The following is a 56868-nucleotide window of genomic DNA, read 5'->3' as shown; positions in this document are numbered from 1 at the left end:
GCAATCCGTTTGCGCGTCCCTGAATATCACTCTGAATATTCAGGAAGATATTGCCCCGTGGATGAACGAACAAGAGCAGTATGAGCGTCAGCTTTACCAGCTGAGCCAGCGTCTGACGCTGCAGCAACAGCTGAATGAACAGGACGCGCAGGCGCGTCAGTATCAACAGCAGCTGACGGCCACGCGCCAGGCGCTGGAAACGACCCTGCTTACGCTGTCACTCAACGTCCCGGAAGAAGGCACAGAGGCTGCCTGGCTGAACGAACGAGAAACCGAGTTCGCACAGTGGCAGGAAAAACAGACTCAGCATGGCGTCATGCAGGAGCGCATGACGGCTCTGATGCCGCTGCTCGACACCCTGCCCGCCACAAACGACACAGAAACCGAACCGGCCATTCCTGATAACTGGCGCGCAACGCACGACGAATGCGTTTCTCTTCAGAGCCAGCTTGCCACATTGCAACAGCAGGAAAGCCTTGAAAGCGAACGGCTGCAGCACGCCACGACGCACTTCACCGCCGCACTGACCGCAAGCTGCTTCGCCGATCGGGAGGCCTTTCTGGCTGCACTGCTTGATGAAGAGACTATCCGCCGTCTTGAACACCGTAAGCAGACCCTGGAAAACCAGCTTCAGCAGGCAACCGCGCTGTTCGCACAGGCAAACCAGCAGCTGCAGGCTCATCAGACGCAGCGACCGGAAGGGCTGGAACTCGACGCGCCAACCCTGCAGTTGCAGCTACAGCAACTCGGGCAACAGCTTCGGGAGAACACCACTCATCAGGGTGAGATCCGCCAGCAGCTTAAACAGGACAGCGATAACCGTCAGCACCAGTTGGCGCTCATGCAGCATATTGAAGAGGCCGCGCGGCTGGCCGATGACTGGAGCTATCTGAATTCGCTGATAGGTTCCAGCACAGGTGACAAGTTCCGTAAGTTTGCCCAGGGGCTCACGCTGGATAATCTGGTCTGGCTTGCCAACCAGCAGCTAAATCGCCTGCACGGGCGCTATTTGCTGCAGCGCAAGGTCAGCGATGCGCTGGAACTCGAAGTGGTGGATACCTGGCAGGCGGACGCGGTGCGCGATACCCGTACCCTCTCCGGCGGCGAAAGCTTCCTTGTTAGCCTGGCACTGGCGCTGGCGCTTTCCGATCTGGTGAGTCACAAGACACGCATCGATTCGCTGTTCCTGGATGAAGGCTTCGGCACGCTCGACAGCGAAACGCTGGATACCGCCCTGGATGCGCTCGACGCGCTGAACGCCACCGGGAAAACCATTGGCGTGATTAGCCACGTCGAGGCGATGAAAGAGCGGATCCCGGTGCAGATCAAAGTGAAGAAGATTAACGGGCTGGGGTATAGCAAGCTGGATAAGGTGTTTGCGGTGGAGTGAGGATGCCCTGCATGAGGGCACCCTCATCCTGCCCCTCTCACGTAGGGAGAGGGAGAATGGCTATAGCGGCCAGAGCCACGCGGCGCCGCGCACGCCGCTGGAGTCCCCGTGCACCGCTTTGCGGATCGGGGTTTCACACTCACCCCCGAAGACCCACTGCTTCACCAGATTCGGTACCGTGGCATATAAACGGTCGACGTTGCTCATCCCGCCGCCGAGCACAATCACGTCAGGGTCAAGGATATTCACCACGTGCGCCAGGGATTTCGCCAGCCGCATTTCATAGCGGCTGAGAGCCAGCTCAGCCACCGGATCGTGTTCCCCGACCCGGCGCATAATCTCGTTCCCCTTGAGTGGCTGGCCACTCAGGCGGTGGTAATCGGTGGCAAAACCGGTGCCGGAGATAAACGTCTCAATACAGCCCTGCTTGCCGCAATAGCACGGCACCTCGGCGCGGTATTTAAGTTCATCTTCATCCATCCACGGCAAGGGGTTATGTCCCCACTCGCCCGCCGTACCGTTGCCGCCAATATGGGCACGCCCGCCCAGGGCCACGCCTGCGCCACAGCCGGTCCCGATAATGACCGCAAAAACGGTCTGGGCCCCTGCGGCGGCACCGTCAATGGCTTCGGAGACGGCCAGACAGTTGGCGTCATTTGCCAGACGCACTTCCCGGTTCAGGCGCTGACTTAAATCTTTATCAAAAGGCTGACCGTTGAGCCAGGTGGAGTTGGCGTTTTTAACCACCCCGGTATAGGGCGAGATTGACCCCGGGATCCCCATCCCAACGGTGCCGGTCTGCCCTGTCGCCTGCTCAGCCATGTCAACCAGCCGGGCAATCGTCTCGATAGTCTGGTGATAATCATCGCGCGGGGTAGGCAGACGGTGGCGGAACAGTTGCTCCCCCTGCTCGCTCAGTGCGATGACTTCTGTTTTGGTGCCGCCCAAATCAATCCCAATACGCACAAGACACTCCTCATTATTTTGATTATCAACAGAGTAGAAGCCCGCTTCCCGATTAGCAATGCAAGCGATGCGACAATTCGTTATCATGCCCGCTGATTTAACGACAAGGCCGTGGAAATTATCATGCTGTGGTTCAAAAATTTGATGGTTTACCGTCTCAGCCGCGACGTTTCGCTGCGTGCAGAAGAGATGGAAAAACAGTTAGCCGCTTATAGCTTTTCCCCTTGCGGTAGCCAGGATATGGCAAAAACCGGTTGGGTTCCTCCAATGGGTTCACAAAGCGATGCATTGACCCACGCCAGCAGCACGGGTCAAATCATCGTCTGCGCCCGCAAAGAAGAAAAAATTCTGCCCACGCCGGTGGTCAAGCAGGCGCTCGAAGCGAAAATTTTCAAGCTTGAAGCCGAACAGGGCCGCAAGCTGAAAAAAACCGAAAAAGATTCGCTGAAAGACGAAGTTCTGCACTCTCTGCTGCCGCGCGCCTTTAGCCGTTTCAGCCAGACAATGATGTGGATCGATACCGTTAACGGGTTGATCATGGTGGACTGCGCCAGCGCCAAAAAAGCGGAAGATACGCTGGCCCTGCTGCGCAAAAGCATCGGATCGTTACCGGTCGTTCCGCTGGCGCTGGAAACGCCGATTGAACTGACCCTGACCGAATGGGTGCGCAGCGGTACAGCGGCCCAGGGCTTCCAGATCCTTGATGAAGCCGAGCTCAAAGCCCTGCTCGAAGATGGCGGCGTGATCCGCGCGAAAAAGCAGGATCTGGTGAGCGACGAGATCGCCGTACACATTGAAGCGGGCAAAGTGGTGACCAAACTGGCACTCGACTGGCAGCAGCGTATTCAGTTTGTGATGTGCGATGACGGCTCGGTGAAGCGTCTGAAATTCTGCGATGAGCTGCGCGATCAGAACGAAGATATCGATCGTGAAGATTACGCCCAGCGCTTTGACGCGGACTTTATCCTGATGACCGGAGAGCTGGCAGCGTTAATTCAGAATCTGGTGGAAGGCCTCGGCGGCGAAGCGCAGCGGTAATGCCTGCAGTGACCCTCTCCCGGCAGGGAGAGGGAATAAAACGTTTTATTTCAGGTAGCGGCACAGATAAGAGGTCGGTTCAGCAACCTGCAGATGGAATTCGCTGTGGCCAGGGACGTTGAACGCTTGTCCGGCAGAGTAAACTTTCCATTCTGTTTCCCCCGGCAGTAAGACGTTGAGCGCACCGCTGATCACCGTCATCTCTTCAGCTTCGGCTGTACCAAAGGTGTATTCCCCTTCAGCCATAACGCCGACACTGGCGCGGCCAGTGCTGCTGCTGGTAAAACCAATGGATTTCACTTTACCGGAAAAGTATTCGTTACTTTGAAGCATGAACTGGCCCTTATATTTTTAGATAAAAATTCACTATAGGGGCCATGATCATCACCTGTCACGCAAAATCATTAGATCAACAGCTCTGCGGCCAGCCGGGCCATCAGAACATTGGACAACAGCACCGGGACATCCAGCGCCTTTTGCAGTAAATCACGGTGGTGCTGGTGGAATCCAAGGCAGTCCAGAATCAACACATCGGCCCCTCTCTCCAGCAGTTTCCGTCCTGCCTCAATCAGCGCGGCCTCGCTGTCCCAGAAGGGATTGGCCAGCGCATACAAAGGCATTTTTTCGAGTACGTGCCATTTTGCCGTCTGGTTGTCCATGAGCTCTTCAATGGGAACAATGACCCCCACCTGATGCCCGTCAACAATGGAGGCCACCAGCGGCGGAATGATCCGCATCGGCTCCAGCAAAATCGCATTACGGGCGATGAGTCCCTTAACAGGTGCAGTACTCATCAGTAAAATAACGTCATAGCCTTGATTATCGAGCACTTCTATTACGCTCTGCAGCGAGCGCTCGATTTTCTGACGCGAAACATGCGCCAGTTTACCGTCACTTAATAACGTCGCCAGGGGATCCTCCCCCGCCTCTACAGCGTAGTCTTCCATGACCTCTTCCCGACTCATCTTCCCCAGCAGGCTTAGATGCGTTATCTGTTGTTCAGATACATGCTCGGTTAAGAGCGGTAACACTTCGCTTACAGGGACCACACCAATAGTGAGGATCGCCAACGTCGCCTTCATCTTCATCGCCTTCCATTACCGCTAAATCTTTCACACAGGTACAGGCTCACTACGCTGCACAGTTCGTTTTTTCAACAAAACAGCACCAAGCGTAGCAGGTGATCCCCATCGCGAAATGTAAAGATCGCCTGCCCGTTACGGAGTTACCTGTAATAACTAAATATTAACTCCTGCTTAACATTTGCGATGAGTAAAAAGTGTGATTCAGGCACGGTATTTAGCCCTTTAGGAATTCATTCACGACTTATCAGGATCTTCGTAGCGCCGTTTGGCATCCAGCGCTTCCTGTTCAGTTTCATGTTCACTGATCAGAGAGTCTGGTTTAGGGTGATCGGCACGCAGCTGATACCAGGTGACGGTTTGATCGCCATTGCCTTTTTCAACGGTAACGATGCGTGCTTCACGTGGATAGGGAGGTCTGGTTGGCATAGCTCATCCTTTTTTTATGTCTGAGCTATAAGTATAGACGCCGCTTAGCTGGCACAAGCCAAACGCAGGGCGGTAATAATCTGAATTACCACGTCCTCGGGTGAAGCGGAAGCATCCACAACGTGGTGTGCCGCTTCGCGGTATAACGCATCGCGTTCGGCCAGCACTTCGCTCACCTCTTCGCTGAGCGGCCGGGAGGTCAGCGCAGGACGTTGCCCCTCTTCCGGAAATGCTTCCAGCCGCCCTACCAGGGCCGAAACGGGTGCGCTGAGGTAGATGACAATCCCTTTTTCACGCATAAAGCGACGGTTACACTCGGCGAGAACAATGCCGCCACCGGTTGCGATAACAGCAGACGGCGTGGTGACCGCCTTCAGCGCGGCCGTTTCAAGAGCGCGAAAGCTCTCCCACCCCTCTTGCTCAACGATTTCCGCGATGCTTTTCCCGGCTTCGGTTTGCAGCCAGTGGTCGGTATCAACAAACTGACGATCGCACGCGCGTGCCAGTTCCAGGCCAACGGTGGTTTTCCCACAGCCGCGGGGGCCAACTAAAAAGATGGGTTGGGTCATAACCAGGTGTTCCCCTTGATGCCGGATGGCCGAAGAGCGTAAAGAAATAATTGCAGAAGATGTTGCGTTTACTTTACTGCAAAGCGGTACGGGATGACAACCCTGCGGAGGCCATACTGTACCACAAAGTGACAATGGTTATCATTACGCAGTGCGACGCTTGACTTCGAGCAGCCACTTATCAAGCTCTGCAGCGAACTGCTGGCGATCGCGCTGGGACAGGCTGTCTGGCCCGCCGGTCTGCACGCCGCTGGCGCGAAGCGTATCCATAAAATCACGCATGGTGAGTCTTTCACGAATGGTCGCCGGCGAATAACGCTCCCCTCTCGGGTTCAGCGCCGCCGCTCCCTTTTCAATTACTTCCGCGGCCAGCGGGATATCCGCCGTGATCACCAGATCCTCGGGACTACACAGACGCACAATCTCGTTATCCGCCACGTCAAAGCCAGCCGGAACCCGCAACGCGCGAATAAATCGGGAAGGCGGTACGCGAATATTCTGGTTCGCCACCAGCGTAAGCGGCATCTGCACGCGCTCGGCCGCGCGGAATAAAATTTCTTTAATCACATTCGGACACGCGTCCGCATCAACCCAAATCGCCATATTGTCTCCCCATAATGATTCTGCCGACTATTGTCGCCTGCATTTCGTTGTTAAGCTATCAATCAGAGAAAACAACGCATAATGACGGAGAATCGTGATGGATAAGAAAATCGGGTTTATCGGCTGCGGTAACATGGGCAAAGCCATCCTGGGTGGCCTGATCGCCAGCGGACAGGTGCTGCCGGGTCAGATTTGGGTCTACACCCCATCACCGGACAACGTCGCCGCGTTACGCGATCGGTACGGGATCAACGCAGCCGAAAGCGCCCAGGAAGTGGCTCAGGTAGCCGATATTGTCTTTGGCGCCGTCAAGCCGAACATCATGATCAAAGTGCTGAGCGACATCACCACCAGCCTGAACAAAGAGACGCTGGTCGTATCGATTGCCGCGGGCGTCACGCTCGATCAGCTGGCGCGCGCGCTGGGTCATGACCGTAAAATCGTACGCGCTATGCCGAATACCCCGTCACTGGTCAACGCCGGCATGACCTCCGTCACGCCTAACGCGCTGGTGACGTCGGAAGACGTGGCGGATGTCCTGAACATCTTCCGCTGCTTCGGTGAAGCGGAAGTCATTGCCGAATCCATGATCCATCCGGTAGTGGGAGTGAGCGGTTCAGCGCCTGCGTATGTCTTTATGTTTTTAGAAGCGATGGCCGACGCTGCGGTGCTTGGCGGTATGCCACGAGCGCAGGCGTATAAATTCGCTGCACAGGCCGTGATGGGCTCTGCCAAAATGGTGCTGGAGACCGGTAAGCATCCGGGTGAACTGAAAGATATGGTCTGCTCGCCTGGCGGAACCACTATCGAGGCGGTGCGGGTGCTGGAAGAACGCGGCTTCCGTTCGGCCGTTATTGAAGCGATGACAAAATGCATGGAAAAATCAGAGAAACTGAGTAAATCCTGATTATCTGCTCCGGACGTCAGGCGGCCACCTCGGTGCGGCCGCGTCCGGCATTTTTGGCCTTATACAGCGCCACATCGGCCGCTTTTAACCACTCCCGATAGTGCCCGAACTGCGGTCCCCAGGGCGCGACACCGACGCTAATACGCAGAGATTCCTTGGGCGCACACGGTAACGACAGCGTTTCCAGCCTCTCATGTACGCGTGACATCACGGCGATGGCACTGTCAGCCGCCGTCCGGGACATGATCACCGCAAACTCATCCCCGCCAAAACGGCCTATCGCATCCCCGGAACGCACCGTTAGCTGCAGTTGCCGCGTCAGGGCGATGATCGCCTCATCACCCACATCGTGGCCCCAGGTGTCATTGATATTCTTAAAATGATCGATATCGATAAGCAAAATCGTGGCGGTGCAGTGGTTGCGGCGACAGTGTTCAAATTCATTTCTCAGCAGCACTTCCCAGTGCCTGCGATTAAAGACGCCGGTCATGCCGTCGCGGGTACTCATCAGCTCCAGCCGCCGTTTATGCTCTGCAAGCCTGATGGCAGTACGATGGCTGAGCCAGGCAAAAAGCATCGGATATAACACCAGCACGGGAAGCGTTAAGCCCCATGCCAGAGGCTCCGGGTTGAAGACAGCCACCCGGCCCACAACGGGGAGCGTCACCAGGGAAGACAGAAGGGTTAACATCATGCCGGTAAAAAACAGCCGACAACCGCCGGACCCCATCATGTTCATTCCCACCATCATCAGCAGCGCTGCCGTAGGTAGCGCATTGATCCCCATCATGCCGATCCAAAGCCCGGCAATAATGGCATCAATCTTCAGATTAAAATGTTCCTGCTGATGAGGCGAAGCAGCACGACAGGACCACTGCCAGGCGAAATGGGGCCAGACAAATGCCCACCCCACCAGGAACAACCACCAGACGCCGGATACAGAAAAGGTGGCCAGTACGCCAGAGAGGGGGAAGAACATCGCTGCCAGTCCGACAACACGCGCTAGCCGGGCTCGCCGGGCAAATGGGATCCCGGTACGGTGGGGGTCATCCTGAGAAAGGGTCATATTCCACTCTTCCCGAATGCGCTTTATATTGTAATAAGATTCATCATTCATCATTTTTGGGAATATTCTGAAATATTTCCCAAATTATAGAGAGGGGGCTTACGGGGAAAGTATGAAATTTCGGGTGAGCCGCCGGGGCCACTCACCCGATAGGACTACACGTTTTTCTTCAGACAGGCACTCATGAACTTGCTGCGATCGTCGCCTTTCAGGGACTGTTCGGTCGCTTTCGCATTACACTCGCGCATTTTTTGCTGCTGCGGCGTCAGGCTTTTCTCACCCGGTTTCGCGGCACCGTTTTTGAGGCAACCGCTCATGTAGGTCTTACGGGCATCGCCCTTCAGGCTCTGCGCGGTCGCCTGTTGATTACAGGTGGTCATGCGTTGCTGCTGCGGCGTTAATGTTTTCTCTTCCGCGTTCGCCGATGAGATCAGGAACAAACCCGAGAGCAGAGTAACCAGTAATGTTGTTTTCATTGCACCATCCTTTTGTGAACATTCACTGTAAGTCTGGTTCGTGACAGGAAAAAAACCACCCGGCAGATGTGATTTCCGCCGGGCTTTTATTATTTCAGCCCCAAAGCCGCTTTCATGGTGTAGAACAGATCCGTTTGATCGGTCAGCCCTACCACGTTTGCCGCATGCGGACCGTATGCTGCAATGCGCAGCTGGGTTCCGGTATGCTCCATGGACTCTTCTTCAGAGTTGCCATAACTCAACACCATCACCGCGCCATCTTTGGTGTTCAGCGCCTGCGTCAGGCCCGGTGCTTTGGTATCCGCTGGGATGATCTGGCTGGCGTGCGCATGGTCTGCGGTAACGACCACCAGGGTGTTGCCGTCTTTCTTCGCGAACTCAAGTGCCTTCTGCACTGCTTCGTCCAGATCGACCGTCTCGCCAATCTGACCGCACGGGTTAGCCGCATGATCCTGTTTATCGATAGACGCGCCTTCCACCTGCAGGAAGAAGCCCTTTTCACTCTTGCTCAGCAGTGAGATCGCTTTATCGGTCATCGCCGCCAGCGTCGGGATGCTGTCGGTACGTTTTGGGTTTGGCGTACAGGTTACGGCAGGCTTATCAATGTTGCCGTGGTAGGACGCTTTTGGCCCTTCCCAGCGCACCGGCATATTGCCATCAGAGAAAAGACCCAGCAGCGGTTTATCCTGGCTTGCTTCGGTAATCGCCGCCAGAGAAGATGCATCGCTCACCAGCTGATAGCCGCGAGCCTGCGCCTGCTCACGCAGCGTTTTGCCCTGCCATTCGCCCGCCGTTGCGGTTTCCGCGAAGGTTTTCGCCCCGCCGCCCAGCGTCACGTCAGGACGTGCGTTCAACAGTTGTTCCGTAATCGAGCCTTTGCCGCCCTTTTCCAGCGCGTTAGTCGGGCATTTTTCGCTGGTCACCGACGGGCCGTAACATTTACGCGAGGTGACATGCGCCACCAGCGCCGCTGGCGTTGCATCCTGAAGTTCAGCCGTAGAGACGTTGCCGGTAGCCAGTCCCGCCGCTTTAGCCATCTCCAGAATGGTCTGGTGATCTTTTTCGTGAATATCCACACCCAGCGCACCATTATAGGTTTTCACACCGGTGGACCACGCCGTGGCAGAGGCAGCAGAATCCGTCACGTAATCGGGTTTACCGGTTTTTTTATCCAGCGCGTAATGGGTATATTGTCCGGTGAGAGGCAGTGCGTCGATACCTTTAAAAAAGCCGCCCGCGCCTTCGGCATAATTTCGTGCTGCCGTTATTTCGGAATCGCCCATCCCGTCGCCAATCAGCAGAATAATGTTTTTAGCAGGTTTCTCATTCAGCGAAGCGCGAATGGCGGCGGTTTGATCTTCAGTCAACCGGCGCGCGCCGCCAGGCTGGGTGATATCCCCTTTGGCCGCACGATTATCCAGCACGCTGGTATTGTGATTGTCGGCATAAATAGCGGGTGACATTAACAGGGGAAGTAATGCGATGAAAAGTGCGCTCTGTTTCAATTTATTTTCTCCATGTACAAATACATAAAAAATAAAACAGAGCGACTATAGGCATCCTGCATGACAATTCTATGACACGCCGTCAGGTTCCGTGATGGTTTAGTTGCGAGGATGCCTTAACAGCTTTTTTACGTACTGGCGGAGCATTTCAGCATCCTCAACCGGCACCTGGGAATCGGGTCTGACGCTTTCCAGCGCGCCTTCAACGTTCTCAATCAACGTCTGTTGTTCGTTTTTCGCCATTTGTCGCAGCAGCGCGGTGACCACAATTTCCAGCGCTTCAACCTGGGCGACCAACTCTTTTGACTCTTCTTCCTTTTGTGCAAGCTTGACCAACAACTCAGCAATGAGATTTTTCATGGTGCTATTTCCTTATCCGTTTTGTCTGAACTTAGCATTCTGAATCCATTATGCAAAGAGAAGAAATTTATTATGTTATGCAAAAGTGATGCGGCAGGAAAAATAGATTCCTCGCGGCTTTCAGCGAAACGTTTTTCTATAAAAAACGCCGCATTTAGTTATATAAAAATGCGGCGACCATAAGAATATATAATACATCTACGAAACGGTTATCGCGCCGACTTCGCCTCCGCCATTTGTCTGCGACGACGCAGTGCAATAGCCAGTTGAATAATATTTATCAGCACCACAATAGCGGTAGCAGCAAATACCCAACGGAAACCGGCCATTGCCGAAACAGCGGCTCCCATAAGCGGACCGGCAACGTTACCTAAATACATAAACGACTGGTTATAGCCAAAAATACGGCCCGTTACCTGGTCACTGGAATATTTCACCAGCAATGTTTGCACCGCGGGTAACATCGCACCATCGGCAAAGCCCAGCAGAAACCGCAGCACGCCAAGCTGAAGCGGAGAAGTGACAAACGACATTGCGAAAAAGAGCACCACAGCAAAAATCAGCGTGGCCATCAGGATACGCGCCGTGCCGATCCTGTCGCCCAGTTTTCCAAGGCGTGGCGCCGAAATGAGGGCTGATACGCCCGGGACGGCAGCAATCATCCCGCTGAGGAAAGCAATATTATTGCTGTCTGGCTCCATCGACTTAATAAACAGCGCCAGAATCGGGCCGACCGAACCGTTGCAAAGCTGGATCACCATGGTGGTCACAAACAGGCTGATCATCAGGCCCGGATAGGGCAGCGAGGCGAAGACGGCCTTGCCGCTCAGGCGTTCAGCTTTGCTGATGACGGGGCGTCCTCCCTCTTTAATGAGGAAGAGCGTGACCAGAAAACTGACCACCAGCAGGATGGCCGTAATGATAAACACCGCGCGCAACCCCACATGATCGGCGAGGAAGCCCCCTAGCAGCGGGCCGCCAATGACCCCGCTTATCTGAGCAGTAGAGAGCGTACTTAGCGCCCAGCCGCTGCGTTCACGGGGCACCTGCGAGGCCACCAGCGCCATGGCATTCGGAATATACCCGGACGTCAGCCCCATCACCGCTCGCAGGAAAAAGAGCTGCCATACGTTAGTGGCAAAGGCCTGCAGCAGAATGGCTATCGCCATCCCCAGCGATGCGCGCAGCAGCATCAGCTTGCGCCCTTTGCGGTCGGCCAGACTGCCCCACATCGGCGAGACGATGGCAGAGACCAGAAACGTGACGCTGAACGTCAGACCTGACCACATGGAGAGCGCTTCATGGGAGGTAACTCCCAGCTGCGACACGTACAGCGGCAGGAAGGGCAATATCTGGCTGATGGCCAGCCCGGTAAAGAAGCACCCGAACCAGACCGAGATGAGATTTACTTTCCAGGATTCCATAAAAGAAATAGTCTTCATTTTTAGGCGAATTCGCCGACAGATTAGCAAGTTACGCGTTATGACGTCGCACCAGAGATGCGCCCTTGCCGACTTTGGTGTTTTATCTTCCCAGTCATCATATTTGTGAAATAAGTCACAAATCATCCATTTTCTGACGGAATATTATGCTTCAGCGGCAGAGACCAAAACCGCGCATCCCCAGGTGAAAGTGGCTGGCATGGGCAGCGTTATACTCTGGCCCCAGGCTGTTGCCGTAATAGCTGCAGCTCGCCGCCAGCATGCCTTTCAGCCATGGCTGCGTTTTGGTCGCCTTCCAGCCGTTTTGTACCGTGACCTTCTCACCGTTCGCCAGCACAAACGCCGTGATATCCAGTGCCTCTGCCGTGGCATGTTCACTGCGTCGCGCGTCGGGGCGATGGTAAATGTTGCGGCAGGCAAAGCTGCCGAGATGCTCAATACGCGTCAGCTCACTTCCCGTATAGCTTCTGGTGAGTGGCCGGGCCTGCTGGCTGATAAACAAGGCAGAACTGAGCGCCAGCGGGCAGCTCGCAAGGAAACTGCTGTTCAGGCTGACCGGACCGAAGTTACGTACCCGGACGACGTTACGGAGTGGACACTCCCCACCGCTGTCTGCGACCGGTTGTGTGCGGATAAGCGCGCGTTGATTGGCCTGTGATAACAGGCTCGTGCACGCCTGGGGCGTTAAGTTCCGAAGCTTATACTGGGTAATGCGGCCTGGCGGGTCGTCGAGATGTAGCGGCGTGAAAGGGTTGTAATAAGACGGCAACCAGCGATACCCCACCGTTGCGACAGCCGCAATAATGAAAACGGTCAGCAGAGTTTTTCCTTTCACGCTCCCCCCTTAACATTCCCCAAAACATTATGGCAGAAGGCCGCGAAACCCGCTGGGCATCGTGGTATGTTATTGGTTTTTCGTCAGACTGGAAGAGAGTGAGATGGCAAAGCAGCGCGTAGGTATTGTCTTTGGGGGAAAATCAGCGGAGCACGAGGTTTCATTGCAATCGGCCAAAAATATCGTCGATGCAATCGATAAAAGCCGTTTCGACGTGGTGCTGCTGGGCATAGATAAACAGGGGCAGTGGCATGTCAACGATGCCAGCCAGTATCTGTTAAATGCTGACGATCCGGCGCATATCGCCCTCAATCCTTCTGCAATCAGCGTCGCGACCGTACCCGGCGTGGTGCAAGGGCAACTCATCGACGCCGGTAATGCGCAGTCTCTTGCCCAGATTGACGTGGTCTTCCCTATCGTTCATGGCACCCTTGGCGAAGATGGTTCGCTGCAGGGGATGCTGCGCATGGCCAACCTGCCGTTTGTCGGTTCTGATGTGCTGGGTTCCGCTGCCTGCATGGATAAAGACGTCACCAAGCGCCTGCTGCGTGATGCGGGGCTGAATATTGCGCCGTTTGTCACCCTCACCCGCGCCAACCGTGACCAACACAGCTTCGCTCAGATTTCCGGTCAGCTGGGCCTGCCGCTGTTTGTGAAACCCGCAAACCAGGGTTCTTCCGTCGGGGTCAGCAAGGTGACAAGCGAAGCGCAGTTCACGCAAGCGGTCAGCCTGGCGTTTGAGTTTGACCATAAAGTGGTGGTTGAGCAGGGCATCAAAGGCCGCGAAATTGAGTGCGCCGTGCTGGGCAACGATTTCCCACAGGCAAGCACCTGCGGTGAAGTGGTGTTAAACAGTGATTTTTACTCTTACGACACCAAATACATTGATGATAAAGGCGCCCAGGTTGTTGTGCCTGCGAATATCGATCCGGCAATCAACGATAAGATCCGCGCGATCGCGATTAACGCTTATCAGACGCTCGGCTGCAGCGGCATGGCGCGCGTGGATGTGTTCCTGACGCCTGAAAACGAGGTGGTGATTAATGAAATCAACACCCTGCCGGGCTTCACCAACATCAGCATGTATCCCAAGCTGTGGCAGGCCAGCGGGCTTAACTACTCAGCACTCATCACCCGCCTGATTGAACTGGCGCTGGAGCGTCATGCTGCGGACAGCGCCCTGAAAAGCTCCGTAAACGGTTAATCGGGACTCTTCGCCGTTTCCGTCTCATCCGCTGTCGTCTCTTCAGGACGACGGCGGATAATCATCCCCGCCAGCCAGAAGCTGATAACCCAGGTCACCAGACCCACGGCATACGTTTGCCACCCTTTTGCTTCAAATCCCAACAGCCCCACGACACCGTTAAGAATAAAGATCAGCCCAATAGCAAAGGCGTAGTAATGCCAGTCACGGCGTAGTTTGGAAGTGAGCTTCATGACAACTCCGGCAGGAAAAAAAGATATCCTCTCACAGATTTATGACGAGGTCTGTGGCTGATGCGGAAATTCTGAAACACGCTGTTGTTTCAATTAAGTTAAGAAATTGTGATGCGCTGCAGAATTCGACAATCCAGGAGAATTCCTTAGGGTAAATTAACACGATTCTGATATTGACAAATGCTATGACCTGTCAAACTCACCTTGTAAGACGCATATAAAACAGAGTGATTTATCGGGAGGTCGTGATGGCTGACTTTACATTGTCGAAACCGATTTTTGGCGGTAAACAACCAAAAACCTCCACGGCGGGTAATATCGCTTATGCCCTGTTCGTCTTGTTCTGTTTCTGGGCGGGTTCGCAGCTACTCAATATGCTGGTTCATGCACCAGGAGTCTATGAACACCTGATGCAGGTGCAGGATAACGGACGCCCGCGAGTGGAAATTGGCTTTGGCGTAAGCACCCTGTTTGGCCTGATTCCTTTCCTCGCAGGGTGTATGATTTTAGGCGTTGTGGCATTAGTACTGCGTTTTCGCCGTCGCTTTTAAAGCCCCATACAGCGAGCCCGGCGGTCATCCACGCGTTTTGCGAACCAGGCGGTTGTCAGGTTACGCGTGATCTTCGGGCTTTCCAGCTGAATACCCGGCAGGATTGCCCTCGGTAACGTTTTCCCACTTTTCTGTTCTGCAAGCGTAAAGACTTTCTTGTAGAGATCGGTTTTCTCAAACGCCAGACTATCGCCTTTCTCAAGCTGATGGCGAATGTCGCTGTCACTCATGCCAAGCCTGTTCGATAATTTCCGCACCGCCCGCTCCGTGGTGCCAGCCTCGCTGCTGCCATAGGCAATAAGATCGCCATCCAGTGCCAGCTTCACGCCGCTCGCGCGGCTGACCGCATTCTGAAACGCCGCGTTACGACTGGCATACCAGCCCGCGTTAAAGTCCGCAAAGCGGTACAGCGGCTCACTGTAATTCGCCGGATAGTTCAGCAGATGATAAGTGCCGAACCACAGGCCGCCACGCAGGGAGAAGACCTCCTGACGCACCGTACCGTCAATTTTCCACGGGTAGCCGTCGGTATGCTTTTCCGCAAAGGCAATGCTGACCTGCATCGGCCCGCCGGTGTGTACCGGGTTAAGTGAACCAAACAGTGTCTGCCCCATCGGCACCATGCTGATGAAATCATCAAAGATGGCGCTGAGCTGTTTCTCGGTTTTTACCGTGTCCAGCCGTTCGCTGTAGCTTTTTCCATTTGGCGAGGTGATTTTAAACGCGGTATGCACGAGAAATACCGGGATATGCATCGATTCCGCACGGCGGTCGATCTCTTTCCAGGCTATTTTGTTCAGACCCGGCACGACCGGGTCTGACTGGTACATTGACTCCTGCTGCGCCACCGCCAGTACCGAGCAGATGTTCTCCTCGGTAGGGGCAATCTTCTGGCTTTCAAAGGTTTTTGCCAGCGCATCCGCCCATGCATTGCGATCTTTCACGCTGGCGGGCATTTTTTGCCGCACAACGCTTGCCACATCAACAGGCTTCTCCCCTTCTTTAAGCGGAGCGGCCCCTTTTTCGGCACACCCTACCAGCACCAGAGCGGCCAGTAAGGACAACGGTAACGCACGCGGTACGGCAAAGGTCATAGCAACTCCCTGTATTAGCTAAATGTATTGGTGACTTCCTGCAGTTCCTGGCCGTCCAGCTCACGCTCAAAGCTGCGTAAACGTTTATAGATAGACATCAGTTCCACCAGCGTGGTCCAGGAGCTGATCAGATACTGGAATGAGCCACGCACCTGACCAAAAACGTTTGTTATCTGGGTCATCAGACCGAGCGTAATCGTACCCGCAACGATGGACGGGAACAGCAGGAACAAACCGAAAACGTTATCGACCTGCAGATACAAAATGCGCGCAATATTGAAATACATATAGTGGAAGTAGAGACGGAAATAGTTGCGACGCACGGCACCAAACAGCTCACGTACGGTTGGTGGCGAGGCGCGGTTAGCATCATCTTCACCGTAGACCAGCTCTTTACGATAAGCCGCTTCCACGCGTTGATTTTTAAACTCCAGCCCCGGCAGCTTAATCCCGACCACCGCCAGCAGCCCCGTCCCCATCAGAGACCAGACAATCGCCGCAATCACCAGCCCATACGGCAGATGACCGACAACAGGCAGATCCGGCACGTGAGCCGAGAGCGTCACCAGCACCGGCAGGAAGGCAATCAGCGTCATGATGGCGTTGATAAAGCTGACGCCCATGTCTTCAAGGGTGGAGGCAAAACGCATGGTGTCTTCCTGCACACGCTGTGCTGCACCTTCGATATGACGCAGGTGTTGCCAGTGCGCCATATAGTGTTCGTTCATCGCGGTACGCCAGCGGAAAACGTAGTGGCTGACGAAGAAGTTGTTCATCACCCCGATCACCACCGCTATCAACGCGATACCGAGGAAAATGCCCACCTCATGGTAAAACTGGTTAATGGTTACCTTATGCGGCGAACTCAGCGCGGTCTGGATAAGGTCGTAGAACGGGGCATACCAGGCGTTTACTGCCACCCCCACTTCCACCAGGAACCAGGTCACAAAGATAATCAGCGAGGTTCCCAGAATCGACCAGTATTGCCAGCGGTGCGGCGCATAGACAAACCAGAACAGGGCAAACAGGCCAACGCATACCATGTAGTAGGCGTAAAACAGCAAATAGCTAAGCGACCAGAAGCGGGCGGCGCTGATCGGGACGTCACCCGTTGCGCCCGTAATGCGGGCCAGCCACGCCCCGCCGCCAGCCTGCCAGAAAATGACAGCGATCAGTGCCCAAATAAATGCCGACAGGAAAAAAGGCCCCGGCTTTGGGAAAAAAGACTTAAACATAATGCTTCCTTCTTGTTGTTATGGCTGTTGCTGTGCTCAACACATCACCACACGAAAATCTCGCCTGAGCCAGACGGCGCAGGCAAAAAGGTCAGACCCGAGGGTTAATTATTAGTTCGCTTTCCAGTTTTCGAGAATTGTTTCGGTGCGTTTCACCGCGAGAGGATTGGCCGGCGCAATAAAGTCACGCCAGACGTCGTTGTAATGGTTAATCAGAATCGGCGCGTCGGCTGCCGGACGATTAGCCGTGGTATGGGCATCTTCCGCCACGGTAATGTGATAGCCACGGCTGACCCCGTTCTTGATGGTCGCGTCGACACAGTAATCGGTGGCACAGCCGCAGATGACAAACTCGCGAATACCTTGCTCGCGCAACACCGCTTCAAGTGCGGTGTTATAAAATGCATCGCAGGCAGTCTTGGTGACGTAAAGCGCGTCAGCGGGCTGATGGAGTTCAGGCAGCAGCGCAAACCCTTCGCTCCCCTCTTCCAGACCGCCTTCACCGGTATGCTGAATAAAAATCACCCGTTCGGCGGCCTGCGTGAGCTGATTGATAAGCGAAACACATTTTTCGCGCTGGTAACGCGGCGTTGCAAACACCCCTTGCTGCATATCGACAACCATAACCACACGCTTCACTGACATATCGTTCTCCGCAAGATTGAGTGACACTGGCCTCTATCATACGGCCGATGTCACAAAATGGGAGACTGGTCGCCAGGAAATTATGCTTATTTACCCATGGTTACGTTTTTCTCGCTATCGTTATGCAATTCGGGGCATTGCACCGTGCGCTTTAGTAGTATAAATACCCATTACTTTTCTCATTCAATTCATGGATGCTTTTCGTTGAAACGTTGTCTGCTCTCTTTTGCCGCGCTGTGTGCGGTGAGCTTCTCCACCGCCCAGGCAGCTCAGCCGCTGACGGCCCCCGTTTTGGCTTCAGATATTGCCGATCGCTACGCGAACCTTATCTATTACGGCAGTGGCGCGACCGGGATGGCGATGGTGGTCATCGACGGCAACCAGCGCGTATTTCGCAGCTTTGGCGAAACGCGACCGGGAAATAACGTTCACCCGCAGCTGGATTCCGTGATCCGCATTGCGTCCTTAACCAAGCTGATGACCAGCGAAATGCTGGTGAAATTACTCGATCAGGGCGTGGTCAAGCTCGACGATCCGCTCAGCAAATATGCGCCGCCAGGCGCACGCGTTCCAACCTATCAGGGCACGCCCATCACGCTGGTAAACCTTGCCACCCATACCAGCGCGCTGCCACGCGAACAACCCGGCGGCGCGGCGCACCGTGACGTTTTTGTCTGGCCAACGCGCGAACAGCGCTGGAACTACCTGAGCACCGCCACGCTGAAATCGGCCCCGGGTTCACAGGCATCTTACTCAAACCTGGCGTTTGACCTGCTGGCAGATGCGCTCTCAACGGCAGCAGGCAAACCTTACCCGCAGCTCTTTGAAGAGCAGATAACGCGCCCGCTCGGCATGAAGGACACCACCTTTACCCCTTCTCCGGATCAGTGCCGACGCCTGATGGTGGCAGAGAAAGGCGCAAGCCCGTGTAATAACACCCTGGCAGCCATCGGCAGTGGCGGGGTCTATTCAACGCCAGGCGACATGATGCGCTGGATGCAGCAGTTCCTCTCATCAGATTTCTATGCGCGCAGTCACCAGGCCGATCGCATGCAGACCCTGATTTACCAGCGTAGCCAGTTGCACCGCGTGATCGGCATGGACGTACCGGGTAAAGCCGACGCGCTGGGCATGGGCTGGGTCTATATGGCACCCAAAAATGGCCGACCGGGCATTATTCAGAAAACCGGTGGCGGCGGTGGATTCATCACCTATATGGCGATGATCCCGCAGTCCAACGTGGGCGCGTTTGTGGTCGTCACCCGCTCTCCAAATACGCGTTTCGTCAATATGAGCGATGGCATCAATAACCTGGTGGCTGAACTGAGCGCCAATAAAGCCCAGGTGCTCACCGCCTCCATCCAGCCTTAATATTCCGTGGGCAAACGGTTGATGCTGACCAGTTTGCCCCGGCTCATATTGATATAGTTGCCTTGTCGCAAAGCAGCGAGCACTTCGGCAACGACAGAGCGTGAAATACGCGTGCTTTGTTGTATATGATTCATCACACCAATTTTTGAACGCAGCGTTTCATCCCACTCGGCCATATTCAGCAGCATTGCGCGGATCTGGTGATAGGAGTTATTTCCCACCAGTTGCCTGTCGCGTTTGCCCAGAATGTAATTTATCCAGGATAACCAGCAAAACGCGTCTTTCCAGAGCGAATGCTGTTGAATGAGTTGACGGGTGGTCGCCGCGGGCAAATAAAAACCGGTACAGGCCGTTTTGGCAGTGACTCTGTATTCCTGACTGTGGTTAATCACTACGGCAGACAGGCCAAAAATAAAAGGGGCTGACGCAATGCCAACCAGCAGATCGTCTGAATGACGATAAACTTCAATAACGCCGGTCTGGAATACGTAGGTACAAGGCTCACTCCCCTTGCCCGAGGTAATTAATTGCTGTGGAGCAGATTTAAACGGGGTACTGGCTGCTATCAAACATGCTTCGAGCCGGCTTAATTCAGAAAGTGGTTTCGCATTAACGTTCATGCAGACCTCAAGACATCCGTATTTGTCGGTTCACTATTATTTTTTATTGTCATCTATAAAAAAGCGGGGGCTTATCCCCCGCTTTTATTTATTACCAGGTATATTTCACACCCAGATTTGCACCCCAGTTCTGGTCAACGTCACCGCCGCCCAGATAAGTGGCATCAGTGTAAGCACTGAAGTTCTTCGTAAAACTAAACTGGGTACCCAGACCAACCCGCACTGCGGAGCCTTTCACGCCATTATCAATGCTGTCACCGTTAACATCGGCATCGTTACCAGCGTCGTCATAGACATAAGCGAGTTTGAAGTAAGGCGTAAGTGCCTGGTCACCGCCGTAGTTAAAGGTGTAACCGGCATCCACACCCGCTTCGTAACGCAGGCTGTCATAGGATTGACTATCCATGCGCATGTCGTTGCTGAGGCGATAGTCATCACCGGACTGGAACAGACCCGACACGGCTGCGTATGGCGTCACATAACCAGAGAGGTTTGGTTTCCAGTCATAGCCCAGTTTCAACCCAAAACCAACGGCGTCGGTGGTAGTGTTACCGTCAACATACTGACCATTGCTCATGGTCGCGGAGAGATCGTTGTTGAACCGGGTGTAGCTCAGGGAACTGTCGATGAACAGATCGTTCGCAAACTTCGCGGACGCGTACATCATTGCCGTCTGGCTGTCCTGATCCACCTGACCGGTGCGATCGCTGATATCGCCTTTGGCGAAACCTGCCGCACCCCCGACGATCCACTTCGCATTATTACCGTCAATCAGGGTATCCAGACCAACCATGATACCGCTCACGTCCTGATCGTAGCTGATAACGCCATTATCGCCGTCGAAGTTGCCGCCAACGTAGCTTACCCATGCCCCGCCGTTATCCGCCAGGCCATGACGGCTGTTGGTCAGACGCGCACTAACTGCATCCTGCTGCAGATTCCAGATGTTGGTGTTGGCAGACGGGATGCTCAGCGCCATGTTGGCATAATCGGTCAGCGCTTGCTGTTGCAGAACAACAGTGTCGCCTTTCTGCTGCGCCTGATAAGTATATGCCCCTAAATCGGCTTTATTTGCCGCAGTGAAGCTGGCGCGGGTCTCCGTGTTGTTGTCATAAACACGGATAATCTCCTGGCCTTTATAGTCAGCAACAGAGCCGGCGCCGGTGGCGTTGTCGATACGCACGGCGTAATTCCCTGCCACGTCACCATTCACGGCCAGATGGCCGTCAGCGTTGAGTGCCACAACGCCGTAGTCGTAATCGGCGTTGCTCATATCATTGGTGATATAGCGGGCGTTGTTCAGATCGCTGTTCAACACGTAATCACGGCTGGCCACGTTCAGCACGCCGCCATCCGTTAACACCATATTGTGCGTATCCACCTGGCCGAGGCCGAGAGACAGCTCCGCACCGTTGTCCACGGTAATGGTATTGGCATACAGCTCCGCGGTTTCCTCTGTCAGGGCCGCACGGCTGTCGCTGTCCAGATAGAGGCTGTCGGTTGCCACGGCACCATTGTCACCGATGTTCAGAGATGAAGCATTGGACAGGGTGATGGAATCAGCCAGCAGGCCCGAGTTTTCAACATTGACCTGCGAATGATTATTCACCGTCAGCGTGTCGATGTTAGAGAGCTTACGGGTATCCCACTCAGAGCCGTTATCCAGCGTGACGTTGAACAGACCGCTCTGATAGACCGCTTCACCCGCGACATGTCCATTATTGTCGAACGTGGAATCCGGCCAGATGCTATCTGGAGAGAGGGTGCGCCAGTCAACATCACTGTAGCCCAGGCCATACATCTGCGCGGTGCCGATGGCCTCAACGCTGGACTGCGCTGCGCCGACCCATTTGCTGCCATTGGTCAGCGTGACGTCCAGCTTATCGGTGTCATCCCAGCCGTTGGTGGTTGGGTTGTATATACCGTCAGCCGTCGTATCGGTTGCCGGATCGCCGTTCGGGTAGAAGTTGTTATCGAAGGTACTGGAGAACAGGATATCGCCGGTGATCGTGGAGTGATCGAACGTGGCGGTGGTCTGCATCGCGTTGTCAGACGCACTGGCAGCAACAATCAGCGCCGCGTCGTCAGCCGCAGTGGCATTGGTTTCACCGTAATCGCTCGGCTTCGCGGTTTGACCATAGAACCCGCTGGTGCCCAGGTCACTGTATGCGCCCGAGGTCAGCACCGAGTCTTTCACCAGCAGCGTGTCGGTAAAGACATTGCTGCTGTTCGCCACACCTTCCACACCGTCATACGGGGTATTATCCAGTTCCTGATACCCCTGAGTCAGGGTAACGCCGGCGATGTGAGAGTTATTCTGAATAACAATATCCGATTCCACATCCAGGGTAATTGCATTGCCCAGCGCATAGGTGTCCAGATAATGCGTTTCCGTATTTTCCCCGTTCACAACGTCATACGCATAATGCTCGTAAGTATCATTGATCGTGGAGTTATCGACGGTCAGGCTAAAACGGTCGTATTGAGAATGGGTTGTGCCGTCCGTATCCACGCCATCAGCACATGACGCGGTCATGCATTCTGAAGTGATCATGCCATTAATGGTGCTGTTGGAAATGCTCAGCGCATTCGCCCGACCATTGATACCATCATCCAAATAATAGGTTGATATAACACCATTCACGGTGGATTTATTAATCACCGGATAAATATCACCATCGTGCGTCGCATCAGAGTAATCCCAGTCAGCGTAACCATAATACCAGGGTGCTGCTGCCGTATTATCATATCCGAAGGTATTATATGTCGTACCAGAAATATCCTTCGCATTGGCCTGAGAAGCGATAGCCAGGGTGCAGGCTAATGCAAGTTGTGATACAACCAGTTTCTTTTTCCATGTTTGCATTGGGTCATCCCTCCTCAGGGACGTAAGCAAGTTTGTCCATCTAACGATTTTGCAATACTTAATTGCGGAGGGAATTATGCATTTTCAATCTGAAAAGGTTCAATGAATCATTCCATTAAGTCCGCATTCAGACAAACAACATGAAAATAATGCAGAAGCAATGCAATGCCATCAATAATCATTATAAAACAGGCAGTTAAAACACCCTCCTATAAAGATAAAAAATATAATAAAAATAAATAGATCATTTTCAATGATATATTTACTTCATCATAGAAATAAAACCAATATTTCGTGAACAATTAACGCCAGTGGAAGGGAGGATATTATTGATCGCGTAACACGTTGGCATCGGGATTTCCCCCTCGACAAAATGCCCACTTTGGTAAAACACCTTCTTTCACTTTGAGGTACACTAACCCTCTTTGTTCCACAAACCTCAGGCATACCATGACCGATTTAATTGCTCGTCCCCGTCGCCTGCGCAAGTCACCCGCACTACGCGCTATGTTTGAAGAGACAACACTGACCTTAAACGATCTGGTGTTGCCGATTTTTGTTGAAGAAGAGATTGACGACTACAAGGCCATCGAAGCCATGCCTGGCGTGATGCGCATTCCTGAAAAACATCTGGCGCGTGAAATCGAACGTATCGCCAATGCAGGGATCCGCTCGGTGATGACCTTCGGCATCTCCCATCATACTGACGCCACCGGCAGCGATGCCTGGAAAGAGGACGGTCTGGTCGCCCGTATGTCGCGCATTTGCAAAGAGACCATGCCGGAAATGGTCGTGATGTCCGACACCTGTTTCTGCGAATACACCTCTCACGGCCACTGCGGCGTGCTGTGCGATCACGGTGTGGATAACGATGCTACCCTGCTGAATCTTGGTAAGCAGGCGGTGGTTGCTGCCGCTGCGGGTGCTGATTTCATCGCGCCATCGGCTGCGATGGACGGGCAGGTGCAGGCTATCCGCCAGGCGCTGGATGCTGCCGGTTTTACCGACACGGCCATCATGTCCTACTCCACCAAATTTGCCTCCTCTTTCTACGGCCCGTTCCGTGAAGCAGCCGGTACGGCGCTGAAAGGCGATCGTAAAACGTATCAGATGAACCCGCTCAACCGTCGGGAAGCTATCCGTGAATCCCTGCTCGATGAAGCCCAGGGCGCAGACGCCCTGATGGTGAAACCGGCGGGAGCCTATCTCGACATCCTGCGTGATATTCGCGAACGCACCTCGCTGCCGCTGGGCGCGTACCAGGTCAGTGGCGAGTACGCGATGATCAAATTCGCCGCCATGGCGGGTGCGATCGATGAAGAGAAAGTGATCCTGGAAAGCCTGGGTGCGATCAAACGCGCGGGTGCGGATCTGATCTTCAGCTACTTTGCGCTGGATCTGGCTGAGAAGAAAATTCTGCGCTAAGGCGCAACGGTGCCGGGGGGCGGTTTCGCCTGACCCGGCCTGCTCTCCCTGCCTCACGAAACTTCACCAAACTGCAATACAACCGACATCTCCCCCTTCTACTGTCATCGCAAGACGGCAGGAGGAGTGATCATGTTTAGTCTCGATAGCGTTCTCGATGACCTTTGGCCTCAGGCGAGGCCGGCACCCTGGCAAAAAAGTCTGTTAAAAAGGCTGTTTTACGAAGAAGAATTCCAGCAATTTGCCGCAGCACACCGCCACCTGAAAGGACTGGATATGGTGGAGCAAGTTCTGGAGCACCTTGATATTCTCTGCACCGTTTCCGCCCGCGATCTCGAACAAATCCCCGAACATGGCCCTCTGGTTATCATTGCCAATCACCCGACAGGTACTCTGGACGGGCTGGCGCTGATGTACGCCGTCTCGCGCGTGCGACGCGATGTCAAAGTCGTGACCAACCGGATGCTGACCCACCTGGAGCCGCTAAGCTCGCTGTTTATCCCGGTCGATAATATGGGCGGCAGGACGGCAAAAACGTCGCTTGTACAGATGGAACAACATCTGCAAAACGCGGGTGTGCTGATCTTCTTCCCGGCGGGTGAAGTTTCCCGGCCGACGCGAAAAGGCATTCGCGATAAAAAATGGCACTCGGGATTTATCAAACTCGCCACCAAACTGCGCGCCCCACTGCTGCCGGTACATATTCAGGCGCACAACAGCCTCCTCTTTTATGCCAGCACGCTGGTGTCGCCGACGTTATCCATGTTGCTGCTGATGCAGCAGATGTTCCGCCGTCGCCATAGCCAGCTGCCGATTACAATCGGTCAGCAGATTGCCTGGAGTGACTGGTATAGCGCCACCCTTTCGTCGCGTGAGATGGCCGAAAAGTGCCGTCAGCACGTGATACGTCTTGGCAAGGGAGTGCCTGGCGTCTTTAAAACCCAGTGCGCCATTGCCCGTCCGGAAGACCGGGCAACGCTAAAACGCGAGCTGGCGCAGGCTGAATGTCTGGGCAAAACCGGCGATGGCAAATCCATCTATCTCTGGCAGCGTAACGGCCAGGAAGAGGCGCCACTGCTACGCGAACTGGGCCGCCTGCGTGAGATTGCGTTTCGCGCGGTGGAAGAAGGAAGCGGTAAGCGCCGGGACACTGACAGCTACGATGATGACTATCTGCATCTGATCTTATGGGACGATGAGGATCTGGAGATTGTCGGTGCGTATCGCTTTATGCCCACCGCCAGACAAGTGGAGCGTCGGGGGCCGGAAGGACTGTACAGCTACAGCCTGTTCCACTACGACGACAAAATGCAGGATGTGCTGGAGCACGGCATTGAGCTCGGGCGCAGCTTTATTCAGCCGCGCTACTGGGGACGCCGAGGTCTGGACTATCTGTGGTCAGGCATTGGTGCCTATCTGGCGCGTTATCCCCACTACCGCTATCTGTTTGGTCCGGTCTCGATATCCGGCGGCTTGCCGCCTGCCGCGCGGGATCTGCTGGTGGCGTTCTACCGCCTCTGGTTCCCGGCAAGCCATCCACTCGCGGCGTCACGCCAACCCTACCCGGCATCGCTTCCGGACGTGCTGGCGCAGTTTGGCGGCGTGGATTATGTCGACGATCTGACGAAGCTAAAATCCCTGCTCGGCAATCTGGGCTGCGGCATTCCGCCGCTCTACAAGCAGTATTCCGAGCTGTGCGAACCGGGTGGCGTACAGTTTATTGATTTCGGAAGCGACCCGGCATTCAACAACTGCGTTGACGGCCTGGTGCTGGTGGATTTGTGTTATCTGAAGGCGAACCGCTATCAGCGCTATATTGAGGCGCATTTGTAACCCTGCTTTCCCCTCTCCCGTCGGGAGAGGGTCAGGTGAAGGCATCAGCCCGCACGGTAAAACGGTTTATCCCCTAAAATCGTCGCCCGCTGCATAATCCGACGCTGCGGCAGATAATCCGCGTTCGCATAGTGTTGCGTCACGCGATTGTCCCAGATCGCCAGATCGTTCTCCTGCCAGCGCCAGCGCACCTGAAATTCCGGCCTGGTGATATGGGCAAACAGGAAGCTTAGCAGCGCATCGCTCTCTTTTTCCGTCACGTCTACGATCCGCGTCGTAAAGCCTTCGTTCACAAATAACGCCTGCTTACCGGTCACCGGGTGCGTACGCACCACCGGATGCAGCAGCGGCGGATGTTTCGCGACCGCGTCCTGCCAGCGCAGATGTTCCTCTTCGCTTTTCCGGTACTTGTACTCCTGGAAGGATTTTTTGAAGTCATGTTCGGCCCGCAACCCGCTCAGCAGCGTCCGGAACGGTACGGACAGCGCCTCGAAGGCGGCGATACCGCTGGCCCACAGCGTATCTCCACCGGTGTCCGGCAGCAGCTTCGCCGCCAGTATCGCCCCGGCAGGTGGCGTTTCGATAAACGTCACGTCGGTGTGCCAGTTATCGTTGTCCGGCGGATTATCGTTATGGGTATCCAGCACGATGATCTCCTCCACGCCTTCCGCATGGGGATAGACCGGGTGAATATGCAGATCGCCGAAGCGCAGGGCCAGCGCACGCTGCTGCTGCGGGGTGATCGCCTGTTCGCGCAGGAACACCACCTGATGGCGCAGCACCGCGTGGTACAACTGCTCGAACTGGTTATCGCTCAGTGGACGGGTCACGTCCAGGCCGGAGACCTGCGCACCAATGTATGGCCCCAGCGGGGTGATGGTCAGACGTTCACTCATTGTATTTCTCCATGCCAGGGCGTCAGACGTCGCTGTAGCGCGCGCAGCCCCAGTTCTAATCCAAAGGCGATCACGGCGATCACCGCGATCCCTGCCAGCACGACGTCAGTCGCCAGAAACTCTCCCGCCGACTGCACCATAAATCCTAATCCGCGCGTGGCGGCGATCAGCTCAGCCGCCACCAGCGTTGACCAGCCCACCCCGAGGCCAATGCGCAACCCGGTTAAAATCTCCGGCAGCGCGCCCGGTAAAATCACAAACAGCAGCACCTGAAGACGGCTGGCACCTAGCGACTGCGCCGCGCGGATCCGCACCTGCTGTGCACTCTTCACCCCAGCCAGTGCCGACATAGCAACCGGGGCAAAAATCGCCAGATAAATCAGCAAAATTTTCGAGGTTTCCCCGATGCCAAACCAGATAACCATCAGCGGCAGATAGGCCAGCGGTGGGACCGGACGGTAAAGCTCAATCAGCGGGTCGAGAATGCCGCGCACCGTCGGGCTCAGCCCCATCGCGATACCCACCGGGATGCCAATCACTACCGCCGCCAGCAGCGCCACCAGAATACGCGCCAGACTGGCACCTAAATGCTGCCAGAGCGTAGCATCCATAAAACCCTGCGGCCCGGCGATAGTGATGAGTTTCGCCAGCACCTGTCCCGGTGGCGGAAGGAACAACGGGCTTACCCACTGTTGCGCTGCCACCGCCCACCAGACTGCGAGCAATACCAGCAACGTGCCCGCACTCAGCGTGATCTGGCGAGAGAACGGCCAGCGTAACGCGAGACGAGGGCGGCGCGTTTTCTCACTGAAGACAATGCTCATGAGAATGCCTCCCGTTGTTCAAATACGCGGCTTAAAACATATTCGCGCTGTTCAATAAACAGCGGATCGGATTTGATACTGCGGACCGGTTCACCGGCCACATAGCGACGGGCAAAGCTGAGCGGCAACCGCTCCAGCACACGACCCGGCCCCGGCGAAAGCAACACCAGTTCGGTCGCCATAAACACCGCCTCTTCGATATCGTGGGTAATCAGCAGTACCTGCTTGCCCGTTTCGTGCCACAGGCGCAAAAGCAGCGTTTGCATCTGCTCACGGGTGAAGGCGTCCAGCGCACCAAACGGCTCATCCAGCAGCAACAGCTGTGGGTTTGCCGCCAGCGCGCGGGCAATCCCGACCCGTTGACGCTGGCCACCGGAAAGCTGCCAGATAAAACGTTTTTCAGCGCCCTCCAGCCCCACCTTTTTTAGCATCTCACGCGCGGTCGCCAGCCGTTGTTCACGGTGAATCCCCGCAAGCTGCAGGCCGAAGGCGACGTTTTCCTGCACGTTGCGCCACGGAAGCAGCCCTTCACTCTGAAAGACCACGCCGCGCTCTGCACCCGGACCCTCGACCCGTTTCCCTTCCAGCTGGATGGAACCATGCTGATACGGTACAAACCCGGCGATCAGATTCAGCAGCGTGGTTTTGCCGCACCCGGACGGACCCAGCACGACCACCAATTCACCGCTGTCCAGCGTCAGGTTGATCTCCTCCAGCACAGGTTTACCGCCGTAATCAGCAGACAGATTTGTAATATTCAGCATCGCTTCCCCCTTATTTCACAAAGCGATCGGTCACGTACTGGCTGTAATCTGTCGCCACCGCAGGCACTTTGCCCTGCTCTTTCAGAAACGTAGCGGTATCGACAATCGCTTTATTGACCGGCCCATTGAGCTGCTGGACCTGTTGTGCAGGCGTGAGATAGGTATTGCCTTTCACCAGCCCCGGCACGTCCGCTTCCGGAACGCCGCTCAGGCGCGACAGTTTTTCCAGATTGCCCGTCTCTTTCAGCCACGCATCGGGATTGCTGAGATAAGGCTGTTGGGCGTCAATGGCGCTTTTAGCAAACGCCTTCACCACGTCAGGGTGTTTCTCCGCGAAGTCTTTACGCACGACCCACACGTCGAGCGTCGGCGCGCCCCACTGCCCCACCTGTTCGGAATCGGTCAGCACGGTGCCGTCTTTTTCCAGCTCATTCACGGCAGGTGCCCAGACGTAAGCGCCGTCGATATCCCCACGCTGCCAGGCGGCAATAATTGCGGGTGGCTGCAGGTTGATGATCTGCACCTGGCCCGGCTTGATGCCCCAGTGTTTGAGCGCCGCCAGCAGGCTGTAATGGGTGGTGGAGATAAACGGCACGGCGATGCGCTTGCCAATCAGATCTTCCGGACGGGTGATGTTTTTCTTCACGACCAGGGCTTCAGAATTCCCGAGCTGTGACGCCAGCAGGAAAACCTCAACAGGCACCTGCTGGCTGGCAGCCACCGCCAGCGGGCTGGAACCGATATTGCCAATCTGCACATCGCCGGACGCTAATGCGCGCACGACGGCCGCCCCGCTGTCGAATTTACGCCAGTCCACCTTCGCGCCGCTTTCTTTGGCGAAAGTGTTATCCGCCTGCGCAACTTTTGCCGGTTCCGCAGAGGTTTGATACGCGACGGTAACGTCTACCGCCTGTGCCTGAAATGCCCACAGCGCCAGCGCGCCGAGAAGTGTAATTCGCGATGAAATTGCCATTGTGACTGCTCCCCTTGTTGTTATGAGGGCAGTATTTCCGGCGCAGGAATTTTGATAAAGGAATAAAAAAGAATCGTTAATTCCGATTCGTTTTTAGAAAAAAAGTGGCAAAGGATAGTGAATTTTGTGAGGTTTATTCTGGCTCCCTCTCCCGACGGGAGAGGGATGAGGTGAATGCATCAGACGACACACGGCATCAGCGCTGCGCCTTTAGCTCCGCAATGTCTTTCGGCGTGGTCCGGCAACATCCCCCAATCAACTTCGCCCCGGCCGCCAGCCACTGGGGTAAATAGCCCGCCAGCGTTTCGCAGGCTTCGCCATGGTGATGCCAGGTTTTGGTCACGGCGTCATAATGCTCCCCCGAATTCGGGTAGACCACCAGCGGCAGTGCGGTGAGGCTGTGAAGATGTTTCAGTGCCGCGGTGGTATTTTCCAGCGCGATACAGTTGATCCCCAGCGCCACAATTTGCGGATAGCGTTCCAGCGCGGAAATCACCTCGCGCAGCGGCGTGCCGTCGCTGAGGTGCTCGCTGTCACGCAGGGTAAACGAGAACCATCCCCGGGCCCGGGGATACTCGGCAAGAAGCGCCGCCAGCGCCTTGATTTCAGCAAAGGATGGCAGCGTTTCGCAGGCCAGCAGATCTGCCCCGGCATCCAGCAGCGCTTCCACGCGCGGGCGATGGAAATCGGTAAACGCTTCTGCGCTTCGCACGTAGTCACCGCGATACTCAGAACCATCCGCCAGGTATGCACCATACGGCCCAACCGATCCCGCGACCAGCAGCGTGCCTGCATGAGGGTTTTCCGCGAGATACGCTTCGCGCGCCTTACGCGCCAGCTCCACGCTTTTGCCAATCAGCGCACGGGATTGCGCCTCATCCAGGCCTCGTGCGGCAAACCCCGCAGGCGTGGCCTGATAGCTGGCGGTGATTGCCACCTGCGCTCCCGCCCGGTAGTAGTCCAGATGAACGTCGCGGATAAGATCCGGGTTTTCAACCAGCACTTTGGCAGACCACAGGCTGTCTGCAAGATTACAACCGCGCGCTTCCAGTTCCGTCGCCATCGCGCCATCCAGCACCACAAATGGCTGTTTTTCAAGGATGGCGGTAAGCGGATTATTCTGCGACATGTTCAGGCTCCTGCGATGTCATGTTTCGGGTCAGGTAGTAGGCACCATAACACAGGGCAACAAACGGAAGCCCGCAATAAAGGGCAATACGCTGACTCGGGTCAAATGCCAGACCAACACAGGCCACCACGCAGAGGATAAAGCCAAGCACCGGCACCAGCGGATACCACGGCGCGCGATACTGCAGAGCGGAAAGCGGCTGACCAGACTGAAGATGGCGACGACGGAAGACAAAATGCGACGCGCAGATGCTGATCCAGACCGCCACCACAGCAAAGCCTGAGATGGCGGACAGTGCGACAAACACCGTGTCCGGTGCCACCACGCTTGAGAACAGCGCCAGTACGCCGCCAAGCATTGAAACAGAAATCGCCGTCATGGGTACGCCGTTTTTATTAACGCGCGCAAAGCAACGCGGCAGCGTTTTTTCATTCGAGAGTGACCAGAGCATGCGGCCAGAAGCGTACAGGCCCGAGTTCGCCGCCGACAGGATGGCCGTCAGGATCACGAAGTTAAAAATATCAGCCGCGTACGGAATACCGACCTTTTCGAACACCAGTACAAACGGACTTTTTTCCACGCCCGCCTGATGCATCGGGATCAGCGCGGCCAGCACAAACACGGTACCAATAAAGAAGATGATCAGCCGGGCAATGGTGGTACGAATGGCAACCGGAATCACCTTGTGCGGGTTTTCCGTCTCACCCGCCGCGATACCGATAAGCTCTGTCCCGGAGAAGGCGAAGTTCACCGCGACCATGGTCATCAGGATTGGCAGGCCGCCGTGCGGGAACCAGCCTTCGGCGGTAAGGTTGGTTAAGCCCGGCGCGGGAGAACCGTCCTGCATCGGGATAAAGCCAAACACCGCAGCCCCGCCAAGAATAATAAAGGCAATAATGGTGATGACTTTCACCAGCGAGAACCAGAACTCGCCTTCGGCAAAGAAGCGCGTGGAGATGACGTTAAGGCCGAAGATCACCACGCAGAACACCACGCACCACGTCCAGACGGGCACCTGCGGGAACCAGTACTGCATACAGAACCCGGCGGCGGTAAAGCTCGACCCGAGCGCCACCGTCCAGGTAAGCCAGTAAAGCCACGCCACGGTATAGCCTGTAGCCGGGCCAAGATAGCGGGCGGCATAGACGTGAAACGCGCCGGTTTCCGGCATCGCAACGGAAAGTTCGCCCAGACACTGCATCACCAGCCAGACCACCAGCGCGCCAATCAGGTACGCCAGCAGCGTTCCCGCGGCCCCGGTCGTTGAAATGATATAACCAGTATTGAAGAATAGCCCTGTCCCAATGACCCCACCCAGCGAGAGCATAATCAGGTGGCGTGTTTTCATGGTGCGCTTAAGCTGCCCATTTTCTTGTTGTGTTTGCATATTACCTTCTATACGTATGGACATCTAAACATCCAAAGAAGGTGTGTTATACCGCGATTGTTAAGAAAAAGCTAGATGACCAGACGTAATCGGGCGCGCCGCGCGCTGAGTCTGGGGTGGGTTGTGAGGATCACATACAGGAACGGACGCCAGGCCATAAGCACCTCCGCAAGCAGATACTTACAGCATGGCGCGGACCCTGGCGTTCTTCGGTCAGTCGAAAGTGGTATCCGTAAGGAGCGGGTTCATACGCGGGATTTTACAGTGGCGCAATTCTTGGTAAATCCCTCAATCAGTTCTATAGTCGACACAGTTTCATCGTTACAGGATCAACTGATGCGCTTTAACGGACTGACCAAAGGTTTCTTTATCTTCATACTCGCCCTTGTCACCTGGGCTTTCTTCGACGTGCTCTCCCCCTACTTCTCCGCGATTTTATGGGCCGCCATTCTTACCGTTATCTTTAACCCGGTAAAAAACAAGCTGCGCGCGGCGATGGGCGATCGCAACGGACTGGCTTCGCTGTTAACCATCGGCATTATCTGCCTCATCGTCTTTATCCCGTTGATGGTGATCTTTTCATCGCTCGCCATTGAACTGAACGTGGTGTACACCAAGCTGCAAGCGAACAATACCCAATTCCCGGAAGTGGTGGCGAGCATCTTTAACCACCTGCCAGGCTGGGCCAGCGGCTTCCTTGCGGACCACAATCTGACGAACGCGGCGCAGATCCAGAAAAAACTCTCCGATGTGGCCCTGCAGGGCGGACAGTATCTGGCCGGCAGCGCGTTTCTGATTGGTAAAGGGACGTTTGGCTTTGCGATCAGCTTCGGCATCATGCTTTATCTGCTGTTCTTCCTGCTGAAAGATGGTCCGTATCTGGTACGCCAGATCCTTGATTCGCTTCCTCTGTCTGATTTTGCCAAACAGCATCTGTTCGCCAAATTCGTCGGCGTCTCGCGGGCAACGGTAAAAGGTACGGCGGTAGTGGCGGTGGTTCAGGGCACGCTCGGCGGGATTGCATTTGCCATCGCTGGCATTGACGGTAGCGTACTCTGGGGCGCGCTGATGGCGTTCCTTTCGCTGGTTCCGGCCGTCGGCTCGGCCATTGTCTGGGTGCCGGCCGCCATCTTCCTGTTCGCCACGCATCAGCTCTGGCAGGGTCTCTTTATCGTTGGCTTCTTCGTCATCATTGTCGGGCTGGTGGACAATATCCTGCGTCCATTGCTGGTGGGGAAAGACACCAAAATGCCGGACTACCTGATCCTCATCTCAACCCTTGGCGGGATGGAGCTGTACGGCATTAATGGCTTTGTGATTGGGCCGCTGATCGCCGCGCTGTTCATCGCCTGCTGGAACCTGTTCTCCGGTCGCGATCACGCGGGTAACGCCGAAGAGCTGGATGCGGATTTCATCGAGGAAGGAAAAAACCCTCCAGATTTGTGATGATATGACGATAAAGACCACACCAGGCGGCACTGTGCCGCCTTTTTTTTCGCCTTAAATCAAACGTTTTCTATAATTTGAAAGAACGCCATCCTTCTCATGTCGTAAAAGGATCCACAGGTGCGAATCGCAACGATAACTAACTGGGCCTATGGTGCCACGGTCTGCCTGACCCTTGTCTCAGGCATCATCATGCTGATGGCATCCAATGCCGACACCGTGGAACGTCATGCCGTGGAACAGCGGCAGCGCTTTGATGAGCTGACGGAGGATATTGAAACCGACGCCTGGGCGCAGTCCGATTTAGCCCGCCTGTACGTAATAAAAAAAGATCCGCAAACCCTCAGACAATACAGCCAGTCAGAGAACAACCTGAAAAATGTCGAGCTGAGGCTGGATAAACTGCGCGATAACGGCGCGTCCGATGAGGAGCTGTCCCTGCTGCGGGAAGGTCTCAAGATTATCGATGAGCTACAGGATGAACAGCAGACGGCCCTGACCAGTACAGAACGGGGAGAAGATGCCCAGGCCATTGCCCTGCTTTATGGTGCCCCCTATGAGCAGGCACTGGAACGCGCACAAAACCAGATTGATCACTTTCGCCAGATCCTCGACAAGCGGGTGATTGCGTCCGTGCAGGATGCCACCAAAAAATCGAAAGCGCTGCGTACGGCCTCTGAACTGATGGTTGGCCTGACCGCCCTGCTGTTTCTGTTTGTCCTGGGCTTTATCCTGAAACGCCGCGTGCTGCGCCCCGTGGTGCGCCTGAGCGACGTGGTACACCGTCTGGCGTCGCAGGATTACGCCGTCGAAACGCCGAATTTTAATCAGATTGATGAGATTGGCGATATGGCGCAGGCGATCCGTATTTTTCGTGAAAACGGCCTTGCCCGGCAACGGCTGGAAAAAGAGCGCGACGCCGACTGGGCTGTCCGCGAACTGCTGGCCCGCATGACGCAGCGGCTGCAAGGGTGTGAGAACTTTACCGATGTTATCAACGTGGCGGAGATGTTTGCCCCCAATATCGCCCCGGGGGTCCCTGGCCGGCTCTATGTCCTTGACCGCGATCCCTGGCAGATGCGCTGCGTTGCCCAGTGGCTCTCCCCCACGGGAGAGGAGATGATGTTTCATCCTGACGAATGCTGGGCAGTAAGGCGTGGTCAGAGTCATCCCCCGTTCAGCGGTAAGCCGGATATCGCCTGCTATCATCTGCCGGAATCACTGGCGTATCGTTCGCTGTGCGTGCCGCTTATTGCCCAGGGCGAGGCCATTGGTCTACTCTCATTCCAGAATATCACCGCGGAAAATGCCCCTGCCCGTGCTTATCTCGAACTCATGGCCGAAGCGCTCGGTCTGGCGCTGGCAAACCAGCGGCTACGCGATGCGTTGCTGGAAAAAGCATTGTTCGACCCGCTGACCGGCTTGCGTAATCGCCATCATCTGGAAGATACGCTTCATACCCAAATGACACAGGCCATTCGTAACGGCGAACCACTGAGTTGCATGATGATCGATATCGATCACTTCAAGAGCATTAATGACCGGTTTGGCCATGAAGCGGGTGATCAGGTTATTAAAAGCGTAGCGACGATTGTTCAGCGGGCTACCCATGACAACGGAATGGCTTTCCGCTACGGCGGGGAGGAGTTTTTAGTACTGCTTTCCGGTGCTGATGAAGAAGAAGCGCATGACTGTGCTCAACAGATTTACAACGGCGTACAAGGGTTGTCGCTACGTTATGGACTCACGGAGATTGGGCCAGTCGATGTTTCGATTGGTATCGCCAGCTATCCGCAGCACGCCCAGAGTGACAACCTGCTGCGTGCAGCCGATGTGGCTTTGTACCGGGCTAAAGAACTGGGTCGATCGCGGATTGTAAGTTTTGGGATGCTGGAGGCGGGCTAGACGTCATGTTGCGCCACTGATGCTTTCCCCTGTTCATGAGCGCGTGATAGCCCAAAGCACCACGATACCCAGCGCATTACTGCGTTTTTCAACATATAAGGTGTTATCGAGTTGATAGTCGCCCATCGGGTGACAAATACGTATCTTCTCTTTCAGTTCAGGTTCATATACTTCAGCCCCTTCACAATTATATCTGCCTACAGATTTATATTTGTAAGGAGCACTCCAGGACGACACTTTCCCATCCAGTAAATAAACCGCCGTAAAGACGACGAAAATGGCGAGAGGCATGCTGATAATAAAGGTGCCAATGAACACTTTTAGACGCTCAGAAAACGGCCAACCTTTCAACCGTCCCTTCCAGATAAAAATGACCATCAAAGCCAGCGACAAGAGCAATGAGCCGGTCGCGATGTATTGCATTGCGAGAGCGTTAATAAATGTCACACGGTAAATTTCTACGCGCCAGGTAATAAAACAAATTACCAGCGTCAATACCCCAACAATCGCTGGAATCAAAAACGAATAAGACGTTTTTTTCATATTGCACCCTTCCCTTGTCGTTATTGCGTGGTCAGGAGATCAATCATCGCGCGGGTGGCAGCGGACTGGCGCCGGTGTGGCGCGAAGATCACCGAGAACGGCCGCGAGCGTCCGCGAAGGTGAGGAAGCACCTCCACCAGTTGACCGCGCTGTATCCTGTCCCGAACGATAAATTCATAGCTCTGGCAAATCCCCATACCGTGTTCAGCCAGGGAGACAACGCCAAGCACATCATCCGATGTTTCGATAGGTGAAACGGGTAGCCAGTCCACATCGCGTTCGTCTTCCCGAAACACCCACGGAGCGATGCGACCGGTGCGCGGCAAAATAAACGGCAGACACATGTGTCGGTGCAAATCATCCAGCGTTTGCGGAGTCCCCATTCTGTGAAGGTACGCGGGTGATGCGACCAGCAGCAAAGCGGCATCCTCCAGTTTACGCGCGACTAAACCACTGTCGGGCATCTGACCCAAACGAATCGCCAGATCAAACCCTTCAGCAATCAGGTCGACGTTGCGGTTGGTGATGTTCAGATCCACCTGAACGCGCGGGTAGTGTTGGGAGAATCGCGCCAGCAAGGGCGGCAGGCGATAGTGACCGTAGGTAGTCGGTACACTCATGCGCACGCGTCCGGTCAGGTCGCCTTCCTGGCCCTGCCCATCACGTTCGGCTTCATCCAGCAGGGAAAAAGCAGAGCGCGCCTGCTCCAGATAAACTCGCCCTGCCTCGGTCAGGCCTACCCGACGGGTGGTTCGCTGTAAAAGCTGTCGTCCCAGACGCGTCTCAAGGCGAGAAACCGCACGACTCAACACCGAGGGCGTGGTGGACAGGGCGACGGCAGCAGCAGTAAATGAGCCGTGTTCAACGACAGCGATGAAGACCTCAACATCGCCAAGATAATCGAATTTTCTGCTCATTATGCTCTTTCAGGAACAAATGTTTTTCAATTCCGCTAATTTATCTCCAGTTGGGCGATGAGTAAAGTGTGCGCATTCATCACCAGAGGGTAAAATCATGGATCTTCAACTCACCGGTAAGACAGCACTCGTTACTGGCGCAACCGCGGGGATTGGTTTGGCCATCGCCCGCACGCTGGCGCGCGAAGGCGTGGCCGTCACCATTACTGGTCGTGACCACGCGAAATTGCAAAACGCCGTGGCAGACATTACCGCCGCTCAGCCTCAGGCGCAGGTCACCGCCATCGTTGCCGACCTGGGAAACGCTGAGGGGGCAAAAGCCCTGATCGCGGCCTGCCCTGACACCGATATTCTCATCAACAACCTGGGCTTTTACGAAGCCCGAGACTTCACCGACATCACCGATGATGAGTGGCTGAACATGTTCAACATCAATGTCATGTCCGGCGTTCGCCTGTCACGGCATTACTTCCCGCGCATGCTGGAACGCAACTGGGGCCGGGTGATATTTATGTCGAGCGAAGTCGGCGCGTTCACGCCGCCAGATATGGTGCATTACGGCGTCAGTAAGTCGGCGCAACTCGCCGTTTCGCGCGGTATGGCCGAACTCACGAAGGGGACGGGCGTTACGGTCAACAGCGTACTGCCTTCAGCGACCCGCTCCGACGGCATTATCGAATACCTGCGCCAGACCGCACCTGCACCGGGTATGACCGACCAGGAGATCGAAGCGAATTTCTTCCAGACCTACCGTCCCAGCTCTCTTATCGCGCGAATGATCGATGCTGATGAGATAGCCGCGATGGTCGCGCTGCTGGCGAGCCCGCTGGGCGCTGCCTCTAACGGTGCCGCGGTGCGCGTCGAAGGCGGCACTTTCCGCTCCATTCTTTAATGCAGCAGCCGTCATGACCTGAGGGGAACCAGTGTCCCCTGCTTTCCCCTATTTACCGGAGCATAGAAATGTTCAAACGTACCCGTAATATGTCCGCCATCGCGATGGCAATGTTGTTCTCTTTTGCGAGCGGAGTCAGCGCAGCGAACCAGGCCCCTCTTGAGCGCTGGCGCAGCTATACCGGCGTAACCTGGAATACGCCTGAGAAGGGGGAAACGCCGACGCCGTTTTCCGGCTCGGTTAACGCGCCCATCGCAGGCATCCACTTTGATGCAAAGGGAAGAGCCTTTGTCAGTACCCCTCGACTGGTTTCAGCCGGTGCACCCGCGACGTTAAGTATTCTTGATACGACCGTGCAGACCGGACCGGCGCGCCTCACGGCATTTCCGTCCCGCGGGGGTAATGCGGTGGAAACCGCTCCCGACCAGAACCTGCGTAACGTGCTTGGCTTCTATATTGACCGTAAGAATGGCTGGCTGTGGGCCCTGGATATGGGGTTCGTCGCGGGAGAAGCGGAATCCCCCGTGGGTTCGCAGAAACTGATGGTGCTGGATCTGAATACCGGCCGCACGATCAAACGCATTCCACTGGATGGCGTGGCAGACCGCAAGGCGAGCTTCCTCAATGATGTGGTTGTTGATGAGACGCGCCGTGTCGCCTACATCTCCGACAGCGGCTCGCGCAGTGCGCCTGAAAACCGCGTCGGTCTTATCATCGCCGATTTCGCAACCGGCACTGCCCGACGCGTGCTCGACCGTCATCCAGACCTGCAGATTGAGCCGGGTGTGAAAGTCGTCTCGCACGGGGCTGAAGTCTGGCCTGGCCGTCCATTACTGATTGGCATCAACGGTATTGCGCTGTCTCCGGATACCGGCACGCTCTACTGGACAGTGACGACAGGGACCCATGCGTTTGCGGTACCGACTGACATTCTGCGAAAGCCAGGTGCTGACGATGCGCAGATTGCGGCGCAGATCCGGGATCTTGGTTCGGTGGGAGGCAATACCGACGGTATCGTGACCGATGCCGAAGGCAACCTCTATATCACCGATGTGACACACAACGGTATTGTCAGGTATGAACCGAAGAGCGGCTCAATGACCCTGATGGCGTCAAACGACGGCGTACACTGGCCGGACACGCCGGCCATCAATCCGGACGGGGATCTGATCTTTACCTCCAGCAGCCTGAACGACCATTTTGCTGGCGCGGTCAAACCTGGCCAGGAGCGCTATGACGTATGGCGTTTACCCCTGAAGGCGTTGCAGGATAAGCACCAGTAACGCGACTGCGCATGCTCCGTACTGGAAACACTACACGCTCACAGGGACTCACCTTGTGGGCGTGTACATTACTGACGCCGGTGTATGCGAGATAACCGGTGCAGCCAGAAGCAAACGGGCAATGACAGCAACAGAAAAAGGCAAAATGCGGCCAGGAATGCATCCGTTGTAGTAAAATGCAGGACTGAAGCCGCCAGTCCCCCTGCGATTCCACTGAGCACTATCAGGCCAAAAAACACCCACCCGGTAGAGTACCAGAGAATATTGTTGATTAGTCTTCTTATCATCTGCTGAGTTCTGCGAATAATATTGGAATGAATAAGATATCGGTTTGAGAACGCCGGACATAATCCCTGCCGCCATATCAATGGGGCTGAAATCGCTGTATCCGAAACGACCCGTTCTTACCGGTATACATTGACGCTGAAACTGCCGGTATTATCAGAGTATCCAACCTCTGTATCGGCAATATACAGATGCAGGGTACCGCTTTGGGGAGCCGCCCATTTATATACTCCACCGCCTATATCATAACCTTTTCCAGAGGTATCAAATCTCGCCTTCAGCACCTTATCATTGCAGGTAATGAGCCCTTCTTTCACCCTGCCATCCGGCACCGCCAGCGCAAATTCTTCTTTACCGTATTTAATCCAGCCAGAGGCCATTATCGTTATCTCATCACCGGCATTCAGTTGCAGGCCTGTATTAATACCGGCAGGAATGTTTGCAGGAACTTCTCCGGACCATTCTGGCTTAGCCGTCATGCTATTCTCCTTTATCAAACTTCATTAACATTACATTTGATGCGTGCTTTTCATCAATCAAAGACAAAACTCCCCTGCATGTGACAGACATCACATTCAGTATTCATAACATTTCATCATGGATACATATGAATATATTTATCTTTTCCAGACTTATGTCGAAAGAATAATGCGATTTCTTTTTTTACGCTGCGATTTATATAAATCCACCAACACAATCAAACACTAAGTCACTGATTTGCAATTGATTTTAATGTTAACTATAGGAGTAATCGCACTTTTAATCATGACTGTAATTATACCTTTAGTAAATTAATTACCATACCCGAATGGCGGTAATAATAGGTACACAAAGCAGTGAGAGGGCGCATTACAGCACCGCCTGCCGTGATATCCGTCCAATAAAAAACATCTACCTTTCCACTTAATTTCACGCCTCCCAGACGGAAAAGGAATGGGTTAACAAGTATCCACTTAGTTACCATGCCTATTACTTTTTTGGTTTCAACATATACCTCTCACTCACACGCATTACCGCTCTGGAGCAACAAAACACAGCATGAGATTAATCCTAATATTTAATTCGCAGAACTGCAGCAGACGGGAGACGAACAGAAATCATCAGCATCATTTCCAGAATATTATTTGCTGAGTGGCATATCTGTTTATATTCTGATTATGAATGCCGTACCCCTTAGTAACAAAAAACATTATCTATAGGCTATTTATTACCTCATACCACTGACAAGCTGGACGCTCTACGCTGTCACGATTACGGAGAATTATATGACTGTTTCACCTGCATGGTCGGGCAATATTGACGCAACTGCTGACACGGGCATTAATACCGGACTTAAACTGAAAGCCGGGCAAAAAATCAGTATTATTGCGGAAGGATGGATTAAATACGGTAAGGAAGACTACGCCCTGGCATCGCCATACGGCAGGCTAAAAGAGGGCTTTGTCTTACGGAACGATAAGGTGCTGAAAGCCCGATTCAGTGCATCCGGAAAAAGCTATGACATTGGCAGTGGTGTTTACCAGTGGTCGGTACCGGAAGAAGGCGAGTTGATTCTCGTGGTCAGCGACTCTTCACATCGCGACAACAGCGGCGCTTTCAGCGCGGTTGTGTATATCGCTGAAGACGAAAAGAAAGCGGCGGCTCAAAAGGCGGACTGGAAAGGTCATGTTCCCGCAACGCGCAGTGACTGGACCCACACCGGCATAACCGTGAGCAAAGGGGACAAGGTGATGCTGATTGCAGCCGGTACCGCTCAGTACGACAGCCGCGGTCGCAGCTTTGGACCTGACGGCGACAGCCAGCATCCGTCAGCGCAAAAACCGGATCCCACTTTTGTCCTGCCAGAAGCACTGGCGGGGAAATTACTGATCAAAGCGGGTGAGCATATTTACGGTATCGGAAGCGGCGGTAGCGACTTGGAAGTCCCGGCTGATGGCGAAATTTCATTCATTTTTAACGATACAAATGTTGCGTCTGAATACGCCAATAATACGGGAGGCTATGACGTCAGGTTTGTTGTGCTCGGTTGAAATACCCGCAGGGAGGCAACGTGCCATTCACTGCCTTCCCTGCCGGTTCACTGGAAAACAAAAATGAACGTTAATGGAGCCCCTGATATGAGCATTATGGACAATAAAAAAGTTGATTTGGTTTTCATCATCGACAGCAGTCTTTCAATGAAGGATGAAGCGGAAGCGCTCTGTGCAAAACTTGAGAGCGCCATTGAGGAGGCCAGAAAAGCCTGCCCTTCGGATTTACGAACTGATTTTCTGGGTATCGAAGGCGTTTTTGCCGGCACCAAATTTAATAAAACGGTCCGTCAGTTCCTGACGAGCGAGGCCGGTGCTAACCCATCCGCCCTGAAAGGCAGAGAGTATGTCAAAGAGGGGAACCCCGCTCAGGAAGATGTGGCGCCTGCTGCGGAGGACGTTATCCGTCATTACAACTGGCGTGACGGCGCTGAAAAGAATGTTTTTGTGCTGGGAGACGAAAGTCTGAAAGGCGGGGAGATGACCCTGGATGCGGACCGCATCAAAGCCTGCGATGATGCCATTGCCACCGCCCTGGAGTACGGTGTCAAAATCCACTCCTATCTGGGCACGCCTCATGTCTCATTACCTTATCCCACCCCGGATGATGAGAAAGCCATGGTTCGGGAATACAAGCGCCTGGCGCTTCGTACGGGTGGTGAGCATTATATCTACACCTCCGGCATTGCCGATTTTGCCTCGGTTTTAAAAAGCACCATTTGCGCCAGTAAGGCCACGCAACACGACAGCGTGGCGAACAAAAAAGAAGAAGCAGATGCGCTGGAAGGTAAAACGCCAGCGAAGACGCCTGGTAATGGCAGCGATCTGTGCGCACAGGCCCCTGAGATTGTCCGGGCGGTGAATACGCTTGCTGATGTACTTAAGAACCTGATTGACGCTTGCGCCAGCGACTGTCGTTGCAAAGAGAAAATGCCCCCTTGCCCGTGTCAGGAACATCACAACAAACCGGTGACCCCCTCCTCACCCCCCGCTGCGCCGGACACTCCCCCTGTCAATCCCGAGCCGCCAGCAAAACCATTCCTGGATGAGAGTAAGTTTACGAATAATCATCTGAATCACTGGCAGTTCGGACCGGCAACGCCTGAGCATGAGTTTTACTCAGAAGGTGGCGCGACCATGATTCGTTTTCCGACCACCAATGTTAAAGGCCGGACACACAATGGTGTGCTGCTTTATAAACATTATTCGGAACTCCAGCCGGGGAAACGCTATCGCTTCAGCCTTCAGGCTCGCAGGGATAATGACTACAAGGTGATACCCGAACTGTCACTGCGTGTGGCAGGCCAGGATATTACCTCGGTTACAGCACTTTCCGTGAAAGGCGAGTGGGTCACGCTGTCAGGAGAGTTTACGGCGGCACAGGGCGATAATGTGCTGGAAATTTTCAGCCATAAAGCCAGCGGCGATGGTAACGATTTCAGCATTACTGGAATCACAGTAAAATCAGTCGATTGATTTTATTACGCTGACTTCATTTCAGATATGAAGTGATGCCGGTTTGGCTACGCGTTGGTTAAACCAGGCATCACTGCTTAGCCAGTGTGCGTCACGCTTGAGATAATATTGGTCTGGCCCGGTAATACACGGTGGGCATGATTACCCTCGTCGACACGTTTACCTGAGCAGTTAAAACGGCGTGTTACCAGGGAAGCGCAATTTTCTCATCATTCGCTTTCTCGCCGTAATACAGAGAAGGCAGGAAACGAGATAAGAACGTGAACTCTGTATAACAGTGTCGCATAAGCGCTAATCCAACGTCATCGGCAGGTTCAGCGTGGTCGTCATTACTCATACCCAGAATAAACCGGCTACGCAGTACACACCCAAAAGGCGTATCCCGGACAACATGTAGCATTTGTCCGTCCAGCGGGTCGCCCTGACTATCCAGTTCAGTTTTTTCACCGAAGCCTATCCTTGCGGCAATGATTGCCGAGACACTCCCATCCGCCATTGCCTTGTCGACAGCCATTTCGCCAAATACCGATGCAGGGTGATGGAATTTAAGACGCGCGGGAATGGGAGGGATTTCAGCTAATGATTCAACTGCATGGATGCTTGCGCCGTAAAAACTTTCCCCACGCTTCCAGTTGGCGTCCCATCCACGATGCTCAACATGATCAACGGGATGCCACCATTTTATATGCTGCGTCGTTTCAAAAAAGGTAAACCACCAGTTAATCATACGTCCTTTGCAGCCATGTAAATCAGTGCGTACGGCGACCAGCAGACTCCCGTCATCCAGACGTTTAATACCTGTCTCCAGCGGCATGGGAGAAGGATCAAGCAATGCCGAATAATCCAGCCAGGGCCTGGCAATATCGTGTTGTCGCATTTTTTTCTCCATTAGCATTGGGAAGTTCGCACCATTTAGGAAACGAAGTGCGTTTCCTAAACATTACCGATAGAATGGTCGTATGACAAGCGAAAAGGAATCTCCAGAATGACCTCACCAACCAAACCACGCGGACGTCCCTCAGTCCCTGAGGAAGAGGTGAAGAAACAAATCATTGGTAGCGCGATGGCCTTGCTCTTTGACAAAGGCTATGACGCCACAACAATTGAGGCGGTTGCATCGCATGCAGGCGTTGCCAAAAAGACCGTCTATCGCTTTGCGAAAAACAGGGAGGAATTGCTTGGCCTTTCGGTTCGAAACTGGACGGATAACTACGCCCCACTCCTGCAGAGCGATCCGAAAGATAAGGATGACGTTTTACCGGCGCTAAGAAAATTACTGGCTGCGATTTGTGGTCAGGCGCTATCAGTAACCGCCGTGAAAATGTTTCGTCTTCTCAATACTGAATTTCCTGGTAAAGATGATCTTCTCAAGAAATACAATGAAAATGGCATAGCACGCGGCCAACAATTACTCACTGAGTGGATTACACGACAGCAAAAACAAGGCTGGTTGCCGATGTTACCTGCAGATACCAGTGCCAAAGTCATACTCGCCATGTGTGTCGCCGAACCTCTTCGGCAGGCGGCGATTGGTATAACTCATCCCGTTGAGAAAGCAGATATTGAGGCACATTTGGATTCTTGTATGCCTTTTATTTTACTTATATTCAGGCAAGGTGATGAATGACATAGTACGTGGCGATTCGTGTGGAGTGTCACACTTAGTATTTGTGCGAGCTATACAACTACAGGTCTACAGGTCTACAGGTCGCTACGTACTTACATCTCTGATAGCACTGTTAACCATAGCGGTAACTGTTGATTATAGAATCTAATGAAAAAAGATCGTAACTTGAGACTAATAACCTCTTTAATGGATTGTTTTTAATGGCTTTTATTTTTTTGTTGCGATAATAGGAATCATACACACACCACAACAATATGAATTTAAAGTATTTATTAGTGTTTTATTTTTAAGATACCCCCAAATATGCTTCTAAGATTAAATTCCAATAGCAACTTTCAAAGTTGAAGAACGAAAAAGATGAGCAACAGCCGTTAGGCCACTTGCGAGCTAGTGCCCCCGTAGATGTAGATGGTCAAAGTAATAACTTAGTGAAAATCAGTCATCGTCTTCAGGCCAGGTTTCTCGGTGGCCATCGCAGAAACTACAGCCAGTCATTCCGCTAAACTCATCAACACTAGTACTGTGATAAGTACAATATTCGCACTGTTTAACAGTTTCGAAAATTCCAAAACAGTAAGTGCACAGGTATTTTTCTCCGAACTCACAGACAGTATCGTTCTGCTCACACTCTGAACATCCTGCTGGGACAGATAAAGTGCCATATTCATCCGGTGAAAAACTACTCGTATCAAAAAGCTCATAACGAGAAGCGGTATGTTGGCACTCACTACATTCAAAGTCCGATTCTTCCCAAGCCTTCAGTATTTGATTTTCATCGCATTCAGGGCATGAAAATTCAACCAATCTGTCCTGTGTAGTACTACATACAAGACATGAAGATGACTTAAACGAATACTCTTCAAATTCAAACGTGGTTTTAAGAGGTGCAGCAACTTTCTTGCATAAATGACATTCAATAACTCGACCTCCCTTACTGACATGTTTCTCTAATATTTTCTTAACCTGCTGGAATTTAATATCTGCATAATAACTGTTATTTATGAGCAATTGAGTTTCTTGACTTGCAAGATAATGACCCAATGTTCCTTCAAAGAGAGATTTCCAATCTTCACGCATCAACCGATTCAGGGCGAACCAAGCATCAGCCTGCTCAATCAGTAGTTTCTCCTTGGCTTGGTCATTTAATGCATCGTGATAAAAATGAACAACTCGATTTCTATGCTGCCTAATTATATCAAAAGATGACACAGTGGAAGCATGTAGAGGTTTCTCGAGAACATCCCTCAACCGGTCACATGTCTCTGCAAAAGTTATTGACTGGAAATCACCAGTAAGATATTTCGAACGTATGATTTTTTTTCCGCTACACACAAGCGACTGACCTGCCCCCACGATTAGATACAACACTCAGTTAGTAACGTCGGAATCTTCATTCTCAGAATGACCCTTTCTCCAGCCCGCTGCAAATTCAGACGGTGTCTGATAATTCAGCGTGGAGTGCGGGCGGCATTCGTTATAATCCTGCCGCCAGTCATTAATAATTTTCCTGGCATGAACGATATCGCTGAACCAGTGCTCATTCAAACATTCATCGCGAAATCGTCCGTTAAAGCTCTCAATAAATCCGTTCTGCGTTGGCTTGCCCGGCTGGATTAAGCGCAACTCAACACCATGCTCAAAGGCCCATTGATCCAGTGCACGGCAAGTGAACTCCGGCCCCTGGTCAGTTCTTATCGTCGCCGGATAGCCTCGAAACAGTGCAATGCTGTCCAGAATACGCGTGACCTGAACGCCTGAAATCCCAAAGGCAACAGTGACCGTCAGGCATTCCTTTGTGAAATCATCGACGCAGGTAAGACACTTGATCCTGCGACCGGTGGAAAGTGCGTCCATGACGAAATCCATCGACCAGGTCAGATTGGGCGCCGCCGGACGGAGCAGCGGCAGACGTTCTGTTGCCAGCCCTTTACGACGTCTTCTGCGTTTTACGCCCAGGCCACTGAGGTGATAAAGCCGGTACACGCGCTTATGATTAACATGAAGCCCTTCACGGCGCAGCAACTGCCAAATACGACGGTAGCCAAAACGCCTGCGCTCTAGTGCCAGCTCAGTGATGCGCCCTGATAAATGCGCATCAGCAGCCGGACGGTGAGCCTCATAGCGGCAGGTCGACAGGGATAAACCTGTAAGCCTGCAGGCACGACGTTGCGACAGACCGGTCGCATCACACATCAACATCACGGCTTCCCGCTTCTGGTCTGTCGTCAGTACTTTCGCCCAAGAGCCACCTGAAGCGCCTCTTTATCCAGCATGGCTTCGGCAAGCAGCTTCTTGAGTCTGGTGTTCTCTTCCTCAAGCGACTTCAGGCGCTTAACTTCAGGCACCTCCATACCGCCATACTTCTTACGCCAGGTGTAAAACGTGGCATCGGAAATGGCATGCTTGCGGCAGAGTTCACGGGCGGGTACCCCAGCTTCGGCTTCGCGGAGAATACTGATGATCTGTTCGTCGGAAAAACGCTTCTTCATGGGGATGTCCTCATGTGGCTTATGAAGACATTACTAACATCGGGGTGTACTAATCAACGGGGAGCAGGTCACCAGCATACGCTCCCCATAATTTAAGCCATGGAGGTATCGGAAGACCGGATATTTTTGCGAATGCTCCCAATACTTTTGTTACCCATACCCCAGCGATGAAGGTAGCCAAAATTTCCAGCGAGTTCTGCCACCCACCAACAGAATCTTTAAGCCCCAGAAGCTTATCGCGCAGCCAGAGAATTGCCTTTTTCGCCTTTTCTATTGCTGGCTCCCACTTGGACCAGTCAATCAGGCTTTTGCCGCCCTCTTTCCACGTCTGGTAATCGTCATAGAGTAATCCGATCGCCAGAATAAGCGTGGTGATCAGCCCGATAGGGGATTTCAGAAATGCAGCATTGAGCAGACGCCAGGCGACCAGTAGAGCGCCGAATATTTTCAGCAGATTTTTACTGCCATCATCAAGACGCTTCCACCAGTCAATGACAGAGCCAGCGCCCTGTATCAGCCGCCACGCCATTCTCGTGAATGCGTTCGCAAGCCAGATCACGCCTTTAATAACTCTGGTCAGCGTCTCTTCAATCTTCGGGAAATTGTCGAGGATGCGCCGCCGCAGGCTGTCCAGCGAACCAGCCAGGCCACCAGCGAGGTTTGAGCCGATCTTGTCCCGCATGATGCCGAACAGCGACGTGAGCCCGCGCATGGACGTCATGAATTTGTTGGACTGAACAGCCGCTTTATCAGCGTTGAACCCCGTCTTTTGCAGCATCGACTGGTAATCGGCGGTAAAGCCATTCATGCCGCGACGCATCGCCATCAGCGTGTTTTCATCGATGCCGAGCATCTGCGCGTATTGCTTCGCGCGGTAATACGGCATGTTGCTGAGCTTTTGCCCCACGCCAGTAAAGATGGCCGCAGTATCACGCATCTTTCCGCTGGCATCACGGGTCTGGACGCCCAGGCGGTTCAGGAAACCTTCCGCGCCCGGATTGCTACGCATGAAACCGGCCAGCCCTTCGAGGGAGGACATAGCCGACTCGGCGCTGGCACCCGTTTGCGATGCGGCGTATCCCAGCGCTTTGATGCCCTGAACACTGGCCCCCGTCCGCTGGGATGCCCAGTAAATTTTATCCAGACCGTTCGCGATCTGGGTGGTAAATCCGACAATGCTCAGCGCTGCGCCTTCCACCACCGCGCCGACCTTCAGAACGTTCGCGGTAACGCCTTTCAGCACGGCTTCGAACTTATTAGCGCCAGCCTGATCGATATCGAATCCCAGCGAAACAAGGAAATCTTTAATCGTATCTGCGTTACCGCTCATTGGCCGCTCTCCATTTATCTACCCGGGCGTCGTTATCCTCGCGCATGTCGAGGTAGTCATTGAGAAGCGCGATGCGGCAGAGATCCACCGCGCCGCTGTTAAGGTCTTTCTGGTCAATATGGAAGGCAAGCGCCGGGCGAAGAATAAAATCTTCACCGCCCGGCAGGCTGTTGAAGGTTATTCCGCTGGCGGGGTGGGCGTCTCGCTGGTAGGGAGTCCTTGCAAAAAATTTCCCAGCGAGTCGGCGACCACCCGCGCCACCAGTTGCAGCATGGTAAGCAGGTCGATATCGTCAAACGCCATTTCGCCATGCTGGCAGACCGGCACCCAGCCTTTCATGTGCTCGCGTGAAACAACGGAAAGGCAGGGGAACAGGATAGCGTCCACGTCGCCATCACTCAGATCGGACACAGCATTGGCAATCTTTGGCAGGATGGTAGCCATCGCGCCTTCGGTGTCTTTGCTGCTGATCTTCTCCTGAACGCTCCGGAAGTCCGAAACCATCCCGGCCAGAACCGGCAACAGTTTGCGGGACACCTTCAGCTGTTCGAAAACGCTGAGCTTTGCAGTGCGATATTTCACGCCTTTAATTTCGAATTCCATGCGTTAAAACTCCCCGAGCAGCTGGTCAATCTTGCCGCAGTCGAATACCCAGGCGACGGTGCCGCCCTCTTTGGCGTTATTGAAATCAGGCTGTTTCTGGAATGCACACGAACGCGCAGTAGAAATATCACCCGATGCCGTGTTGCGAATGACGATCACGTTATTGCCCCAGGTGGCAGAGGACTGGCTTTGCGCGTTATACGCCAGAGACAGCTTTTTGTTCACTGGGGAGGTTTTCAGCAGCGTTACCGTAATGGTGCCTGACTTATCGGCGTGCAGGCTGTGCATCACTTCGCCATCGGCACCGATGGTCATGGTGTTCTTGTTTCCGCCCATGGTCTGTGTGATGCCTTCCTCAGAGTTCGCAGAACCCTGACCAAGATCGATAACGCCGGTCGGCCCGGTGAGCGACGCGGTTACATCGAGAAAAGAATAAGTTGCCATTTATCGCTCCTTAGCGAACCACGTTGATCTGCACATCGGCATAATGAACTGCGCCAGCCAGCTTACAGGCCACCTGAATTAACGGTGCTTTGCGAGCTTCCCGGTCGGCCTGCGCCTGTTCGGAGAGAGGTTGCGCATACACGTAATAGCCTTTTGTCAGCGTATCGCCAGGATTCAGCTGTCCGATAGGGCCACCATTCCACACGCCAGCCGCTACCAGACCGTTCGTGACGGACTGATCCATGGACTGTTCAACGTTGGAAAGCAGGCGCGTAACACCAGCATCGGTCTGTGGAATTTTGGTGGTGCTGGTGTAAAGCAGGTTATAGAGGTTGGTCTGAACGTAGTTCTGCAACCAGTCGAGCCCGTGGCGCTCGTCGAAGAAGTCGCCATTCGCCATTACACCCTGTTGCAGGATCGCAGTGTCGTTGGCGTAATACACGAACACGTTCGCATTCTTCGCATCCACTGCCGCCGCCTGATTTACCGTCAGCGTTTCGTAGGTTACGCCTGGTTCCTGTTTGAATTTCAAGGTAATGGTGGTATTGCTGCCGTTAAAATTCACAGTGAACGCACGACCAAACGCGGACAGTGCGGCGTATTTGCTGCTCGTAGAATACTGCACAAACGTGCGTCCGTATTTTGCTGCTTTGAGCTTATAGGCCAGATCGGTTGTAGAGTTTGTATTAACTGTTTCCGGGTCTTGAGTGGTAATCGCCAGAATACGGCTGAGACTGGAAGACTCGATCGCTGCGGCGACACTCAACCAGTCAGCGTCGCCAATATCTTCATCATCGGCCACGGCAAGGCCGTACCAGTTCGTATAATTCAGAACGGCGTTCACGGCCTGCGGTAGAGTTTCCGGTGTACCTTCTTCCGAAGAGGTTAAGGCTTTCGCCCAGCGGCCAACATAAACCTGCGTCGGCTTCGGCGACTGGCTGAAGAAAACCTGCGCCGCTTCATATTCCTGGCTGTCGACTCCGAAGTCCTCGCCAATGTCCTCAACGGACGCATAAAGGCGAACGCGCTCCTGCACCGGAATGACAGTGGAAGAACCGAGGATCAGCAGCGCGCCGAAGTTACGACCAGTAGCCGCTTTCGGCGAGATGATCACATCAACGTTTACAACGTTGGATACAGGTAAGCCCTGCGTCATAGTTTATTCTCCAAAAAAGGTGACTGGCGCTTCCACCAGCGATTTAATGCCGTACTCGCGCACAACCTTCCGGCGCAGGCGCACCGTCATGTCGTAGCGGCGAACCCATTGCTGGTTGATAAGTTCGGGGAAAGGGGTCAGACCGGTATAGTCTCCAAGGGACAAACCAAGCACGTTCAGCTCAGCATTGTTTTGCGGGACAGATATGCCATCGCGAAAACGGGATGCATAAGACATTCCAGCAGGGCCATAGAACGACGCCATGCACTCGAACGTTTCATGCCGCCAGAGCTGAGCGCCCTCGTCGGTCTGATTGGTGAATGCAGGACTGTTATCAATGGGCCACCCGGTAACGCCGAACGCGCACCAGTTCGTTTCAACGGGTAGCAGTGGCGGCTGATCTTTCTGCCAGCGCGGGCGCACCATTCCAGACGGCAACCCGGAAACATTGCGCATCCACTGGCTTAACAGCCTGTCGAGCGCTTCGTCATAATCCGGATCGCCGCTGGTGGGTGTCAGCCATCCGCGCTCTGTACTGGTGTTATTGCTCAACGGGAGTACCCCCATCAAACGGTAGTAATTCACAATGCGCCTGGACGAAACCAGCACCGTAAGCTGTATACGGGTCGACGAATGTCACACGATAATCACGGTTCTGGTACGTTACGATATCGGCATCACGGCCAGTCTGCCCCTGCGTCAGCCGTTCAGTCGTCACGATGAGAATCGCACCACTGATTACCTGCCCGGACTGCATGCGGCGGTTTTCCAGAGAGCGGTCAACAGTAACAGCCCCGGCAAACTGCGTTTTAACTTCGCTGTCGCTGCCGATCCCGTCCTGGTCCACTGTTTGCGCCCGTCGCGTTACCCACAGGTTGAAGTCGCAAAAATCGGGGTCAAAAAGCACGTCTGTTACATCAAGAGTCGGCATCTTTATCCCTCACAACATGGGTAATAGCTCTGCGATATTGCCCGGTGTCGATTAGCGGTTTCACCAGATCGGTTCCAGGAGACTCACCAGCAGCGCGCCGCGCAAGTTCCGCTTTTGCCCCTTTGCGCCCTCGACGTGCGCGGGCCTCTACGGTGCTATCAGCAAGCGGTGTAAAGCCGGTAATGGTCATGTAACGCCTGACGCCATTAGCGGCCAGCGTTCCGGCGCGGTTAAGCGCTCTTTCCGCACCCGCCGCATTACCATCAAGCGCAGCCTGCGCCGCTGCTTTGAGCTGCGGAACTGTCTGTTCCTCTACCGATTTAACGCCGGGGATCAGGTGTGGGCGTGGGGGGATGTTTTGCGCTGGTGAGCCGTATTCGTTGACGTAACCGATCCCGGCATTACCGAAAGGAACATCCTCACGCTCGCTGTCTTCTTCCGGGATGCCCACCAGCACATCCTTTTTAGTTAGCGACTTGAGCGCATTAAGGATGGCCTGAGCGTTATCCACCCTCGTAGTTACACCGCTTTTGAAACTCATAGCTGGCGACCGCCCGCACCGAACATCGTGATCAGCTGATAAAATTCAGCGCCATATCGTGTGTTATTCCAGAAGCCTGCATCTGGGTTTAGCGTCGCGCTGGTGTCATAGCTGACGCTTACCTTGTCAACGGACTTGGAGGACTGAACACCATTGGTTGAACCACCCGGGCCGCCGATGAGCATTGCCCGGCTATCTGCTGCCCAGAGCGTCATGTAATGCGCCACGAACAACTCGGTAAAGTACGGAAACAACTCTTTGCCGGTGACGTTTTCGCTCAGCAGCACATCAGCCAGATTCAGACGAAACTGGATTTGCGCTTCGGGATATTTGGCAGGGTCAGCAAACTGCGGGAAGTCGCGGCGAAAATCACTTACTGTTGGCAGGCTTTGATTCTTTGGCATCTTTCGCCCCATTACCGCCAGTCTGGGCGGCAGCAATCTGCGCTTGCAGGCTGTCGTTCTGCTCTTGCAGCTTGAGCAGCGCTTCTTTCAGATCGGCAATCAGCTGATCTTTATCGACAATCTGCTTATCTTTGTCGGCAATCTGCGCTTGCAGGCTGTCGATAATGGGTTGCAGATCATCGGTGTCGCTAATCACGCTTTCGGAAAGCTCAGAGTGCGCCTGGGTGAACCAGTGCGACGCGACCTCTTCCGGTACGTTATGCCGTCCCCGGCCAAACTCCTGTTTTGACTGATCGCCGAGCGTCAGCGTAAAGGGAGTATGAACATGGATGGTAACCAGCTTTTCTTTCGCCATTTTCAGTTTCCTTCTGGCCCCTTTCGGGGCCGTTCTGGTTATCAGATACCGTCCACGTAGGACAGGGTTTCTTTGTACACAGGCTCAACCGCACCGAGCTTTCCGTAGTAGGTCGCAATCTGGTACAGACCGCGATACTGGACAGGAACGCTCTGCAACGGCACCAGCGGATAGCGCACGTATTTCTTGTCGTTGGTGTAGGCGACCATACGGTCTTTACCGCCAACCCCGCGCCCTTTCAGCCATTTGACCGCTTTGATTTCCAGCGGAACGCCGTTCTGGTGGAAAGCGATGGTGTTAACCGCCAGATAGGTCAGCAGTGACTGGTTACCCGCTTCGGAAACCTTACGGCTCGCCAGCAGTGAATACTGTTCTGGCGGAATGCGCAGATCCGAAGGCACAACGGAGTAACCGGATGCTGCCCAGGCATTCGACAGAATGCTGTTCACGCTATCGAGGATCTCGTCGTTGGTGGAGTTCGCCCAGGTCTTCGGCGCGTTGTTCAGCGTCACACCAACGAGGTTTGCCAGACCTTTCAGGCCGAGCGCGTCATCACCGATGTAAACCTGCTCGTCGTTGTCCATCTGCCATTTGAGCTGCATGCCGTCGTACTTCTGGGTATCAATCGGGCGGCCTACCTGCTGAGCTGCTGCCAGCTCTACAACGGTCCAGCCCAGTTCCATGCCCCAGAGGTTCAGCGGATTGCCGTCTTTGCCGATATCAACGTTCACGCCAGCAATGGCGGTAGAGTCTTTGCCTACCCAGTTTTTACCATTCGGATTTGCACCTGTACCCGCAGCGCCAAAGCTGGTGTTGGTCCAGCTGGAAATGTCATCTGCGATAGAAACGTCTTCACGCAGCTGAATATCGCGGGTCCAGGTGTAACCCACCAGCGGCAGGTTCAGCGTCTGGTCGAGTCGCTCCAGTTCCCCGATGAGAAAGGCACCAGAGCCATCAACGGTTGCCTGATCAAAAGTAATCATTCGTCTATTCCTTAAATCTTCCAGGAGATTTCTGCATTGCCGTTAGCGTCACCGGCCCCTGTGAATTCGGCGTTGGTCAGCGCCACGTTTTTGCCATTGACGGATGTGGACATGAAGCCGCCCAGCGGCACGTCAATGGTTGAATCGAGCGAAACCACCACGTAGACAGGCGCGCCTTTTTTGATGGTGCTGGCATCGAAGCCAGATCCGAGGTTAACGGTCATGTAGCCACGCTTCATGGCGTCGCCCGGGAAGTTCTTATCTGTTCCCACCTGGCGAACCATGTCCGGCTGCGATGTGGTCGGATACGGACGAACGTAGATACCCTTCACCTTGTCGGCGGTGTCACCGTCCGCCAGCGGCACGAAAAAGCCGTCAGCGTCGTATTTGCCAGCCAGACCGTAGGCAGCGAAGGCGTTAGCGGATTTAAGGATCACCGGTTCGACGGTTAAGTCCTGCGGGCGAGAGATAGCCCCGGCAATGCCAACAGGCATCCGGTACAGATATGCAGTCATTGGATTATCCTTTGCGGTTAGACCAGAAGTCGGCGTTTTGTTTGTTCAGGGAAGCGATGCTGGTCATGCCCATATTTGGACGTTGTGCATCGCCCGTGGTGCTGCGAGTGTTTCGCCCTTTGGCAATCTCAGACACGGCGTTAAACGCCATATCGACTGATTGCTTTGGCAATTTGCGGATATCAGCATCACCGACAACCTGGCGAACCAGTGTTTTGTCAGCGGCAGCCAGCACATCACGTTTGAACGCGGTCGGTTTCACTTTACGGCTCAGATCGATACCCGGAACGATAACTTCGGCACGATAAGCAGAGTCACCGGTAATCGTGGTTTCCTCTTCGTCGTCCTCACCGTCGCCGGTAGGGTCTTTGTTATCTTTGCCGTCAGGCTTATCGTCGTTATCGCCCGTTGCAGTACCTTCCAGCTTAGCCAGCAGGGCTTTGAGCAAGGTTTTGATATCGTCCTCGCCGTCGCCGGTTGGCTCTCCGCCCATTTCCGGCTTTTTGTCCGGCAAGGGTTGTTGCGGTGAAAGGTTAATGTTGAGGTTAACGCCGCTCGGAAGATCCCCTTCATCGCCAGTTACCGCCGCTGGCGCAGAGTCCAGCAGTTCGTTCATGGTGTCTGCGTCACCCGTTTTGATGGCCGTGCGCATGCGGGTCCACCAGCTTTTCTTTTGATTTGCCATTGTGTCTCTGTCTCCAATTGCACAACGATTTCCGGCTCTGCCTTTGGGGACAAGAGCCACATGGTTTCCGGTAATATCGACCTGCTCGGCTTTACCTGGCTCGGTCTGCTCGTACTCCGCGTCATAGCCGCACGACACTTCGCGCAGACCATCTTCGATCAGTTGAATGGCGCTTTCGTCTTTGACGATAAGGTCAGCCAGCATCAAATCAGACTGATCATCAGTCCCGCGCCTAACGTTCTGAAGATGCCCGACCGCAAGCTCTTTCCAGTTCTCGGGATTGACCAGCCGCACATTCCCGTTTTCATCTTCAGGATGCAGGATCGTGATGCTCATCCCTTCGAATGAGGCGAGCGTGGCCGGATGAAATACCTGCTCAGGAGAGCGCGTTACGACTATCTCACCGAGCTTGTCGGGTTTGAGGTTTGGCAGATCAGCAGCGCCGTAGAGCTGCTTACCCGTTCGACCGATCGGCACGTCTTTGCACAGCAGCGAGCCGTCAGCCAGCTGATAGCGGGTTTCCCCCAGCCGGGTATTGAAAAAGTATTTCATGGTTTACCTGCGATTCAGGCGAGATAAGAATGAGGGTTGGGGAAGACGATTTCTTTGTAACAGCGGCAGTTCGGTAGCTCGCCAGCGTGACCGGTCATGCCGTCAAGCGTTGGAGGTCGGCCCCATTCGACAAATTTACCTTCCATCTCCCGATGAGAATGCCGGACGTCGCCATCTTCGGCTGTACGCCAGATATAACCATTCGAGCCGATTGATAGCGCACGCGCCTGATCAAGCGCGCCGGTTGCTCGTCCAAGTTCAGTACGGGCGATAAGGTTCGCTCGCGAGCGTGACACATCACCGGATGCAGCTATCTCTTTCGCGAATGGCTCAGCCCGCCCGCCAGTCACAACGGCCTCGATGGCCTTGTTCTGAATGTCATACACCCGATCGGCAGCCTCAAGCGGCAGCGATTTGATGTACTTAATTTGCTCGGCAACGATGGATTTCATCACCTGACCTACCGGGGCGCGGTCGACCATGTTGCGCAGTTCTGCGCTGATGTTCCGGCTGTGCTGACGCCACTGCTTCTCATTCTGGCGCGCAATGTCTGCGGTGAAGTTCTCAGCAACCTTCGTCGCCCAGGGGGTGATGATTTCGCTGTAGCGCTCCAGCGCATCCATTATTTCGGTGACGCTATCGTTTGAACCATCGTAACGCCCATTTACGATATCCCCGACCGCCCGCGCTATCTGCCGTAGGCTCGTTCGATATCGGATCTCCGCCTGGCGGCTCTGGCGGTTTGTCGCCAAGTTCGCCGATGCCTGGCGGCGCTTCGTCTTCGGCATTCTCGATATCCTCGTCGGTAATGGATGCCCCGATGCCAGTAACGTCAGAGTTTTCGCGCAGGTCGGTCATTGCCGCCTTACGCGTCATCAATCCGTCGCCCAGTGCGGTGCTGATCGCCGTGGTGGTGTTTACGGCCACCGTTGAGCGGTCAACGTCAGACATTTGCCATAGCGGGTTAAACTCAAACGTGAAATCGTCCGGCAGCGGCTTCCCGAGTTCCGAGCGGTGCATAATGTCCAGTATCCGGCGCATCGGCAGCCGTAAGCGGCGCTCCTGCAATGAGCTCACCCGGTCGTAATAGTTGGCGAGATCAGCGTCACCAGTAGAGAAGCCTTTCGGAGACTGACCGAACAGGCGCACCAGCGGGATACCAACGGCACCGCTGATCTGCTCAGCGAACTGCGAAAGAATGTCATCCAGACCGCTGAAGCTGTACTGGTGGGTTTCGAACTTATCCCGCGAGTCCATGAGCGTCATACCTTCATTGCTCTGGAACTGGCGGATCAGGTCGATGTTCTTCAGCAGCGCCTCGAACGCCGGGCCGCCAAGCGCGATAAGCTCGCGCAGCTTCTCCACGCTGTAGGTACGCAAATGCGCTTTGTAGACCAGCTGCGCCGCGCCGACAGTTGCGCTATCGAACGCAGTAAGCCGATCCCAGATACGCTCTACAACCGACATCCCCCATTCGTTCTCGGTCATCTTCTGCTGGAATGGCAGCGTCACCCCGTCGAAGCGGATCAGGCGACTGTGATGGATTCGCCAGGATGGAATGCCCGTTGCGGTGGTCACCACGTCGTAAAACTCAGGCTTACCGAGATCCGGCCCCATCTCTTTAATGCGGCGGGTCAGGACCGGGTTAATCATCCAGCGGTCGAGCGGGAGAATGCCCTTAAATTTGCCCTCGCCAATGGTTTCGAGCCGCAGCGGGGTCATTGGTGCCTGCCCCTCAATCATGATGAAGCCAACCGC

Annotated in this window: 59 protein-coding genes and 1 pseudogene (2 of these 60 only partly in view); 15 read left to right on the top strand and 45 right to left on the bottom strand. The window is 54.3% G+C overall.

The window, feature by feature from the left end; translation table 11 throughout:
• Positions 1-1390, top strand: the final stretch of a protein-coding gene (gene sbcC / locus HV340_RS04720; protein WP_059306745.1) for an exonuclease subunit SbcC. The gene continues 1742 nt to the left of window position 1, outside the view; the window shows 1390 of its 3132 coding nt (coding positions 1743-3132); the start codon falls outside the window, past its left edge; its stop codon occupies positions 1388-1390.
• Positions 1391-1450: 60 nt separating this feature from the next.
• On the opposite strand, the gene mak is transcribed toward sbcC, so the two are convergent.
• A complete protein-coding gene (mak, locus tag HV340_RS04715; RefSeq protein ID WP_059306746.1) occupies positions 1451-2356 on the bottom strand; it encodes a fructokinase in 906 nt (301 codons plus the stop codon).
• A 123-nt stretch (positions 2357-2479) separates the two neighbouring features.
• Between mak and rdgC the strand changes: the two genes are divergently transcribed.
• Complete coding sequence (gene rdgC, locus HV340_RS04710) at positions 2480-3394, top strand: recombination-associated protein RdgC (protein ID WP_014882739.1); 915 nt, start codon at positions 2480-2482, stop codon at positions 3392-3394.
• 45 nt (positions 3395-3439) lie between these two features.
• On the opposite strand, the gene ppnP is transcribed toward rdgC, so the two are convergent.
• The 5 genes from ppnP to HV340_RS04685 all read right to left on the bottom strand — a co-directional run bounded on the left by ppnP (position 3440) and on the right by HV340_RS04685 (position 6077).
• Positions 3440-3727: a pyrimidine/purine nucleoside phosphorylase gene (gene ppnP, locus HV340_RS04705; RefSeq protein WP_014168827.1), complete on the bottom strand. Its 288-nt coding sequence runs from the start codon at positions 3725-3727 to the stop codon at positions 3440-3442.
• A gap of 71 nt (positions 3728-3798) precedes the next feature.
• Complete coding sequence (locus HV340_RS04700; RefSeq protein ID WP_059306747.1) at positions 3799-4476, bottom strand: AroM family protein; 678 nt, start codon at positions 4474-4476, stop codon at positions 3799-3801.
• Positions 4477-4713: 237 nt separating this feature from the next.
• A complete protein-coding gene (yaiA, locus tag HV340_RS04695) occupies positions 4714-4905 on the bottom strand; it encodes a protein YaiA (protein ID WP_013095817.1) in 192 nt (63 codons plus the stop codon).
• Between the two features lie 44 nt (positions 4906-4949).
• On the bottom strand, positions 4950-5474 hold the full coding sequence (gene aroL / locus HV340_RS04690; protein ID WP_059306748.1) for a shikimate kinase AroL: 525 nt from the start codon (positions 5472-5474) through the stop codon (positions 4950-4952).
• A 144-nt stretch (positions 5475-5618) separates the two neighbouring features.
• The gene (locus HV340_RS04685; RefSeq protein ID WP_014168823.1) at positions 5619-6077 is read right to left on the bottom strand and encodes a YaiI/YqxD family protein; all 459 of its coding nucleotides are present in this window, start codon (positions 6075-6077) and stop codon (positions 5619-5621) included.
• Positions 6078-6174: 97 nt separating this feature from the next.
• On the opposite strand from HV340_RS04685, the gene proC reads away from it, so the two are divergent.
• Positions 6175-6984: a pyrroline-5-carboxylate reductase gene (gene proC / locus HV340_RS04680; RefSeq protein ID WP_020885239.1), complete on the top strand. Its 810-nt coding sequence runs from the start codon at positions 6175-6177 to the stop codon at positions 6982-6984.
• Positions 6985-7000: 16 nt separating this feature from the next.
• Here the strand turns inward: proC and adrA are convergent, their stop codons facing one another.
• The 6 genes from adrA to HV340_RS04650 form a co-directional block, all read right to left on the bottom strand.
• The gene (adrA, locus tag HV340_RS04675; protein WP_059306749.1) at positions 7001-8104 is read right to left on the bottom strand and encodes a diguanylate cyclase AdrA; all 1104 of its coding nucleotides are present in this window, start codon (positions 8102-8104) and stop codon (positions 7001-7003) included.
• A 101-nt stretch (positions 8105-8205) separates the two neighbouring features.
• On the bottom strand, positions 8206-8526 hold the full coding sequence (gene psiF / locus HV340_RS04670; RefSeq protein WP_014168820.1) for a phosphate starvation-inducible protein PsiF: 321 nt from the start codon (positions 8524-8526) through the stop codon (positions 8206-8208).
• An 89-nt stretch (positions 8527-8615) separates the two neighbouring features.
• Positions 8616-10031 carry an alkaline phosphatase gene (gene phoA / locus HV340_RS04665; protein WP_020885241.1) on the bottom strand — a complete coding sequence of 472 codons (1416 nt, stop codon included), beginning with the start codon at positions 10029-10031 and terminating at the stop codon, positions 8616-8618.
• 99 nt (positions 10032-10130) lie between these two features.
• The gene (iraP, locus tag HV340_RS04660; RefSeq protein ID WP_014168818.1) at positions 10131-10391 is read right to left on the bottom strand and encodes an anti-adapter protein IraP; all 261 of its coding nucleotides are present in this window, start codon (positions 10389-10391) and stop codon (positions 10131-10133) included.
• Between the two features lie 209 nt (positions 10392-10600).
• On the bottom strand, positions 10601-11815 hold the full coding sequence (locus HV340_RS04655; RefSeq protein WP_025204998.1) for a multidrug efflux MFS transporter: 1215 nt from the start codon (positions 11813-11815) through the stop codon (positions 10601-10603).
• Between the two features lie 169 nt (positions 11816-11984).
• A complete protein-coding gene (locus tag HV340_RS04650; RefSeq protein WP_020885243.1) occupies positions 11985-12668 on the bottom strand; it encodes an extensin family protein in 684 nt (227 codons plus the stop codon).
• A 103-nt stretch (positions 12669-12771) separates the two neighbouring features.
• On the opposite strand from HV340_RS04650, the gene ddlA reads away from it, so the two are divergent.
• Positions 12772-13872, top strand: coding sequence for a D-alanine--D-alanine ligase (gene ddlA, locus HV340_RS04645; RefSeq protein WP_059306750.1), 1101 nt, complete (start codon positions 12772-12774; stop codon positions 13870-13872).
• Here the strand turns inward: ddlA and HV340_RS04640 are convergent.
• The gene (locus tag HV340_RS04640; RefSeq protein ID WP_020885245.1) at positions 13869-14105 is read right to left on the bottom strand and encodes a DUF2754 family protein; all 237 of its coding nucleotides are present in this window, start codon (positions 14103-14105) and stop codon (positions 13869-13871) included. The genes ddlA and HV340_RS04640 overlap by 4 nt on opposite strands.
• A 248-nt stretch (positions 14106-14353) precedes the next feature.
• On the opposite strand from HV340_RS04640, the gene HV340_RS04635 reads away from it, so the two are divergent.
• Positions 14354-14656, top strand: coding sequence for a DUF2755 family protein (locus HV340_RS04635; RefSeq protein ID WP_020885246.1), 303 nt, complete (start codon positions 14354-14356; stop codon positions 14654-14656).
• Here HV340_RS04635 and HV340_RS04630 read toward each other — a convergent pair.
• The 3 genes from HV340_RS04630 to HV340_RS04620 form a co-directional block, all read right to left on the bottom strand.
• Positions 14653-15750 carry a DUF1615 domain-containing protein gene (locus tag HV340_RS04630; RefSeq protein ID WP_025205001.1) on the bottom strand — a complete coding sequence of 366 codons (1098 nt, stop codon included), beginning with the start codon at positions 15748-15750 and terminating at the stop codon, positions 14653-14655. The genes HV340_RS04635 and HV340_RS04630 overlap by 4 nt on opposite strands.
• Before the next feature lie 14 nt (positions 15751-15764).
• Positions 15765-16985, bottom strand: a complete 1221-nt coding sequence (gene sbmA / locus HV340_RS04625) for a peptide antibiotic transporter SbmA (protein ID WP_025205008.1) — start codon at positions 16983-16985, stop codon at positions 15765-15767.
• A 111-nt stretch (positions 16986-17096) separates the two neighbouring features.
• Positions 17097-17630 carry an isochorismatase family protein gene (locus tag HV340_RS04620; RefSeq protein ID WP_025205011.1) on the bottom strand — a complete coding sequence of 178 codons (534 nt, stop codon included), beginning with the start codon at positions 17628-17630 and terminating at the stop codon, positions 17097-17099.
• A gap of 204 nt (positions 17631-17834) precedes the next feature.
• Between HV340_RS04620 and ampH the strand changes: the two genes are divergently transcribed.
• Complete coding sequence (ampH, locus tag HV340_RS04615; RefSeq protein WP_020885249.1) at positions 17835-19001, top strand: D-alanyl-D-alanine-carboxypeptidase/endopeptidase AmpH; 1167 nt, start codon at positions 17835-17837, stop codon at positions 18999-19001.
• Here ampH and HV340_RS04610 read toward each other — a convergent pair.
• Both HV340_RS04610 and HV340_RS04605 read right to left on the bottom strand, forming a co-directional pair.
• Entirely contained in the window at positions 18998-19621 is a 624-nt protein-coding gene (locus HV340_RS04610) for a helix-turn-helix domain-containing protein (RefSeq protein ID WP_014168808.1), read from the bottom strand. The genes ampH and HV340_RS04610 overlap by 4 nt on opposite strands.
• Before the next feature lie 91 nt (positions 19622-19712).
• The gene (locus tag HV340_RS04605; protein ID WP_181216340.1) at positions 19713-22487 is read right to left on the bottom strand and encodes an autotransporter outer membrane beta-barrel domain-containing protein; all 2775 of its coding nucleotides are present in this window, start codon (positions 22485-22487) and stop codon (positions 19713-19715) included.
• A 450-nt stretch (positions 22488-22937) separates the two neighbouring features.
• Here HV340_RS04605 and hemB point away from each other — a divergent pair, with 450 nt between their 5' ends.
• Together hemB and HV340_RS04595 are read left to right on the top strand one after the other, a co-directional pair.
• Positions 22938-23912: a porphobilinogen synthase gene (gene hemB, locus HV340_RS04600; RefSeq protein WP_059306752.1), complete on the top strand. Its 975-nt coding sequence runs from the start codon at positions 22938-22940 to the stop codon at positions 23910-23912.
• A 132-nt stretch (positions 23913-24044) separates the two neighbouring features.
• On the top strand, positions 24045-25745 hold the full coding sequence (locus HV340_RS04595) for a lysophospholipid acyltransferase family protein (protein WP_020885252.1): 1701 nt from the start codon (positions 24045-24047) through the stop codon (positions 25743-25745).
• Between the two features lie 44 nt (positions 25746-25789).
• Here HV340_RS04595 and tauD read toward each other — a convergent pair whose 3' ends face one another.
• From tauD to mmuP, 6 genes are all read right to left on the bottom strand, one after another.
• On the bottom strand, positions 25790-26641 hold the full coding sequence (gene tauD, locus HV340_RS04590) for a taurine dioxygenase (RefSeq protein ID WP_014168804.1): 852 nt from the start codon (positions 26639-26641) through the stop codon (positions 25790-25792).
• The gene (tauC, locus tag HV340_RS04585) at positions 26638-27465 is read right to left on the bottom strand and encodes a taurine ABC transporter permease TauC (protein WP_014168802.1); all 828 of its coding nucleotides are present in this window, start codon (positions 27463-27465) and stop codon (positions 26638-26640) included. Before tauC ends, tauD begins: the two co-directional genes overlap by 4 nt.
• Positions 27462-28229, bottom strand: coding sequence for a taurine ABC transporter ATP-binding subunit (tauB, locus tag HV340_RS04580; protein ID WP_181216339.1), 768 nt, complete (start codon positions 28227-28229; stop codon positions 27462-27464). Before tauB ends, tauC begins: the two co-directional genes overlap by 4 nt.
• Before the next feature lie 10 nt (positions 28230-28239).
• Positions 28240-29202 carry a taurine ABC transporter substrate-binding protein gene (gene tauA, locus HV340_RS04575; RefSeq protein ID WP_014168800.1) on the bottom strand — a complete coding sequence of 321 codons (963 nt, stop codon included), beginning with the start codon at positions 29200-29202 and terminating at the stop codon, positions 28240-28242.
• 196 nt (positions 29203-29398) lie between these two features.
• Positions 29399-30331, bottom strand: a complete 933-nt coding sequence (gene mmuM, locus HV340_RS04570; RefSeq protein ID WP_050737469.1) for a homocysteine S-methyltransferase — start codon at positions 30329-30331, stop codon at positions 29399-29401.
• A complete protein-coding gene (mmuP, locus tag HV340_RS04565; protein ID WP_025205021.1) occupies positions 30318-31718 on the bottom strand; it encodes an S-methylmethionine permease in 1401 nt (466 codons plus the stop codon). The genes mmuM and mmuP overlap by 14 nt, the downstream gene beginning before the upstream one ends.
• A gap of 336 nt (positions 31719-32054) precedes the next feature.
• Here mmuP and HV340_RS04560 point away from each other — a divergent pair, with 336 nt between their 5' ends.
• Together HV340_RS04560 and HV340_RS04555 are read left to right on the top strand one after the other, a co-directional pair.
• Positions 32055-33164: an AI-2E family transporter gene (locus HV340_RS04560; protein WP_020885256.1), complete on the top strand. Its 1110-nt coding sequence runs from the start codon at positions 32055-32057 to the stop codon at positions 33162-33164.
• A gap of 120 nt (positions 33165-33284) precedes the next feature.
• Entirely contained in the window at positions 33285-35069 is a 1785-nt protein-coding gene (locus HV340_RS04555; protein ID WP_181216338.1) for a diguanylate cyclase, read from the top strand.
• Between the two features lie 33 nt (positions 35070-35102).
• Here the strand turns inward: HV340_RS04555 and HV340_RS04550 are convergent, their stop codons facing one another.
• Together HV340_RS04550 and HV340_RS04545 are read right to left on the bottom strand one after the other, a co-directional pair.
• A complete protein-coding gene (locus HV340_RS04550) occupies positions 35103-35612 on the bottom strand; it encodes a hypothetical protein (protein WP_020885258.1) in 510 nt (169 codons plus the stop codon).
• Positions 35613-35632: 20 nt separating this feature from the next.
• A complete protein-coding gene (locus HV340_RS04545) occupies positions 35633-36529 on the bottom strand; it encodes a LysR family transcriptional regulator (protein ID WP_086532891.1) in 897 nt (298 codons plus the stop codon).
• 97 nt (positions 36530-36626) lie between these two features.
• Here HV340_RS04545 and HV340_RS04540 point away from each other — a divergent pair, with 97 nt between their 5' ends.
• Both HV340_RS04540 and HV340_RS04535 read left to right on the top strand, forming a co-directional pair.
• The gene (locus HV340_RS04540) at positions 36627-37421 is read left to right on the top strand and encodes an SDR family oxidoreductase (protein ID WP_073395590.1); all 795 of its coding nucleotides are present in this window, start codon (positions 36627-36629) and stop codon (positions 37419-37421) included.
• 68 nt (positions 37422-37489) lie between these two features.
• Entirely contained in the window at positions 37490-38704 is a 1215-nt protein-coding gene (locus tag HV340_RS04535; protein ID WP_181216337.1) for an L-dopachrome tautomerase-related protein, read from the top strand.
• Positions 38705-39108: 404 nt separating this feature from the next.
• On the opposite strand, the gene HV340_RS04530 is transcribed toward HV340_RS04535, so the two are convergent.
• The gene (locus HV340_RS04530) at positions 39109-39468 is read right to left on the bottom strand and encodes a LecA/PA-IL family lectin (RefSeq protein ID WP_044868113.1); all 360 of its coding nucleotides are present in this window, start codon (positions 39466-39468) and stop codon (positions 39109-39111) included.
• Positions 39469-40254: 786 nt separating this feature from the next.
• Between HV340_RS04530 and HV340_RS04525 the strand changes: the two genes are divergently transcribed.
• Complete coding sequence (locus tag HV340_RS04525; protein WP_181216336.1) at positions 40255-41019, top strand: LecA/PA-IL family lectin; 765 nt, start codon at positions 40255-40257, stop codon at positions 41017-41019.
• A gap of 87 nt (positions 41020-41106) precedes the next feature.
• Positions 41107-42495 (top strand): carbohydrate binding domain-containing protein, encoded by a 1389-nt coding sequence (locus HV340_RS04520; RefSeq protein WP_249415713.1) that lies wholly within the window; start codon positions 41107-41109, stop codon positions 42493-42495.
• A gap of 184 nt (positions 42496-42679) precedes the next feature.
• Here the strand turns inward: HV340_RS04520 and HV340_RS04515 are convergent, their stop codons facing one another.
• Complete coding sequence (locus HV340_RS04515) at positions 42680-43372, bottom strand: hypothetical protein (RefSeq protein WP_020885264.1); 693 nt, start codon at positions 43370-43372, stop codon at positions 42680-42682.
• 108 nt (positions 43373-43480) lie between these two features.
• Between HV340_RS04515 and HV340_RS04510 the strand changes: the two genes are divergently transcribed.
• Entirely contained in the window at positions 43481-44122 is a 642-nt protein-coding gene (locus HV340_RS04510; RefSeq protein ID WP_181216334.1) for a TetR/AcrR family transcriptional regulator, read from the top strand.
• Positions 44123-44557: 435 nt separating this feature from the next.
• On the opposite strand, the gene HV340_RS04505 is transcribed toward HV340_RS04510, so the two are convergent.
• From HV340_RS04505 to HV340_RS04430, 17 genes and pseudogenes are all read right to left on the bottom strand, one after another.
• Positions 44558-45331, bottom strand: a complete 774-nt coding sequence (locus tag HV340_RS04505; RefSeq protein WP_181216333.1) for a hypothetical protein — start codon at positions 45329-45331, stop codon at positions 44558-44560.
• A gap of 159 nt (positions 45332-45490) precedes the next feature.
• Positions 45491-46611 (bottom strand): IS3-like element ISSen4 family transposase gene (locus HV340_RS04500; protein WP_085950818.1). Its coding sequence is split into 2 segments (ribosomal slippage): positions 45491-46353 and positions 46353-46611, totalling 1122 coding nucleotides; the frame shifts between segments, so codons are not numbered across the junction.
• A 61-nt stretch (positions 46612-46672) separates the two neighbouring features.
• Positions 46673-47941: pseudogene (locus HV340_RS04495) on the bottom strand (lytic transglycosylase domain-containing protein); the annotation flags it as partial.
• On the bottom strand, positions 47931-48059 hold the full coding sequence (locus HV340_RS24400; protein WP_085980100.1) for a lytic transglycosylase: 129 nt from the start codon (positions 48057-48059) through the stop codon (positions 47931-47933). The gene HV340_RS24400 and the pseudogene HV340_RS04495, both read right to left, overlap by 11 nt.
• A gap of 59 nt (positions 48060-48118) precedes the next feature.
• Positions 48119-48544, bottom strand: a complete 426-nt coding sequence (locus HV340_RS04490) for a phage tail assembly chaperone (RefSeq protein ID WP_000393957.1) — start codon at positions 48542-48544, stop codon at positions 48119-48121.
• A gap of 3 nt (positions 48545-48547) precedes the next feature.
• Complete coding sequence (locus HV340_RS04485) at positions 48548-48988, bottom strand: DUF3277 family protein (RefSeq protein ID WP_000257257.1); 441 nt, start codon at positions 48986-48988, stop codon at positions 48548-48550.
• 10 nt (positions 48989-48998) lie between these two features.
• Entirely contained in the window at positions 48999-50144 is a 1146-nt protein-coding gene (locus tag HV340_RS04480) for a DUF3383 family protein (RefSeq protein ID WP_181216332.1), read from the bottom strand.
• A gap of 3 nt (positions 50145-50147) precedes the next feature.
• The gene (locus HV340_RS04475) at positions 50148-50711 is read right to left on the bottom strand and encodes a hypothetical protein (protein ID WP_181216544.1); all 564 of its coding nucleotides are present in this window, start codon (positions 50709-50711) and stop codon (positions 50148-50150) included.
• On the bottom strand, positions 50686-51075 hold the full coding sequence (locus HV340_RS04470) for a head-tail adaptor (RefSeq protein ID WP_181216331.1): 390 nt from the start codon (positions 51073-51075) through the stop codon (positions 50686-50688). Before HV340_RS04470 ends, HV340_RS04475 begins: the two co-directional genes overlap by 26 nt.
• Positions 51062-51616, bottom strand: a complete 555-nt coding sequence (locus tag HV340_RS04465; protein ID WP_181216330.1) for a hypothetical protein — start codon at positions 51614-51616, stop codon at positions 51062-51064. Before HV340_RS04465 ends, HV340_RS04470 begins: the two co-directional genes overlap by 14 nt.
• Complete coding sequence (locus HV340_RS04460; RefSeq protein WP_181216329.1) at positions 51613-52020, bottom strand: DUF4054 domain-containing protein; 408 nt, start codon at positions 52018-52020, stop codon at positions 51613-51615. Before HV340_RS04460 ends, HV340_RS04465 begins: the two co-directional genes overlap by 4 nt.
• Entirely contained in the window at positions 51986-52375 is a 390-nt protein-coding gene (locus HV340_RS04455; protein WP_006120171.1) for a hypothetical protein, read from the bottom strand. The genes HV340_RS04460 and HV340_RS04455 overlap by 35 nt, the downstream gene beginning before the upstream one ends.
• Before the next feature lie 41 nt (positions 52376-52416).
• Entirely contained in the window at positions 52417-53358 is a 942-nt protein-coding gene (locus tag HV340_RS04450) for a DUF2184 domain-containing protein (protein ID WP_053520707.1), read from the bottom strand.
• An 11-nt stretch (positions 53359-53369) separates the two neighbouring features.
• Positions 53370-53873, bottom strand: coding sequence for a hypothetical protein (locus HV340_RS04445; RefSeq protein WP_181216328.1), 504 nt, complete (start codon positions 53871-53873; stop codon positions 53370-53372).
• Positions 53874-53877: 4 nt separating this feature from the next.
• The gene (locus HV340_RS04440) at positions 53878-55110 is read right to left on the bottom strand and encodes a DUF2213 domain-containing protein (RefSeq protein ID WP_181216327.1); all 1233 of its coding nucleotides are present in this window, start codon (positions 55108-55110) and stop codon (positions 53878-53880) included.
• Between the two features lie 14 nt (positions 55111-55124).
• The gene (locus HV340_RS04435) at positions 55125-55733 is read right to left on the bottom strand and encodes a phage minor head protein (RefSeq protein WP_001435593.1); all 609 of its coding nucleotides are present in this window, start codon (positions 55731-55733) and stop codon (positions 55125-55127) included.
• 13 nt (positions 55734-55746) lie between these two features.
• Positions 55747-56868: the 3' portion of a DUF1073 domain-containing protein gene (locus HV340_RS04430; protein WP_181216326.1), read on the bottom strand. It continues 348 nt past the right edge of the window; 1122 of the gene's 1470 nt are visible here — the last part of the coding sequence; the start codon falls outside the window, past its right edge — the gene reads right to left on this strand; its stop codon occupies positions 55747-55749.

Origin of the sequence: Enterobacter sp. RHBSTW-00975, from assembly GCF_013615235.1 — a bacterium.
Classification (GTDB): Bacteria; Pseudomonadota; Gammaproteobacteria; order Enterobacterales; family Enterobacteriaceae; genus Enterobacter; species Enterobacter ludwigii.
The sequence above is the reverse complement of the archived record's forward strand: the minus strand, read 5'-3'. Positions and strand labels throughout refer to the sequence as shown.

Coding starts and splice junctions, on each gene's coding strand:
- rdgC (WP_014882739.1), top strand. CDS start 2,480: ATGCTGTGGTTCAAAAATTTGATGGTTTACCGTCTCAGCCGCGACGTT.
- ppnP (WP_014168827.1), bottom strand. CDS start 3,727: ATGCTTCAAAGTAACGAATACTTTTCCGGTAAAGTGAAATCCATTGGT.
- HV340_RS04700 (WP_059306747.1), bottom strand. CDS start 4,476: ATGAAGGCGACGTTGGCGATCCTCACTATTGGTGTGGTCCCTGTAAGC.
- yaiA (WP_013095817.1), bottom strand. CDS start 4,905: ATGCCAACCAGACCTCCCTATCCACGTGAAGCACGCATCGTTACCGTT.
- aroL (WP_059306748.1), bottom strand. CDS start 5,474: ATGACCCAACCCATCTTTTTAGTTGGCCCCCGCGGCTGTGGGAAAACC.
- HV340_RS04685 (WP_014168823.1), bottom strand. CDS start 6,077: ATGGCGATTTGGGTTGATGCGGACGCGTGTCCGAATGTGATTAAAGAA.
- proC (WP_020885239.1), top strand. CDS start 6,175: ATGGATAAGAAAATCGGGTTTATCGGCTGCGGTAACATGGGCAAAGCC.
- adrA (WP_059306749.1), bottom strand. CDS start 8,104: ATGATGAATGATGAATCTTATTACAATATAAAGCGCATTCGGGAAGAG.
- psiF (WP_014168820.1), bottom strand. CDS start 8,526: ATGAAAACAACATTACTGGTTACTCTGCTCTCGGGTTTGTTCCTGATC.
- iraP (WP_014168818.1), bottom strand. CDS start 10,391: ATGAAAAATCTCATTGCTGAGTTGTTGGTCAAGCTTGCACAAAAGGAA.
- HV340_RS04655 (WP_025204998.1), bottom strand. CDS start 11,815: ATGGAATCCTGGAAAGTAAATCTCATCTCGGTCTGGTTCGGGTGCTTC.
- ddlA (WP_059306750.1), top strand. CDS start 12,772: ATGGCAAAGCAGCGCGTAGGTATTGTCTTTGGGGGAAAATCAGCGGAG.
- HV340_RS04640 (WP_020885245.1), bottom strand. CDS start 14,105: ATGAAGCTCACTTCCAAACTACGCCGTGACTGGCATTACTACGCCTTT.
- HV340_RS04635 (WP_020885246.1), top strand. CDS start 14,354: ATGGCTGACTTTACATTGTCGAAACCGATTTTTGGCGGTAAACAACCA.
- HV340_RS04630 (WP_025205001.1), bottom strand. CDS start 15,750: ATGACCTTTGCCGTACCGCGTGCGTTACCGTTGTCCTTACTGGCCGCT.
- sbmA (WP_025205008.1), bottom strand. CDS start 16,985: ATGTTTAAGTCTTTTTTCCCAAAGCCGGGGCCTTTTTTCCTGTCGGCA.
- HV340_RS04620 (WP_025205011.1), bottom strand. CDS start 17,630: ATGTCAGTGAAGCGTGTGGTTATGGTTGTCGATATGCAGCAAGGGGTG.
- HV340_RS04610 (WP_014168808.1), bottom strand. CDS start 19,621: ATGAACGTTAATGCGAAACCACTTTCTGAATTAAGCCGGCTCGAAGCA.
- HV340_RS04605 (WP_181216340.1), bottom strand. CDS start 22,487: ATGCAAACATGGAAAAAGAAACTGGTTGTATCACAACTTGCATTAGCC.
- hemB (WP_059306752.1), top strand. CDS start 22,938: ATGACCGATTTAATTGCTCGTCCCCGTCGCCTGCGCAAGTCACCCGCA.
- HV340_RS04595 (WP_020885252.1), top strand. CDS start 24,045: ATGTTTAGTCTCGATAGCGTTCTCGATGACCTTTGGCCTCAGGCGAGG.
- tauD (WP_014168804.1), bottom strand. CDS start 26,641: ATGAGTGAACGTCTGACCATCACCCCGCTGGGGCCATACATTGGTGCG.
- tauC (WP_014168802.1), bottom strand. CDS start 27,465: ATGAGCATTGTCTTCAGTGAGAAAACGCGCCGCCCTCGTCTCGCGTTA.
- tauB (WP_181216339.1), bottom strand. CDS start 28,229: ATGCTGAATATTACAAATCTGTCTGCTGATTACGGCGGTAAACCTGTG.
- tauA (WP_014168800.1), bottom strand. CDS start 29,202: ATGGCAATTTCATCGCGAATTACACTTCTCGGCGCGCTGGCGCTGTGG.
- mmuM (WP_050737469.1), bottom strand. CDS start 30,331: ATGTCGCAGAATAATCCGCTTACCGCCATCCTTGAAAAACAGCCATTT.
- mmuP (WP_025205021.1), bottom strand. CDS start 31,718: ATGCAAACACAACAAGAAAATGGGCAGCTTAAGCGCACCATGAAAACA.
- HV340_RS04560 (WP_020885256.1), top strand. CDS start 32,055: ATGCGCTTTAACGGACTGACCAAAGGTTTCTTTATCTTCATACTCGCC.
- HV340_RS04550 (WP_020885258.1), bottom strand. CDS start 35,612: ATGAAAAAAACGTCTTATTCGTTTTTGATTCCAGCGATTGTTGGGGTA.
- HV340_RS04545 (WP_086532891.1), bottom strand. CDS start 36,529: ATGAGCAGAAAATTCGATTATCTTGGCGATGTTGAGGTCTTCATCGCT.
- HV340_RS04540 (WP_073395590.1), top strand. CDS start 36,627: ATGGATCTTCAACTCACCGGTAAGACAGCACTCGTTACTGGCGCAACC.
- HV340_RS04535 (WP_181216337.1), top strand. CDS start 37,490: ATGTTCAAACGTACCCGTAATATGTCCGCCATCGCGATGGCAATGTTG.
- HV340_RS04530 (WP_044868113.1), bottom strand. CDS start 39,468: ATGACGGCTAAGCCAGAATGGTCCGGAGAAGTTCCTGCAAACATTCCT.
- HV340_RS04525 (WP_181216336.1), top strand. CDS start 40,255: ATGACTGTTTCACCTGCATGGTCGGGCAATATTGACGCAACTGCTGAC.
- HV340_RS04520 (WP_249415713.1), top strand. CDS start 41,107: ATGAGCATTATGGACAATAAAAAAGTTGATTTGGTTTTCATCATCGAC.
- HV340_RS04515 (WP_020885264.1), bottom strand. CDS start 43,372: ATGCGACAACACGATATTGCCAGGCCCTGGCTGGATTATTCGGCATTG.
- HV340_RS04510 (WP_181216334.1), top strand. CDS start 43,481: ATGACCTCACCAACCAAACCACGCGGACGTCCCTCAGTCCCTGAGGAA.
- HV340_RS04490 (WP_000393957.1), bottom strand. CDS start 48,544: ATGGAATTCGAAATTAAAGGCGTGAAATATCGCACTGCAAAGCTCAGC.
- HV340_RS04485 (WP_000257257.1), bottom strand. CDS start 48,988: ATGGCAACTTATTCTTTTCTCGATGTAACCGCGTCGCTCACCGGGCCG.
- HV340_RS04480 (WP_181216332.1), bottom strand. CDS start 50,144: ATGACGCAGGGCTTACCTGTATCCAACGTTGTAAACGTTGATGTGATC.
- HV340_RS04475 (WP_181216544.1), bottom strand. CDS start 50,711: ATGGGGGTACTCCCGTTGAGCAATAACACCAGTACAGAGCGCGGATGG.
- HV340_RS04470 (WP_181216331.1), bottom strand. CDS start 51,075: ATGCCGACTCTTGATGTAACAGACGTGCTTTTTGACCCCGATTTTTGC.
- HV340_RS04465 (WP_181216330.1), bottom strand. CDS start 51,616: ATGAGTTTCAAAAGCGGTGTAACTACGAGGGTGGATAACGCTCAGGCC.
- HV340_RS04460 (WP_181216329.1), bottom strand. CDS start 52,020: ATGCCAAAGAATCAAAGCCTGCCAACAGTAAGTGATTTTCGCCGCGAC.
- HV340_RS04455 (WP_006120171.1), bottom strand. CDS start 52,375: ATGGCGAAAGAAAAGCTGGTTACCATCCATGTTCATACTCCCTTTACG.
- HV340_RS04450 (WP_053520707.1), bottom strand. CDS start 53,358: ATGATTACTTTTGATCAGGCAACCGTTGATGGCTCTGGTGCCTTTCTC.
- HV340_RS04445 (WP_181216328.1), bottom strand. CDS start 53,873: ATGACTGCATATCTGTACCGGATGCCTGTTGGCATTGCCGGGGCTATC.
- HV340_RS04440 (WP_181216327.1), bottom strand. CDS start 55,110: ATGAAATACTTTTTCAATACCCGGCTGGGGGAAACCCGCTATCAGCTG.
- HV340_RS04435 (WP_001435593.1), bottom strand. CDS start 55,733: ATGGATGCGCTGGAGCGCTACAGCGAAATCATCACCCCCTGGGCGACG.